Annotated in this window: 57 protein-coding genes, 2 tRNA genes and 1 pseudogene (2 of these 60 cut by a window edge); 28 read left to right on the top strand and 32 right to left on the bottom strand. The window is 32.0% G+C overall.

Features of this window, described 5'->3' with window-relative positions:
- Together frhG and frhB are read left to right on the top strand one after the other, a co-directional pair.
- Positions 1 to 681 carry the 3' portion of a coenzyme F420 hydrogenase subunit gamma gene (frhG, locus tag METIG_RS09025; RefSeq protein WP_013799914.1) on the top strand. Its footprint begins 3 nt before the window's first position, so the window shows 681 of its 684 coding nt (coding positions 4–684); the start codon falls outside the window, past its left edge; the stop codon is at positions 679 to 681.
- A gap of 32 nt (positions 682 to 713) precedes the next feature.
- Positions 714 to 1,562, top strand: a complete 849-nt coding sequence (frhB, locus tag METIG_RS09020; RefSeq protein WP_013799913.1) for a coenzyme F420 hydrogenase subunit beta — start codon at positions 714 to 716, stop codon at positions 1,560 to 1,562.
- A 155-nt stretch (positions 1,563 to 1,717) separates the two neighbouring features.
- On the opposite strand, the gene ribB is transcribed toward frhB, so the two are convergent.
- Together ribB and ribK are read right to left on the bottom strand one after the other, a co-directional pair.
- Entirely contained in the window at positions 1,718 to 2,404 is a 687-nt protein-coding gene (gene ribB / locus METIG_RS09015) for a 3,4-dihydroxy-2-butanone-4-phosphate synthase (protein ID WP_013799912.1), read from the bottom strand.
- A 256-nt stretch (positions 2,405 to 2,660) separates the two neighbouring features.
- Complete coding sequence (ribK, locus tag METIG_RS09010) at positions 2,661 to 3,065, bottom strand: CTP-dependent riboflavin kinase (protein ID WP_013799911.1); 405 nt, start codon at positions 3,063 to 3,065, stop codon at positions 2,661 to 2,663.
- 574 nt (positions 3,066 to 3,639) lie between these two features.
- Between ribK and mtnP the strand changes: the two genes are divergently transcribed.
- The 5 genes from mtnP to METIG_RS08985 all read left to right on the top strand — a co-directional run bounded on the left by mtnP (position 3,640) and on the right by METIG_RS08985 (position 9,145).
- Positions 3,640 to 4,389 carry an S-methyl-5'-thioadenosine phosphorylase gene (mtnP, locus tag METIG_RS09005; protein ID WP_013799910.1) on the top strand — a complete coding sequence of 250 codons (750 nt, stop codon included), beginning with the start codon at positions 3,640 to 3,642 and terminating at the stop codon, positions 4,387 to 4,389.
- A 54-nt stretch (positions 4,390 to 4,443) separates the two neighbouring features.
- Positions 4,444 to 5,076, top strand: coding sequence for an L-threonylcarbamoyladenylate synthase (locus METIG_RS09000; protein ID WP_013799909.1), 633 nt, complete (start codon positions 4,444 to 4,446; stop codon positions 5,074 to 5,076).
- Positions 5,077 to 5,569: 493 nt separating this feature from the next.
- On the top strand, positions 5,570 to 6,856 hold the full coding sequence (locus METIG_RS08995) for a bifunctional L-myo-inositol-1-phosphate cytidylyltransferase/CDP-L-myo-inositol myo-inositolphosphotransferase (protein WP_013799908.1): 1,287 nt from the start codon (positions 5,570 to 5,572) through the stop codon (positions 6,854 to 6,856).
- A 349-nt stretch (positions 6,857 to 7,205) separates the two neighbouring features.
- Positions 7,206 to 8,741 (top strand): homocysteine biosynthesis protein, encoded by a 1,536-nt coding sequence (locus METIG_RS08990; protein ID WP_013799907.1) that lies wholly within the window; start codon positions 7,206 to 7,208, stop codon positions 8,739 to 8,741.
- A gap of 5 nt (positions 8,742 to 8,746) precedes the next feature.
- Positions 8,747 to 9,145 (top strand): 4Fe-4S binding protein, encoded by a 399-nt coding sequence (locus tag METIG_RS08985; RefSeq protein WP_048055612.1) that lies wholly within the window; start codon positions 8,747 to 8,749, stop codon positions 9,143 to 9,145.
- A 34-nt stretch (positions 9,146 to 9,179) separates the two neighbouring features.
- Here METIG_RS08985 and METIG_RS08980 read toward each other — a convergent pair whose 3' ends face one another.
- The 4 genes from METIG_RS08980 to ttuA all read right to left on the bottom strand — a co-directional run bounded on the left by METIG_RS08980 (position 9,180) and on the right by ttuA (position 12,492).
- Positions 9,180 to 9,836, bottom strand: coding sequence for a BsaWI family type II restriction enzyme (locus METIG_RS08980; protein WP_013799905.1), 657 nt, complete (start codon positions 9,834 to 9,836; stop codon positions 9,180 to 9,182).
- Positions 9,827 to 10,603 carry a DNA-methyltransferase gene (locus METIG_RS08975; protein WP_013799904.1) on the bottom strand — a complete coding sequence of 259 codons (777 nt, stop codon included), beginning with the start codon at positions 10,601 to 10,603 and terminating at the stop codon, positions 9,827 to 9,829. The genes METIG_RS08980 and METIG_RS08975 overlap by 10 nt, the downstream gene beginning before the upstream one ends.
- Positions 10,604 to 10,746: 143 nt before the next feature.
- Complete coding sequence (gene fdhD, locus METIG_RS08970) at positions 10,747 to 11,436, bottom strand: formate dehydrogenase accessory sulfurtransferase FdhD (protein WP_013799903.1); 690 nt, start codon at positions 11,434 to 11,436, stop codon at positions 10,747 to 10,749.
- A gap of 144 nt (positions 11,437 to 11,580) precedes the next feature.
- Positions 11,581 to 12,492 (bottom strand): tRNA-5-methyluridine(54) 2-sulfurtransferase, encoded by a 912-nt coding sequence (ttuA, locus tag METIG_RS08965; RefSeq protein WP_013799902.1) that lies wholly within the window; start codon positions 12,490 to 12,492, stop codon positions 11,581 to 11,583.
- 352 nt (positions 12,493 to 12,844) lie between these two features.
- On the opposite strand from ttuA, the gene METIG_RS08960 reads away from it, so the two are divergent.
- Together METIG_RS08960 and METIG_RS08955 are read left to right on the top strand one after the other, a co-directional pair.
- Positions 12,845 to 14,143: a pyridoxal phosphate-dependent aminotransferase gene (locus tag METIG_RS08960; protein ID WP_013799901.1), complete on the top strand. Its 1,299-nt coding sequence runs from the start codon at positions 12,845 to 12,847 to the stop codon at positions 14,141 to 14,143.
- A 100-nt stretch (positions 14,144 to 14,243) separates the two neighbouring features.
- Positions 14,244 to 14,642, top strand: coding sequence for a Dna2/Cas4 domain-containing protein (locus METIG_RS08955; protein WP_013799900.1), 399 nt, complete (start codon positions 14,244 to 14,246; stop codon positions 14,640 to 14,642).
- A gap of 148 nt (positions 14,643 to 14,790) precedes the next feature.
- Here METIG_RS08955 and METIG_RS08950 read toward each other — a convergent pair.
- Positions 14,791 to 14,866: transfer RNA gene (locus METIG_RS08950), tRNA-Gly, on the bottom strand.
- Between the two features lie 30 nt (positions 14,867 to 14,896).
- Positions 14,897 to 14,972, bottom strand: a tRNA-Gly gene (locus tag METIG_RS08945).
- Between the two features lie 472 nt (positions 14,973 to 15,444).
- Between METIG_RS08945 and dnaG the strand changes: the two genes are divergently transcribed.
- The 5 genes from dnaG (at position 15,445) to METIG_RS08920 (ending at position 21,568) form a co-directional block, all read left to right on the top strand.
- Positions 15,445 to 16,716 carry a DNA primase DnaG gene (gene dnaG / locus METIG_RS08940; RefSeq protein WP_013799899.1) on the top strand — a complete coding sequence of 424 codons (1,272 nt, stop codon included), beginning with the start codon at positions 15,445 to 15,447 and terminating at the stop codon, positions 16,714 to 16,716.
- A 115-nt stretch (positions 16,717 to 16,831) separates the two neighbouring features.
- Positions 16,832 to 17,122: a UPF0058 family protein gene (locus METIG_RS08935; protein WP_048055610.1), complete on the top strand. Its 291-nt coding sequence runs from the start codon at positions 16,832 to 16,834 to the stop codon at positions 17,120 to 17,122.
- Between the two features lie 107 nt (positions 17,123 to 17,229).
- Positions 17,230 to 18,096, top strand: coding sequence for an ATP phosphoribosyltransferase (gene hisG / locus METIG_RS08930; protein ID WP_048055609.1), 867 nt, complete (start codon positions 17,230 to 17,232; stop codon positions 18,094 to 18,096).
- A 333-nt stretch (positions 18,097 to 18,429) separates the two neighbouring features.
- A complete protein-coding gene (gene gatB / locus METIG_RS08925; protein ID WP_013799896.1) occupies positions 18,430 to 19,842 on the top strand; it encodes an Asp-tRNA(Asn)/Glu-tRNA(Gln) amidotransferase subunit GatB in 1,413 nt (470 codons plus the stop codon).
- A gap of 103 nt (positions 19,843 to 19,945) precedes the next feature.
- Positions 19,946 to 21,568, top strand: coding sequence for a DUF128 domain-containing protein (locus METIG_RS08920; protein WP_013799895.1), 1,623 nt, complete (start codon positions 19,946 to 19,948; stop codon positions 21,566 to 21,568).
- Positions 21,569 to 21,579: 11 nt separating this feature from the next.
- Here the strand turns inward: METIG_RS08920 and METIG_RS08915 are convergent, their stop codons facing one another.
- The 5 genes from METIG_RS08915 to METIG_RS08895 all read right to left on the bottom strand — a co-directional run bounded on the left by METIG_RS08915 (position 21,580) and on the right by METIG_RS08895 (position 26,751).
- Positions 21,580 to 22,143 (bottom strand): YkgJ family cysteine cluster protein, encoded by a 564-nt coding sequence (locus METIG_RS08915; protein ID WP_013799894.1) that lies wholly within the window; start codon positions 22,141 to 22,143, stop codon positions 21,580 to 21,582.
- Positions 22,124 to 22,849 (bottom strand): phosphatase PAP2 family protein, encoded by a 726-nt coding sequence (locus METIG_RS08910; protein ID WP_013799893.1) that lies wholly within the window; start codon positions 22,847 to 22,849, stop codon positions 22,124 to 22,126. Before METIG_RS08910 ends, METIG_RS08915 begins: the two co-directional genes overlap by 20 nt.
- Positions 22,850 to 23,254: 405 nt before the next feature.
- Positions 23,255 to 23,839: a KH domain-containing protein gene (locus tag METIG_RS08905; RefSeq protein WP_013799892.1), complete on the bottom strand. Its 585-nt coding sequence runs from the start codon at positions 23,837 to 23,839 to the stop codon at positions 23,255 to 23,257.
- 149 nt (positions 23,840 to 23,988) lie between these two features.
- A complete protein-coding gene (locus tag METIG_RS08900; protein WP_013799891.1) occupies positions 23,989 to 24,807 on the bottom strand; it encodes a serine protein kinase RIO in 819 nt (272 codons plus the stop codon).
- Positions 24,808 to 25,401: 594 nt separating this feature from the next.
- A complete protein-coding gene (locus tag METIG_RS08895; RefSeq protein ID WP_013799890.1) occupies positions 25,402 to 26,751 on the bottom strand; it encodes a mannose-1-phosphate guanylyltransferase/mannose-6-phosphate isomerase in 1,350 nt (449 codons plus the stop codon).
- Positions 26,752 to 27,502: 751 nt separating this feature from the next.
- On the opposite strand from METIG_RS08895, the pseudogene METIG_RS09770 reads away from it, so the two are divergent.
- Positions 27,503 to 27,627 (top strand): annotated as a pseudogene (locus METIG_RS09770) (sulfate adenylyltransferase); the annotation flags it as partial.
- A gap of 19 nt (positions 27,628 to 27,646) precedes the next feature.
- Positions 27,647 to 28,696, top strand: a complete 1,050-nt coding sequence (locus tag METIG_RS08890; RefSeq protein WP_048055722.1) for an ATP-binding protein — start codon at positions 27,647 to 27,649, stop codon at positions 28,694 to 28,696.
- 131 nt (positions 28,697 to 28,827) lie between these two features.
- Here METIG_RS08890 and eif1A read toward each other — a convergent pair whose 3' ends face one another.
- Complete coding sequence (gene eif1A, locus METIG_RS08885; RefSeq protein WP_013799887.1) at positions 28,828 to 29,130, bottom strand: translation initiation factor eIF-1A; 303 nt, start codon at positions 29,128 to 29,130, stop codon at positions 28,828 to 28,830.
- 379 nt (positions 29,131 to 29,509) lie between these two features.
- On the opposite strand from eif1A, the gene pyrF reads away from it, so the two are divergent.
- Complete coding sequence (gene pyrF, locus METIG_RS08880; protein WP_013799886.1) at positions 29,510 to 30,160, top strand: orotidine-5'-phosphate decarboxylase; 651 nt, start codon at positions 29,510 to 29,512, stop codon at positions 30,158 to 30,160.
- A 79-nt stretch (positions 30,161 to 30,239) separates the two neighbouring features.
- Here the strand turns inward: pyrF and METIG_RS08875 are convergent, their stop codons facing one another.
- A complete protein-coding gene (locus METIG_RS08875; protein ID WP_013799885.1) occupies positions 30,240 to 30,941 on the bottom strand; it encodes a ZIP family metal transporter in 702 nt (233 codons plus the stop codon).
- Positions 30,942 to 31,251: 310 nt separating this feature from the next.
- Here METIG_RS08875 and METIG_RS08870 point away from each other — a divergent pair, with 310 nt between their 5' ends.
- Entirely contained in the window at positions 31,252 to 31,833 is a 582-nt protein-coding gene (locus METIG_RS08870) for a SagB/ThcOx family dehydrogenase (protein WP_013799884.1), read from the top strand.
- A 256-nt stretch (positions 31,834 to 32,089) separates the two neighbouring features.
- Positions 32,090 to 33,022, top strand: coding sequence for a 4-demethylwyosine synthase TYW1 (gene twy1 / locus METIG_RS08865; RefSeq protein ID WP_013799883.1), 933 nt, complete (start codon positions 32,090 to 32,092; stop codon positions 33,020 to 33,022).
- Between the two features lie 98 nt (positions 33,023 to 33,120).
- Here the strand turns inward: twy1 and METIG_RS08860 are convergent, their stop codons facing one another.
- Together METIG_RS08860 and METIG_RS08855 are read right to left on the bottom strand one after the other, a co-directional pair.
- The gene (locus tag METIG_RS08860) at positions 33,121 to 34,284 is read right to left on the bottom strand and encodes a class I SAM-dependent rRNA methyltransferase (protein WP_013799882.1); all 1,164 of its coding nucleotides are present in this window, start codon (positions 34,282 to 34,284) and stop codon (positions 33,121 to 33,123) included.
- Between the two features lie 248 nt (positions 34,285 to 34,532).
- Positions 34,533 to 35,753 (bottom strand): 2,3-bisphosphoglycerate-independent phosphoglycerate mutase, encoded by a 1,221-nt coding sequence (locus METIG_RS08855; RefSeq protein WP_013799881.1) that lies wholly within the window; start codon positions 35,751 to 35,753, stop codon positions 34,533 to 34,535.
- A 609-nt stretch (positions 35,754 to 36,362) separates the two neighbouring features.
- Between METIG_RS08855 and METIG_RS08850 the strand changes: the two genes are divergently transcribed.
- Entirely contained in the window at positions 36,363 to 37,070 is a 708-nt protein-coding gene (locus tag METIG_RS08850; RefSeq protein WP_013799880.1) for a peptidylprolyl isomerase, read from the top strand.
- A gap of 136 nt (positions 37,071 to 37,206) precedes the next feature.
- Positions 37,207 to 38,112 (top strand): GTP 3',8-cyclase MoaA, encoded by a 906-nt coding sequence (moaA, locus tag METIG_RS08845; protein ID WP_013799879.1) that lies wholly within the window; start codon positions 37,207 to 37,209, stop codon positions 38,110 to 38,112.
- A gap of 50 nt (positions 38,113 to 38,162) precedes the next feature.
- Here the strand turns inward: moaA and METIG_RS08840 are convergent, their stop codons facing one another.
- Genes METIG_RS08840 through METIG_RS08830 form a run of 3 tightly spaced genes read right to left on the bottom strand, consistent with a single transcriptional unit; the run spans position 38,163 to position 40,073 of the window.
- Entirely contained in the window at positions 38,163 to 38,942 is a 780-nt protein-coding gene (locus tag METIG_RS08840) for an ATP-binding protein (RefSeq protein ID WP_013799878.1), read from the bottom strand.
- Between the two features lie 22 nt (positions 38,943 to 38,964).
- Positions 38,965 to 39,582 carry an acylphosphatase gene (locus METIG_RS08835; protein ID WP_013799877.1) on the bottom strand — a complete coding sequence of 206 codons (618 nt, stop codon included), beginning with the start codon at positions 39,580 to 39,582 and terminating at the stop codon, positions 38,965 to 38,967.
- Between the two features lie 11 nt (positions 39,583 to 39,593).
- Positions 39,594 to 40,073, bottom strand: coding sequence for an acylphosphatase (locus tag METIG_RS08830; RefSeq protein WP_013799876.1), 480 nt, complete (start codon positions 40,071 to 40,073; stop codon positions 39,594 to 39,596).
- A gap of 317 nt (positions 40,074 to 40,390) precedes the next feature.
- On the opposite strand from METIG_RS08830, the gene METIG_RS08825 reads away from it, so the two are divergent.
- From METIG_RS08825 to mfnD, 5 genes are all read left to right on the top strand, one after another.
- Positions 40,391 to 41,965, top strand: coding sequence for an S-layer protein (locus METIG_RS08825; RefSeq protein ID WP_013799875.1), 1,575 nt, complete (start codon positions 40,391 to 40,393; stop codon positions 41,963 to 41,965).
- 82 nt (positions 41,966 to 42,047) lie between these two features.
- Positions 42,048 to 43,118, top strand: a complete 1,071-nt coding sequence (locus tag METIG_RS08820; protein ID WP_013799874.1) for an ATP-binding protein — start codon at positions 42,048 to 42,050, stop codon at positions 43,116 to 43,118.
- A 250-nt stretch (positions 43,119 to 43,368) separates the two neighbouring features.
- Entirely contained in the window at positions 43,369 to 43,980 is a 612-nt protein-coding gene (locus METIG_RS08815; RefSeq protein ID WP_013799873.1) for an archaetidylserine decarboxylase, read from the top strand.
- A 131-nt stretch (positions 43,981 to 44,111) separates the two neighbouring features.
- Positions 44,112 to 45,032: a hypothetical protein gene (locus tag METIG_RS08810; protein ID WP_013799872.1), complete on the top strand. Its 921-nt coding sequence runs from the start codon at positions 44,112 to 44,114 to the stop codon at positions 45,030 to 45,032.
- 1 nt (position 45,033) lies between these two features.
- Positions 45,034 to 45,933 (top strand): tyramine--L-glutamate ligase, encoded by a 900-nt coding sequence (gene mfnD, locus METIG_RS08805; protein WP_013799871.1) that lies wholly within the window; start codon positions 45,034 to 45,036, stop codon positions 45,931 to 45,933.
- 40 nt (positions 45,934 to 45,973) lie between these two features.
- Here the strand turns inward: mfnD and METIG_RS08800 are convergent, their stop codons facing one another.
- Positions 45,974 to 46,117 (bottom strand): 50S ribosomal protein L40e, encoded by a 144-nt coding sequence (locus METIG_RS08800; RefSeq protein WP_013799870.1) that lies wholly within the window; start codon positions 46,115 to 46,117, stop codon positions 45,974 to 45,976.
- 36 nt (positions 46,118 to 46,153) lie between these two features.
- A complete protein-coding gene (locus METIG_RS08795; protein WP_013799869.1) occupies positions 46,154 to 46,669 on the bottom strand; it encodes a DUF367 family protein in 516 nt (171 codons plus the stop codon).
- 85 nt (positions 46,670 to 46,754) lie between these two features.
- Between METIG_RS08795 and METIG_RS08790 the strand changes: the two genes are divergently transcribed.
- Positions 46,755 to 47,792: a TIGR01177 family methyltransferase gene (locus tag METIG_RS08790; RefSeq protein ID WP_013799868.1), complete on the top strand. Its 1,038-nt coding sequence runs from the start codon at positions 46,755 to 46,757 to the stop codon at positions 47,790 to 47,792.
- Positions 47,793 to 48,112: 320 nt separating this feature from the next.
- The gene (locus METIG_RS08785) at positions 48,113 to 49,504 is read left to right on the top strand and encodes a protoporphyrinogen/coproporphyrinogen oxidase (RefSeq protein ID WP_013799867.1); all 1,392 of its coding nucleotides are present in this window, start codon (positions 48,113 to 48,115) and stop codon (positions 49,502 to 49,504) included.
- Between the two features lie 532 nt (positions 49,505 to 50,036).
- On the opposite strand, the gene METIG_RS08780 is transcribed toward METIG_RS08785, so the two are convergent.
- From METIG_RS08780 to nifH, 10 genes are all read right to left on the bottom strand, one after another.
- Positions 50,037 to 51,386, bottom strand: a complete 1,350-nt coding sequence (locus METIG_RS08780) for a nitrogenase component 1 (protein ID WP_013799866.1) — start codon at positions 51,384 to 51,386, stop codon at positions 50,037 to 50,039.
- Between the two features lie 26 nt (positions 51,387 to 51,412).
- Positions 51,413 to 52,045, bottom strand: a complete 633-nt coding sequence (locus METIG_RS08775) for a hypothetical protein (protein WP_013799865.1) — start codon at positions 52,043 to 52,045, stop codon at positions 51,413 to 51,415.
- Positions 52,046 to 52,201: 156 nt separating this feature from the next.
- Positions 52,202 to 52,453 carry an ATP cone domain-containing protein gene (locus tag METIG_RS08770; protein WP_048055607.1) on the bottom strand — a complete coding sequence of 84 codons (252 nt, stop codon included), beginning with the start codon at positions 52,451 to 52,453 and terminating at the stop codon, positions 52,202 to 52,204.
- A gap of 1 nt (position 52,454) precedes the next feature.
- Positions 52,455 to 52,736 (bottom strand): hypothetical protein, encoded by a 282-nt coding sequence (locus tag METIG_RS08765; RefSeq protein WP_013799863.1) that lies wholly within the window; start codon positions 52,734 to 52,736, stop codon positions 52,455 to 52,457.
- Positions 52,737 to 52,878: 142 nt separating this feature from the next.
- Positions 52,879 to 53,187: a hypothetical protein gene (locus METIG_RS08760; RefSeq protein ID WP_013799862.1), complete on the bottom strand. Its 309-nt coding sequence runs from the start codon at positions 53,185 to 53,187 to the stop codon at positions 52,879 to 52,881.
- 53 nt (positions 53,188 to 53,240) lie between these two features.
- Entirely contained in the window at positions 53,241 to 54,629 is a 1,389-nt protein-coding gene (locus tag METIG_RS08755) for a nitrogenase component 1 (protein WP_013799861.1), read from the bottom strand.
- Positions 54,630 to 54,694: 65 nt separating this feature from the next.
- Positions 54,695 to 56,143, bottom strand: a complete 1,449-nt coding sequence (locus METIG_RS08750) for a nitrogenase component I subunit alpha (RefSeq protein ID WP_013799860.1) — start codon at positions 56,141 to 56,143, stop codon at positions 54,695 to 54,697.
- 24 nt (positions 56,144 to 56,167) lie between these two features.
- A complete protein-coding gene (locus METIG_RS08745; RefSeq protein WP_013799859.1) occupies positions 56,168 to 56,557 on the bottom strand; it encodes a P-II family nitrogen regulator in 390 nt (129 codons plus the stop codon).
- An 18-nt stretch (positions 56,558 to 56,575) separates the two neighbouring features.
- Complete coding sequence (locus METIG_RS08740; protein ID WP_013799858.1) at positions 56,576 to 56,893, bottom strand: P-II family nitrogen regulator; 318 nt, start codon at positions 56,891 to 56,893, stop codon at positions 56,576 to 56,578.
- A gap of 86 nt (positions 56,894 to 56,979) precedes the next feature.
- Positions 56,980 to 57,671, bottom strand: partial view of a nitrogenase iron protein gene (gene nifH, locus METIG_RS08735; RefSeq protein WP_013799857.1) — the 3' portion only. It continues 163 nt past the right edge of the window; 692 of the gene's 855 nt are visible here — the last part of the coding sequence; the start codon falls outside the window, past its right edge; its stop codon occupies positions 56,980 to 56,982.

The raw sequence follows: 57,671 nt of genomic DNA, 5'->3' as shown, positions 1-57,671 counted from the left end.
GTAAAGGTTGCCCACGTCCAATTAAGTAGTTGCTGTGGGTGCTTAGTTTCCTTAGCAGATACATACGAGAAACTTTTAGACATTTTAAACAGCATTGAGTTAGTATACTGCCAAACTTTGATGGATGTAAGAGAGATTCCAGACAATTTGGATATCATATTAGTTGAAGGTAGTGTTTGTTTAGATGACCACCATGCATTGGAGTTAGCAGAGGAAGTCAGGAAAAAAGCAAAAATTTTAGTCGCTTTGGGGGCTTGTGCTGCGACTGGTGGAGTTACAAGATTCTGCAGAGGAAACCAAATGTCAAAACCAGTCCACAGTTCATTCTCCCCATTGACAGAAGTTGTAAAATGTGATTTAGCAATTCCTGGATGTCCACCTTCCCCAGAAGTAATTGTCAATGTAATAACAGCAGCATTAAATGGAGACGCAGAGTATTTACAACCATTTGCAGAACTTGCTGAAAAAGGAGAGGCATGTGGTTGTGATTTGCTATACAAAGTTGTTAATAAATCCCTCTGTATGGGTTGTGGGACCTGTGCAGCAGCATGTCCAACGAGGGCAATTGAAATGCTCGATGGGAGACCAAACGTGTTGAAAGAACTCTGTATTAAGTGTGGAGCATGTTCAGTCCAATGTCCAAGAATCAGATTCCCAAAATTAATTGAAGAGATCGAATAAATTGAGCTATAGTAGTTAGAGAGGTGGTATTTGTGGATGCTTTTGGAAAGTATAAAACTGTCGTCTCTGCGAGGGCGACTGATAAGAAAATATTAAAAAAGTCTCAAGATGGGGGAATCGTTTCAGCAGCATTCATCTATGGTTTAGAGAATGGGTTATTGGATGGGGTTATTGTTGCAGATAATGCAGGAGAATTTAAAGCAGTTCCGAAAGTTGCTACAACTCCAGAGGAAGTTTTAGAAGCGGCAGGAACTAAATACACAGTCTGCCCAAACATAAGCGTTTTAAAAAGTGCAGTTAGAGAATATGCATTAGAAAAAGTTGGTATCGTCGGAACTCCATGCCAAATAAGAGCCGTTAGAAAGTTAATGAAGTATCCAGTAGGGTTTAGACACACTGACAGCAAAATCGCTTTAACAATCGGTATCTTTTGTATGGAGAACTTCCCATACATGGGGTTGAAGACGATTGTTGAAGAACACTGTGGAGTTAAGATGGAGGACGTTGTTAAGATGGATATTGGGAAGGGTAAGTTTTGGGTTTATACAAAATGGGGTGAGACAAAGGCTATCAAGTTGAAAGAGACCCATCCTTACGAGCAAATTGCATGCCACGTTTGTACTGACTACACTGCTGAGTTGGCAGACATTTCAACCGGTTCTGTTGGTAGCCCAGATGGTTGGAGCACCGTATTCGTAAGAACTACAAAAGGAGAAGAATTCTTCAACAAAATGGTTGAAGATGGCTACTTAGAAATTAAACCAATAGAAGAAGTCAAACCAGGTTTAGGATTAGTCGAAAAATTAGCCCTAACTAAAAAAGAGAAAAATACAAAAGAAATCGAACATAGAAAAGAGTTAGGATTACCCGTTCCTTACTAAGAGGCACTGTCGAGTATAGCGAGGCAGTGCATCCTTTTTAATGAAACTTTTTTTAAAAGTTTCAAAGAGAGAAACACAAAAAGAAATCAAACACAGAAAAAGGTTAGATTGCAGACTCTTTACTAAGTTCCTTAACTAAAAATCTTTTTCTGCTTTTATTCTTTTTTCTCAATATAATCTAAATAGTAGTTAATTAGTTCTTCTCCATTCAAATAAACCAAATTGTATTTTTCAGCATATTTTTTTGTCTCACTTTTACTCATTGCATTTCCATCATCACCCATCATTTCACAAATTGTTGTTATTGGTGTTAAACCAGCCATTTCTGCCAGTGCTACTGTCATTTCAGTATGGCCTTGTCTTTTTTTTACAAGGCCATCAGCAGCTCTTAGCAAAGTAACATGTCCGGGGCTTCTAAATTCTTTACCAAAATCATCAAATCTCTTTTCTTTGCAAAGTTGTGCAAGGGATTTAATTGTTAATGCTCTATCATTGTCAGTTATCCCTGTGAAGGTTTTTCTGTGGTTTACTGTTATGGAAAATGAGGATTTTTCATCATAAGGAATGTCATTTGGATAGAGTTCTTTTAAAACTTTAAACTTTTGAGATGCAAAATCCAAAATATCCACCATAAATGGAATGCCCAATTTCTTACAAAACTCTGGATGAATTGCAGTGCAGATTAAACCTCCCCCATCTTTTCTCATTATTCTTATGTGCTCAGAGGTTATTTTTTCAGATGCTACTACCATATCAGTTTCTCCTTCTCTATCATCTGCATCATAAACTAACACAATTTTTCCATTTTTAAGTGCTTGCATTGCTTTCTCTACAATATTCATATTCTCGCCTTCATTTTATTTTCATTTTTATTGTTTTTAGCTGTTTTGTGTGGTATTATTAGCAAATTTTATACGGCAAAACCCTTGGTTTTGCCATTAATTTTTAAAGTTATTATAAAAACTTATAAAATTTCAAGTGATTATTATTCCCTTTTAAATTTTGAAATTAAATGTTTAATGCTCCATAAAATTTATTGAAGTTATGTTCATCGAAGCGAAGCTTCGAGCAGCGAAATCTTTGATTTCGCCTAAACTTCTAACGCACACAACTATATTTAATCTTTATCTTAACCCAATCTCCATCATTTAGTGATAGTATATCTCTCAACTTGACTGGAGAGATTATCTCTACTATATTGTTTGGGTGATATGTTTTTTTCGGCACTATTATCGCACCTTCAATTTCAAGGTCATGCTTAAATGTTGATATTTTTACTGGAATAATTTTAACACCAAAGTATTTTTTGTCATTGTAGATAAAGTCATCTGTCTCTATTGGATTTAATTTGTCAATATCTAACGCCTCATCTAATTTAACATTTAATGTTCCAGGGTAAGGAATGAATCCCAAAATCTTTTTGAATCTTCTCTTGTATGGTGGAAGAGATACGTAGTATCTCCCTTCCCCCCTTCCTGATACAACTTTCCCAATGACCTCCATGATATCACCCAAGATTAAATATTTAAATGGCACTTGTGTTTTATATTGTCGTTTGCGTTATAAATGACCATTATGCATAATCAAATTAAATGATGTCTTATACTTATTTGAAAATTTACCATAATTATAGCCCTTTTCAAAATTTTGTCATGGCTAAATAAGTGACAAAACCCACTGCAACATTATGCTATAGAAGTTGATTATTCAACTATTCCGCAAACGATAAAATGACAATCACTTAACTTCAAATTTAAATAGACATTTGTTAAACTTAAAAATTTTTAAGATAAATATTCACTTGGTTTCGCAGAACTTAGCTGTTGTTATTATAGTCGTGTGCGGAAATGATATACGGCAAAACCCTTTGGGTTTTGCCATTAATTTTTAAAGTTATTTATAAATATTTTAAATAATTGTTATCATCCATTAAAATTTGAAATAATACATTAAACTTAAAAATTTACTAATAATATATTTCCAAATTTTAACGCACATGACTATAATGAAAATTTGATAATGGAAATTTGATGAATTTGATAGAATAAATCAATAAAAAATTTGTGAAGGGGAGAAGATGATAGGTATTATTGGAGGAACTGGCATAGCATCAATCTTAGGTAAAGGTGAAGAGAAGATCATAGAAACTAAATATGGAAAGGCAAAGGTTTTGATTGATGGTGACGTTGTTTTGTTGTTTAGGCATGGGATTAAGCATAATGTTCCACCACATAAAATAAATTATAGAGCAAATATATATGCTTTAAAACAACTTGGTGTTGAAAGAATTTTAGCCATAAATTCTGTTGGTTCACTAAAAGAAGAAATAAAACCAGGAAGTTTTGTAATCCCTAATGACTTTATAGAATTTACAAAATGCAGAGAGGGCACATTTTACGATGAGGGAAAAGTGGTCCACATTGATATGTCAGAACCATATTGCCCAGAGTTAAGAGAAATTTTAAAGAAAATCTTAGAAAATAAAAAGTATGATTACCATGAAGGTGTTTATGTGTGCACAGAGGGGCCAAGGTTCGAGACAAAGAGAGAAATTGAGATATATAAAAATTGGGGAGATGTTGTAGGAATGACGGGTTATCCTGAAGTTGTTTTGGCAAGAGAATTGGAGATGTGTTATGTTTCATTGTGCAATGTCACAAACTATGCAGCAGGAATTTCAAAGAATGTTCTGACAGTTGATGAAGTATTGGAAACAATAAAGGCAATGGAAGATAAGATTTTAAAGATTGTTGATGAATTTATCAACTATGATTTTGGAGAGAGGGAATGCATCTGCAAAGATGCTTTAAAACATGCTGTTATTTAATTTAAGTTCTCAACTTTAACAACAATTTTTATGCTTAATTTTTGGTGGGGATTTATGATAATAAAAATAAACGAAATGAACGAAAAAGAAAAAATGGAAGCAATTAAAAAGATACAAAAAATGATTTTGGAGGGAAAGGTAGTAATTTGTGGAACTGATACTTTATATGGGATATGTGTAAATGCTTTGGATGAGAATGCTGTAAAAAAGGTTTATAAGATAAAAAAGAGGGACTTTGGAAAATACATCTCAATAAGTTTAAAAGATAAAGAAGAGATTGAAAAATATGCGTATGTTAATGATGTAGCGAGGAAGATAATAGACAAGTTCATGCCTGGGCCTATAACAATCATATTGAAAAAGAAAGATGTTATTCCAGATATCGTTGCAAAGGACTATATTGGGATTAGAGTGCCAGATAATGACGTTGTTAGAGAACTTGCCATTGTTCCGTTGACATCAACAAGTGCCAACATAAGCGGAGAGAAATCCCCAACATCTGTTGATGAGATAAGTGAAGAGATAAAGAAAAACGTTGATGTAATAGTAGACACTGGAAAATGCAAATACTCAAAGCCATCAACAATAATAAAAATATGTGAAAGTGGAAAAATTGAGTTGGTTAGGGAGGGGGCAATCCCTTTTAAAGAAATTGTGAAATATTGTCAAATATTGTCAAATGAGTGAAAGTATAGTTGTTTGCCAATTTTATACGGCAAAACTTTGTTTTGCCATTAACATTCCAAATAAAGGTTAGTCATCCCCTATAATTTAATGGAGATTTCGTTCATTAGTAAGGCAAACAACTATAGTTTTTAGAATTCTTTTTCACTTGTTTGAACATTAAGAAATTTTTGAAAGAACAATAAATATTACATAAACTTCAAATAAATATAATTTATCCATCTAATCTCATTGAGGATTAGGTCATTATAACGCAACGACTGCATGTCTTTTTTAATGAAATTTAAAGTATAATAAAGAATTTGTAAAAACCCTTCCAACTTTTTCTAAAAGTTTTATATGGGTGCCAAAACCTTAAAAATCTTCAATGATAAATAATATTATTAAATAATAATAAATTTAACACAGAGGAGGGGGCTTTTACTGTTTTGTTGGCTTAATTTTTGTATTTAAATTCTTAAAATTTTAAGTATTAAGAACTTGGGGGGTGGTTATTTTGAAAGCAGTAGTTCTTGCCGCTGGATTGGGAACAAGGATGGGAAAATTAACAGAGGAAACTCCAAAGGGGCTTTTGAAAGTAGCAGGTAGGGAAATTATTTACAGGAGTTTGAAAACTTTGGAGAATTTGGGTGTTGAGGAATTCGTAGTTATTACCAATCCAAAATACAAGAAAAAATATGAGGAATTTTTAAAAAAAGAGGGATTTAATTACAAAATCGTCCTAAACAACAATCCAGAAAGAGGAAATGGATATTCTCTCTACTTGGCAAAAGGTCATGTAAATGATAAGTTTGTTTTGGTTATGAGCGACCATATTTATGAGGAAGGGTTTTTGAAAGAGGCTATTAAAAAAGAAGGACTTATCATAGATAAAGAAGGTAAATTTATTGATATTAATGAAGCTACAAAAGTTTTAGTTGAGAATGGAAGAGTTAAAGATATTGGAAAAAAATTAGAAAGATGGCACGGATTTGATACAGGTTTGTTTATCCTAACACCAGAGATTTTTAAATATGCGGAAGAAGTTGCCAAAGAAAAAGAACTCGTAGAACTTAGTGAAATTGTAAAAAGAGCAAAACTAAAAGTATCAGAGGTTAACGGATACTTTTGGATGGATGTTGATACAGAAGAGGAGATGAAAATAGCAAAGCGTCTTATAATCCAAAACGCCATTAAAGGCTCTGGGGATGGGTTTATATCAAGGAAAATCAACAGAAAAATCTCCACGAAAGTAAGCGAGTTCCTTGTTGACTATTTAACTCCAAATCAAATAACTATTTTAACTTTCCTGTTTGGATTGTTTTCAGCAGTGGTCGCATTGTTTAACATTCCTTTGGGAGGTATTTTATATCAAATAAGCTCTATCTTGGATGGTGTTGATGGGGAAATTGCGAGGGCCTCAATGAGAACGAGTAAATTTGGTGGTTATGTAGATTCTATCTTGGATAGATACGTTGACTTTGCATTTCTTTTGGCTTTGGCTTATGTAATAAAACCATCACTTGAACTTTGGGTAATTATTGCTTTAGCGATATTTGGTTCTGCAATGGTTAGTTATTCAACAGAACGTTATAAAGCAGCATATTTCAAAGATATCTATAAAGAAATCCCAAAAATGAGATACTTAATTGGAAAGAGAGATGAAAGAATATTTGTAATTATGATATTCTGCCTAATAAACAAAATTCCAGAGTTATTTATATTGCTTGCAATCATAACTAATGTAAGAGTCCTCCTAACTATGTATTTAGTTTGGAGAAAAGAAAATAAAGTAGCCCAATGATTCCATAATATCATAAAATTAATTTTTGGAAAATTTAATTGTAAATTCAGATTAAAACTGTTTAAAAGATTTATTTCAATAATTTGAGTAGAGTTGAGAAAATTTGTGAGTGATGTGTGAATATTTACTAATATTTGTTGTGTTATCTACAACACTACTGCATTGGAAAGTCAAATTTCTTTTTAAATAAACAGCAAATTTAATATAGGAGTAAATTACAAAAGTTTTAGATTGCTCAATAGAATTTTACATTATAATCAACAATTAACTAACAGAATTCCGATGTTTCCAACGTTATTTTGATATTATTTTGAATAAACCGATAACAAAAGGTTTTAGGATGATGTATATGAAAACAATTAAGGAGATCAATGAAAAGATAAGGAGTGGTGATGTTGTAGTTGTTACTGCGGAGGAGATGATTGGGATTGTTGAGGATGTTGGGCCTGAGAAGGCGGCTGAAGAAGTTGATGTTGTTACAACTGGAACGTTCGGAGCAATGTGCTCGAGTGGGGTCTTCTTAAACTTTGGACATGCAGACCCGCCAATAAAAATGTTAAAAATCTATTTGAATGGTGTTGAGTGCTATGGAGGACTTGCGGCTGTAGATACCTACATAGGAGCAACACAGCCAAACTCAGACCCAGATATAGACATCGACTATGGGGGAGCTCACGTTATAGAGGACTTAGTCGCTGGGAAAGAGGTTGAACTCGTTGCAGAGGGATATACAACTGATTGCTACCCAAGAAAGAAAGTTAGAACAACAATAACTTTGGATGATATAAACCAAGCAATATTAGTAAACCCAAGGAACTCCTACCAAACCTACAACGCTGCAACAAATAGTAGGGATGAGAAGATTTACACCTACATGGGAACACTCCTTCCAGAGTTTGGAAACGTAAACTACTCTGGGGCTGGGCAGTTAAACCCACTACAAAACGATTACAATAGAAAAACCAAAACCTACAATACTATTGGAATTGGAACAAGAATCTTCTTAGGTGGGGGAATTGGTTATATAATTGGGGAAGGAACGCAACATAATCCAGATAATGCATTTGGAACGTTAATGGTTAAAGGGGATTTGAAGCAGATGGATAGGAAATACTTGAGGGCAGCAACTATACCAAACTATGGAAGTACTTTGTTTGTTGGTGTTGGTGTGCCGATTCCAGTATTGAATGCGGAGGTTGCAAAGTGTTGTGCTATAAGGGATAGAGATATCGAAGTGCCGATTATAGATTACGGAGTTCCAAGGAGAGATAGACCGGTTGTAGCAAGGACTAATTACGAAGAGTTAAGAAAGGGGAAAATCACCATTGAAGTTGAAATTGATGGTAAGAAGGTTGAGAAGACGATAAAAACATCATCCGTCTCAAGCTATAAAATGTCCAGGGAGATTGCTAAGGAGTTGAAGGATTGGATTTTAAAAGGAGAGTTTTTCTTAACTGAGAGGGTTGATGTTCTTGGAAAGGGTTCTGCAAAACCGATGAAGTCAGATGTGAAGCTTGTTGGAGAAATATTGAGTAAGCCGCCAATTGTTGCTCCAATTGGCATAACTATTGAGGAAGCGTCTAGGATATTGATTAAGAATAATATAAATCACTTGCCTATTGTGGATGAATTTGGAAGGTTGGTTGGTATTATAACTTCTTGGGATATAGCGAGAGCTATTGCTCAGAACAAGAAGTCTATAGAGGAGATTATGACGAGGAATGTAATTACTACTACTGTAAACGAGCCAGTTGACGTTGTAGCAAGAAAAATGGATAAGTACAATATTTCAGGAGTTCCAGTCGTAGACAAAGAAAACAAAGTCGTAGGAATGGTAACCTCCGAGGATTTATCGAAATTAGTCGGTTACACTAATAAATGGTGATGTTAATGAAGAAGAGAATATACCTATGGGTTCCATCAGAAAATGTGCATAAACCAATAATTTCAAATGCAATATTAAACACGAAAATTAATATCAACATATTAAAGGCAAAGATAGAACCACAAGAAGCTTTCTTAATTTTGGAATTAAATGGGGATGAGGATAAGGTTAACGAAGCAATTGAATACTTAAGTAAATATGGAGAAATTGAGGAAATATCAAAGGTTATAAAAAGAGATGAAGAAAAATGTGTTGATTGTGGGGCATGTATAACCATGTGTCCAGTTGAGGCAATTAAAATGGATGACGACTTTAGCGTTGTATTTGATGAAAATGAATGTATTGGATGCAAAAGTTGCGTTAAGGTATGTCCTTTTAAAGCAATAGAGGTAGATGATATTTAGATTATTGTTTGAGTAAATCATAATAAAAAATAAATTATATTTCATTGGAAATTCTTAAAATGTCCTCAACAATTTTTTCAAAATGTTTTACTTTTTCTGTTTCTTCAAAATCATCTTTTAAAAAATATATTCCATCAAGTTCATATTCTAATATTATTCTCATTTTTCTAGGTCTTCCATTTGGGCATTTATATGAGATTTCATTATCTTTATCCGGTGTTGCTAAAAATACTTTAATATGGGATGTTACAGGAGATTCTTTTAGTTTTAGTTTCCAATAGGTTGTTTCAAAACCTCTCTCACGAAATGAGTTTTTAACTGAAATAATTGCAATTATCTTTACTTCATTATCCTTAACTTTATAAACAATAATATCGGCATCCGGAAGGAATAAATATTCCCCATAATTTACTGCTATTAATCTTTTAACTTTATCTAATTCTTCTGTCAAATTTTTACTGGCTAAAATTTTGTCTGTTGTTAATTTTAATTCAGTATCTTTCAATAAATCTTCAAGTATTTTATAAATAATATCTTGTATTTTACTTCCAATATATGCCCTCCATGACTGATTCGCTTTATTTATTGCTTCACTCTTAGAAAATCCCTGTTTTATGTATTCTTTAACTTTATTTTTTATATATTCTTCTCTTTCTATTTCTAAAATTTTTGATATATTATTTATTTCCATAATAAACCCTCCAAAGTGCAACATTCATTTGCTATCCTTTTTATTGCTAATTCAAAATATTTCCTATCAATTTCTACACCAATGGCCCTCCTGCCTAATTTATATGCGGCTATTACAGTTGTTCCACTACCCAAAAATGGATCTAAAACCACATCCCCAACATAACTAAAAAGTTTGATGCATCTCTTAGGAAGCTCTAATGGAAAAGGTGCAGGATGTCCTACTCTTTTTTTACTTTCTCCCGGAAATGTCCATAATCCGTTAGTCCATTCTATAAACTCTTCCCTTGTTATGTCGGATTTTCCTTTTGAGAGTTTTTTCCATGTTTCTTTATAAAACACCACGATAGTTTCTACTGGAGCAATAACATAAGGAGCGGAAGCAGAAAGCCAACTTCCCCATGCAGTTCTACGAGAAATATTCTGCTCATTCCATATAATTGTAGATTGATACTTGAATCCAACATCTAAAGCAATTTTTACTATATCTGCATATACCGGTTTTATCCCACCCTTATTTTTATCTAGTGGTATATTTAAACAAAGCCGTCCATCTTTCTTTAAAAGTGTTAATGCCTTTTTTAACCACTGTTTTGTCCAATTTAAGTATTCTTCATACGGAATATTATCATCATGCTGATTATAATCTATCCCCACATTGTAAGGGGGGGAAGTAACTATTAGATCAATACTTTCTTCTGGTAAATCAACATTTAAAAAATCATCATTTATTACCTTTATTCCACGAATCTTGTTCCATACTTCCATTATTACCACCAATTCGATAAAAATATAGTCGTTCTGCAAATATATGTTGAACCATTCTCTTAATCTTTAAATTTTATCTAATTTATTTTTAATAACATCATATTTTAAATATGTAATGTTTAATTGCAGAAAAGCCATAATTTTTAATCAAAAACAATTCTATCTTTGCCAGAGTATATGGTAAATCTATTTTTCCTTGCAAATCCAATTAACGTTATGTTATTTTCTCTTGCTAATTTAACACCTTTATCTGTTGGTGGGGATTTTGTTATCACAATTGGGATATTTGCATTGACGAGTTTTTTTACCATTGCATAAGGTTGTCTTCCACTTGATGCCAATATGCAATTCCCTAAGTTTATGTTGTTTAAGATAGCATACCCCACAACTTTATCTACTGCATTATGCCTTCCTATATCTTCACTAAACGCTATAACCTCCCCAGACGTGTTAAAAAGTGCAGCCCAGTGAACTCCTCCCGTTAATTCCCAAATTTTTGATAGAGTAGGCATGGTCTTTATGATTTTTAATATTGTATCTACGTTTATTTTGATTTGAGTATCTTTTTCAGTATCTTTATCACCTTTAATTTCTTTACTTTCAACATAAATTTTATTTTCATCTAAATGAACATTGATAATGCTATTTTTGGAAACATAACCTTCACATATTGCATGGCCAATACCCAACTCTTTTATCTGGTTTGGAGATGCTACTAACTCCTCTATAAATTTATTGTTAATATATAACTCATAAATCTCCTCAACGCATACATAATCCTCAATTGGGGTAGCTTGTCCTTCCCATCTATATGCATTCACTTTGGTTATCATAATCCCCCTCGAAAATACTAAGTAAAAAAGTTAAAAATTAATCTTTAACTTTCAAATTAATTCCCTTTTTTAACCCCCATATTCTACAAGAAATCTTTAAAAAGGTTTCATCCAAACAGGATAGGATGTCTTTGGTATCTTCTCTTAATCATTTCCAATTTTTAAATCAATTCCTTCTTTTAACCTCCATGTTTTGCAGAACGAACAAACTTCTCCAGAGGATGACATTCCACAGACCTTACACTCTATTAATGGAATGTCTTCAATTTCTTTTTCAAATAAGTGCCTATTTTTCAAATAGCCCATAACAAATCTATACTTTGTTCCAGGGCGTGTTTCTTCTAATTTGTTAAGCATTTCTTTATATTCTAATGTTATTGCTTTTTTTGCAAATGGGCATTTTTCAGAGAACACTTCAAGACCTACCGCAGATGAATATGCAGAAATCTCTTCCTCTGTCAATTCATACAACGGTTTTACCTTCTTTGGGAATTTTCCTTTTTGTGGTAAAACTGGCCCTTGCCTTGCTAAGTATTCAGTGCTCCAATTCATTACGTTGTTGAGTATGAATGCTGCTTCATCATCCAAATTGTGTCCCGTAACCATAACGTTAAATCCATTATCGTATGCAAATTTACTAACTATATACCTTTTAGCTGTTCCACAAATTGAGCATTTTGGCTTTCTACTTTTAACTTCTGGAATACTCTTGCCCGTGAGCTCTTTTAAATCAATTATATGACACTTTACCCCAATATACGACGTCTGTTTTTTGACATATTCCAATGACTTCTTTGAAAAATCTCCAATACCTAAATTAATGTGGAGACATTCAACATTATAACCCAATTTTTTTAATACATAAGTTACAACAGCTCCATCCTTTCCACCAGAAATGGCAATTAGCACTTTATCTTCCGGATCAATCATCTTATATTTTTTGATGGTTTTTTGGACTTTCTTTTCAAAATATTCTATGAAGTGCTCTTTGCACAAAGCCATTTTTGGGTATTTTATCTTTATATATGCCTCCCCTTTACATATTTTGCATTTCATGATACCCCTGACTTCTATTTTTTAGATATTAAATTCTATTAAATTAATTGGTAGTCGGTATATGTAACACTGTTAACCACTATTATATATATTTTTAGGTGTGGATTACCATCAACCGAACATTTAATATGTTGTTATTACAAAAAGCTACGAAATTTATAATTTTATTCTTATGTTTTTATCTATTGATGCCTTTTTATTAGTTTTTTACATTATATAGTTTGTCTTCCAAAATTAAAATAGAGCTCTATTTTAGATTCACAAATGGAAAAGTTTATATATTGGTTGAAATATCTAATTTAGAAGCAGACCAATTTACACTAAAAATAGAACTCTATTTAGGAGAGGTATTATGAGAAATAATATAGTGCATGTGGGAGCTGATGAATTAACGTATGAAATTAGGGAAATTGTAGATATTGCAAAGAAAATAGAAAAGTTTGGAGTAGAGATTACTTGGGAAAATATTGGAGACCCAGTGGCAAAAGGAGAAAAAATTCCATTATGGATTAAGGAGATTGTTGCTGAACTTGCAATGGATGATAGCTCATATGCATACTGCCCAACAAAAGGACTTTTAGAAACAAGGGAATTTTTGGCAGAATTAACAAACAAAAGAGGTGGTGCTCAAATAACCGCAGAGGATATAATATTTTTTAACGGTTTAGGTGATGCAATAGCAAAAATTTACGGATTATTAAGGAAGGAAGCAAGGGTTATCGGCCCATCTCCAGCATATTCCACACACTCATCAGCAGAAGGTGCACACGCTGGATGTCCACCAATAACCTACTACTTAGACCCAGAAAACAACTGGTATCCTGATTTAGATGATTTAAGAAATAAGGTAAAATATAACCCATCCATAGCAGGAATTTTAATTATCAACCCAGATAACCCAACAGGGGCTGTCTATCCAAAAAAGGTTTTGGATGAGATTGTTGATATTGCAAATGAGTATGATTTATTCATCATCTCTGATGAGATCTACTGCAACCTTGTATATAATGGTAAAAAAACCGCTTTGTTACCTGAAGTTATTGATGATGTTTGCGGGATATCATTAAAAGGAATATCAAAAGAAATTCCTTGGCCTGGGGCAAGATGTGGTTGGATGGAAGTTTATAATGTGGACAAAGACCCAATATTTAAAAAATACATTGAAAGTATTTGTAGGGCAAAGATGGTTGAAGTTTGTTCCACCACTTTACCACAAAAGGCAATACCAAGAATCCTTTCACATAAAGAGTATAAAAAATACTTAAAAGAGAGAAATGCATTCTATGAGAAAGCATCAAACATTGCATACAACAAATTAAAGGATATTGAGGGCATTATTGTCAATAGAACAAATGGGGCATTCTACATGAGTGTGGTGTTTAGAGAGGAGTATTTAAATGAGAATCAGAAGTTGCATGTTGAAAATGAAAAGTTGAGGGCATTTGTGGAAAACCTTGTTAAAAATGTTCCTTATGATAAGAGATTCGTCTACTATCTATTGGCATCAACTGGAATTTGTGTTGTTCCTTTAACGTCTTTCTGCTCAGATTTAAAAGGGTTTAGAATTACACTCTTAGAGAAGAATGAAAATAAGTTCAATTGGATATATGAGACAGTTTCAGAGAAAATTAAGGAGTATCTGAATGTTTAATTTAATTTTTAAATTTTTTATTTTTTTATAACTTTAAAACAAAAATTTTAAGAATTTAAAAATGTATAAGGACTTATATTGAATTTGGGTTGGGGAAATAATGTTCAAAGAATTTGATATGTATCCATACGTTAGAAGAAATTTAAGAAAGCGTTATCCTGCATCAAAGGGTTGGGTTATAAAAGAACGTGAAAGAAGAGGATCTTATGAACCAGATTTTATTGTAGAAAGAAGAACAAAATCTGTAATTGAGAGAATTGTGGTTGAGGTAAAGGCAACACCAAAAATAACAGAAAATCATATTAAACAAATAAATAGATACGCAAAATGCCTTGCTGGGGCAAATGTTAAAATCAAAGAAAAAATATTAGTTGTTCCGAGTGGAGCTAAGGTATCAAAAATTCCCCCCGACATTAAAATACATTATTCAAAAAAATTTTCACATAAAAAGAAAAAGAGTTGGAAAAAAAGAAAAAGAAAATATCGCAAGAAAAAATAAGGTAAATTTATTTATTTTTATATTGTTTAATTTTATGAAATATGATCCATAAATCTAAATAAATTAATGTTTTCAAAATAAAAACACAATAATAACAAAAAGTTACCAAAGATTTAAATGTATAAATTAATAGCTCTAAAATAATAAATGGTGCGCCGGTCGGGATTTGAACCCGAGTCGCTGGCTTGGAAGGCCAGAGTGATACCAGGCTACACCACCGGCGCACGAAACAATATAAGTAAACTCCAAATCACTGGTGCGGCCTCCGGGATTTGAACCCGGGGAACGGGCGTGGCAGGCCCGTATGTTACCAGGCTACATCAAGGCCGCACATCTTTACCTTTCCAATCAGAGCAATCTATACAATGGCGGAACTGGTATATAAACTTTTCGGTTGTGTAATTTATGTACACAAATAAATTAAAACGCATAAAAAATAACAAAAAATATTTTTACAACATATTCAATAATTTTATAATACCACATTGCCAATATATAGTCGTGTGTGTTAGAATTTGGAATATACTGTTGGTAAATTTTTAAGGATTAGCAATTATTCTAAATTTTAATGAATTATAACGACTATTTAAAATTTTATTGATTTATAAAATAACTTTAAAAAATTCCGCACACGACTATAATAACTGTATTGTAGCTTAAAGTTTTTTTCAAATGAGTAAAATGTTCATGTTAGTGCTATAACCAAAATATCAATTTCAACTTAACCAGCCATTATTATTGTGAGACGGGTTGGTTACAAAAATCGAAGAATTTCCATTATGAACATTAAGGAGGGTCATCTATGGACTTAGGCACTACAAAGTATATTATTCATGCTGAACTCATTGCTGACGGTTATGTTGAAAAGCATGATGTAATAGGGGCAATTTTTGGGCAAACTGAAGGTCTTCTTGGAGATGAATTGGATTTGAGGGAATTACAAAAAAGTGGAAGAATTGGAAGGATTGATGTTGAACTTGAAAACGTAAATGGTAAATCAATTGCAAAAATCACTGTCCCTTCAAGTTTGGATAGAGTAGAAACTTCAATCCTTGCTGCAACATTGGAGGCAATAGATAGGGTAGGCCCATGTGTGGCAACAGTTAGAGTTATTAACATTGAAGACATAAGAGCCACAAAAAGGCAATATATAATTAATAGGGCAAAGGAAATCCTACGCTCTCTCGTAAATAGTATAGATGTCCATGAAATTACTGAGGCAGTTAAAGAAAGTGTTAGGATGGAAGAGGTTATTGAGTATGGGGAAGATAAGCTTCCAGCAGGTCCTGGCATCCTAAATTCAGACAGCATTATTGTTGTTGAAGGCAGGGCAGATGTTTTAAATCTTTTAAGATGCGGAATAAAGAATGTTATTGCCGTTGAGGGAACCTCCGTCCCAAAAACTGTTGTAGAATTAACAAAAAAGAAAATAACTACAGTATTTACTGATGGAGACAGGGGAGGGGAGTTAATCCTTAAAGAGCTCCTACAAACGTGTGATATTGATTATGTTGCAAGAGCGCCAAATGGAAAAGAAGTTGAAGAACTCTCAAAAAAAGAGATTATCAAATGTTTGAGGGCAAAAGTTCCAGCAGGGCAAGTTAAAATGCAACTATTCAATAATAATACAAAAAATGGAACTACTAATGGTAAAGTTATTATTGCTGATGCAATCAAACATGACGAAAACAATAAAAACAAAATCGTCAATAAGGATTTAGATGATATCATAGTTAAATCCACAGTTGAAGTTGCTCCTGACATAAAAAATAATGTTGAGGAATCTACTGAACTTGCTAATGTTAACAATGATGTGCCTTACTTGGATATTATCAAGGATATAATTGGGACTAACAAAGTAAAAGTCATAATAAACGGAAATGAAGAGATTAAAGAATTTGAAGAATTTATGAATGAAATTAATGACATAGAAAAAATTGACGCCGTTATTTTGGATATGCCAATTACACAGAAAATTGTAGATAATTTATATGAGAAAACAGACCTTATAATAGGTAGAGATATTAAAGTCACAAAGAAACCTACAAATTTAAGATTGTTATCATTCGGATAAACTGCCCAATTATAGTTTTTGGAGCGGTAAATTTATTATTTTAAATTTAAAAAATTTAATTTAAAAATAACAAAATATGTCTCAAATCTTAGTTTCTAAACTTTTAGGTGATTATATGCATAAGGATGAACTCATTCAACTACATCAACTTTTAGTATATATGAGGAAATACTTAGAGAAAAAATTTGGAAATGAAATAAATGATGCTTTTAAGGACTATGATAATTTAAATATCCATCCCCACCACATACACAGAACCAAATCAGAGCATATTTACGCAATATTTTTGTTGTCAAGTAGTATAGCAAAGATATTATCTGAAAATGGAAATGTTCCACGAAGTGTGGCAAGTAGGTTAAGAGACACTGGTGAGAAAATAGGTAGAGAAATAGCAAGAAAAAGATAAAATTGTATATCTTGATTTTTGAGGGCGTTAAAATTTTTAAAATATCTTGGAATATTTAAAATTTACTTTTTAATTTTTAACATGAAATAATAAGGCTGGTGATAATTTTGATTTTATTGGCTTTACCAAATAAAGGTAGAATTTCAGAGCCAGTTAATAGAATCTTAGAAAAAGCAGGATTAAAAATAACAGTCCAGGGTAGAAGTTTGTTTGCGCAGACAGTTGATGAGGAGATAAAGGTAATGTTTGCAAGGGCAAGAGATATTCCAGAATTTGTCGCCGATGGGGTTGCAGATGTGGGAGTTACAGGATATGATTTGGTTTTGGAGAGGGGAGTTGAGGATAAAGTTGAGTTTTTACTTGATTTCAACTTTGGAAAGGCGAGATTGGTCATCGCTGCTCCAGAGGATTCAGATATAAATTCAATAGATGATTTAAGAGATGGAATGAAAATAGCTACTGAATTCCCAAACTTAACAAGAAAGTATCTAAAAAGCAAAGGTTTAAATTTAGAAATCATTGAGTTGAGCGGAGCTACAGAAATAGCACCGTTTATTGGAGTGGCGGATTTAATTAGTGATTTAACTTCCACAGGAACAACGTTAAGATTAAATCGCCTAAAAATAATAGACGAGATTGTCTCATCAACAACAAGGTTAATAGCAAATAAGGAAAGTTTAAAGGATGAGAAAAAAAGGAAAAAAATAAATCAAATTGTCACTGGAATAAAAAGTGTTTTATATGCAGAAACAAAAAGGCTAATTATGATGAATGCTCCAAAGGATAAGGTTGAAGAGATTAGAAAAATCATGCCTGGAATGAGCGGACCCACAATTTCTGAGGTTTTGTCAGATAAGAACATGGTAGCTATTCACGCAGTAGTTGATGAAAAAGAAGTATTTTCATTGGTTAATAAATTAGAGGAATTGGGAGCAAGAGATATACTGGTTGTCCCTATAGAGAGAATTCTATGAAACTTTTAAAAAATTTCTTTAAAAAATTTCATAAAAAATTTTAAGTAATAAAATTTTAAGTGAAGTGAGATATATAGTTGTTTGCCTTACAAATGAACGAAAACTTCATTAAATTATATGAAGTAATTAACCTTTATTTGGAATTTTACAATTGATTTATCATCCTTTTAAAAAAATTGGCAAACAACTATAGTCGTTCCTGCAATATGTATCATGAATGTCAAACATCATTTCAATAGGAAATATGTTTAACAAAACATTTAATTAAAATTTAAGTTAAGATAAACGACATTTAATTGCAAAACGACCATACTTTCTTGTTGGGGTGAAACAATGGAAGATGATGTAAAGATGAAATGTGGTCTTGAGATTCACGTTCAAGTTGATACAGAATCAAAACTTTTCTGCAAATGCCCTACAAACTATAAGGATGTTCCACCAAACACAAACGTATGTCCAGTTTGTATGGGTCTTCCAGGGGCTAAGCCAATGCCACCAAATAAAAAGGCAGTAGATGTTGCAATAATGGTTGCAAAGATGCTTGGATGCGAAATAGTCATCAATAAAGACATTTATTTCCAAAGGAAACACTATGATTACCCTGACTTGCCAAGTGGTTACCAAAGGACATCAGTGCCTATTGGAGTTAATGGAAACTTTATGGGCATTGGAATTACTGAGGTTCACTTAGAAGAGGACCCTGGGCAATATAAACCAGATTTGGGACTTGTTGATTACAACAGGAGTGGAACTCCATTAATTGAAATCGTTACAGAGCCAGACATAAAAAGCCCAGAGGAAGCAAGAGAATTTTTAAAACAACTTATGAGGTTGTTCAGATACATTGGCTGTTTAAGAGGAGAAGGTTCAATGAGGGCTGATGTAAACATCTCAATTAACTACAAAGGAGTCCAAGGAAACAGGGTCGAGGTAAAAAACATCAACTCAATAAAAGGAGTATACAAAGTTTTGAAATATGAATTAATTAGGCAGAAAAACATAATTAGAAGAGGAGGAACAGTTAAGAGGGAAACAAGGGCATTCTTAGAGAGCCAGATGATTACAAAATCAATGAGGGAAAAAGAGACAGCAGAGGACTATAGATATATCCCAGACCCAGATATTCAGCCAATAGTGATTGATGAAAAGTGGGTCAAGGAAGTTGAAGAAAAAATGCCTGAAACACCATTGGAAAAAGAAAAGAGATTCATTAGAGAATATGGTATTAGAGAGGATGATGCAAAAATCCTTGTTTCTGATTTGGAGTTAGCAGATGCTTTTGAAAAAGTCGTTGCTGGATTGGGTAAAGAAAAAGAAAACATAAACCTTGCTGTAACATGGATAAGAAATGAGTTGAAGAGGGTCTTACAATACAACAAGATTGATTTCTTTGAGAGTAACATAAAGGTCGAGCATTTAATTGAACTTATAAAATTGATAAAAGATAAGGTTATAAGCCAAAAGATTGGTAAGAAGGTTATTGAATTGTTAGTTGAATACAGAGGAGAGAAATCACCTAAGCAAATTATCGATGAACTTGGTTTAACAGTTATTACTGATGAGGACACATTAGAGAAGGCTTGTGATGAGGCAATTAAAAACAATCCTAAGGCAGTTGAGGATTACTTAAATGGTAATAAGCCAGCACTGAATTTCTTAATGGGTCAAGTTATGAAATTAACAAGAGGTAGAGCAGATCCTAAAAAAGTTGTTGAGATACTTAAGAAAAAGTTGGATAATCAATAACTATTCATTTATTTTTTAATTTTTGAATACAATAATTAATTCATATCTAAATATCTAAAAAAGTAACAATATTTGTTAAAGATATAATTATTTTGGTGATATTATGGGAGACGATGTCGATAAAAAACTTATAGAGATTCTAAGTATTTTAGCAGAGGCAAATAAACCCATAGGGGCAAAAATCATTGCGGATGAGCTAAAAAAGAGGGGTTACGATATTGGGGAGAGAGCCGTAAGATACCACCTAAGGATTTTAGATGAGAGGAAATTAACAAAAAAAGTTGGTTATGTTGGAAGGGTAATAACTCAAAAAGGACTTGAAGAACTTGAAAAGGCAAATATTTCATACAGATTAGGTTCAATATTTTCCCAAATTATGGAAAAGTTATATTTAGCTGATTATAGGAACGGTATAGCAGTAGTGAATAAATCAATCGTCTATGGAGACCATAACGAAATAAAAGATACCATCTTAAAAGTCCTTGAATTTGGATTGGGTGTTGGAGATAAGGTAAATATTGTTGAGGAGAAAAATTATACAAGAATTGAAACATTATGTAGTGTCACTTTTGATAACTGGCTTTTAAGCCATGGTATCTTGCCTATTCCAAAATATGGAGGTATTGTTAAGTTTGAGGATTATGAACCTGTTCAGTTTGAGGGTGTTATTAACTACAAATCTACATCTGTTGACCCTCTTGAAGCATTTATCATGCAAAGAAAAACGGACGTGTGGGGAGTTATTGAAAATGGAGAAGGTTATGTTCCTGCAAACTTCAGGGTAATTCCAAAAGAGGCAAAAGAAAAATTTGAAAAATTATTAAAAAAGGATACTCTAAACTGTATTTTAAGTTATGGGGAAGATAACGTCCTCGGATTAAATGTGGAGGAGGATGAGATTGGTATTGCATTAGTTGGGGGGCTTTCACCAGTAGCAGCACTTGTTGAGAAAGGTTATTATGTTGAATTAAACGCCGCTTCAACAATCAAAAAAGTAAGCTTCATGGAAAAAGTTAATAAGAGAAAAATAGTCCCTCAAAAAAAGAAGAGTGGTATTAGAATAAAATCTGTATTGTCAAAAATGTTTAATAACATGGCAAAGGTAACTTACGATATTAACAAAGAGGATGGAAACGTTATTGTTAATGTAGGATATGTTGAAAAGAAATACTATGATGACGTTGTAGAGATTTTAAAAGAAGCCTACAAAAAAGGGCTTGGTATTTCAGACAGATTTGGTATAAAAGAAGAAGATGGGTTAATAAAAATCTCTACTATTTGTGCATCTACACTTGATGGGATACTCTCTAACTATGGAATTCCAATAATTCCATGTTATGGTGGAGTTTTGGAGATTGGAGAAGAAAAAGAAAGGTTTATTGACATTATCTCCTATGAAGGTTCTTCGTTAGACCCTCATGAAGTATTTTTCAATAAAGTTGATTGTGAAACCTCAATACTTGCTGGGTTTAGAGAGGTTCCTATGTGTGCAAGGGAAGATTTGATAGATTTGGTTAAAGTTCTTGGTTGGAATGGAATAAAAGAGATTGGAAGGCCTAACAATGAGGTCTATGGTGTAAGTGTGGAGAAAAATATGTGTGGTGTCGTAACTATTGGAGGAATGAATCCATTGGCAATGATAAAAGAGCACGAAATACCAATAGAAATAAAGGCACTCCACGAAATAGTTAAGTTTTCTGAATTAGTCAAATATGATGAGATTTGACTATAAAAGCTTTAGTTTTCATGGGCATTTTTTAATCTCTTCTTTAATCTATTAAATTCCTCTTTTGGAGTTTCTTCTTCAAAACCTAAGGATTTTACCAATATTTCTGCATATTTAAAGTATTTTTTATCAATTTTCATATCCCCAATAAAGAAACCCCTACAATGCTTCAAAAACCATATATCATAAGTTAAAACCAATTTTCCATTTTTAAATTGGGGGGAAAATGGCCTAAGTTTGCAAATTAAAGGCCTTGCTTTATAAATGGTGCATCTCCTTTTATCCAAAAATATGCATCTTCCTCTAACTTCCTTTATTTCTCCCATTTTGCCATCAAAATACCTCAGATACTTCTCAATAACCTCATTAAAAGATAATCCAAGATACTTAGCAATGTTTACAATGTCTTTTTTTGTAACGGTTGGTGAATCGCAACATCCTCCACATTTTTTACAATACCATGCAATGCCACAAGTGTAAGAACCCATTATTTTCAAAATTTTCGAATTTTTATTTTTTAAGTTTATTTTTGCATTTGTTTTTTTGTTTTCATTTTTACTTGTTGATTTTTCCATTATCTACACCATGCGCACAGTTTGTGCATGGCTTTATATATCCACAGATGAAATCAATGCCCTTATGAATTTTAATGTGGATAGTTTTCGGGAATTTATATAAAAAGAACCCATATAAAATGCCAGTAATAACATCAACAATCCAATGCTGCCCCATTATTAGTGTAGATATTGGGATTAAGATGGCTAATGCATAGAAGATATATTTTATGTCCCCTTCTTCCTCTTTAAAATGTAGAGCAATTAGAATAGAATATGCAGTATGTAAGGATGGGATTTCATAAGTTGGCTTTGTGCATATCCACATTAATTTAAAATCAACTAAATCCTTTGCAACACCAACATCAAATGGTGCCTGAACCACAAAAAACGTATAGATTAACCCAGCAAACAGCCAACCCAATGCCAAGTCAACCAACATTATATCAGATTTTAAAAAATTTTTCTTTATTAGTAAATAGTAACCAATCCCTCCAACTATGCAGAATGTAAATGAGTATAGATAAATTACTCTAAAAAACTCAATGATTTGTGGCGGTAATCCTTGCAACGTGGCATAAAATTCTGCATTGCAAAATGGAATATAAGATAAATAATGGGTTAAATCAATGGGGTTCACTATTTGGGAATACCACATCAACCCTCCCCACATTAGATATGCAAAAGGATACAAAAGCAACCTAATAATAATTCTATTCCTTTCCATATTTCAACCTCTTTACTCTCTCATAAAGTTATGTTTCTATAATTTTTATTCTCTATAAAATTTAATGGAAAGGTTTTCACATAATAAAGTCAACTTGTCAATACCCAATATAATCAAAAAAATATTATCAATTAAAAGTAGGAATATAAATGTTAAAAAAACGTTTGAGTTATAGTAGGGAAACTGTAGTTGTTTGCCAATTTTATACGGCAAAACTTTGTTTTGCCATTTATTTTTTAAAAGAACGCTAAATCAAGTGTAAAAATTCCAAATAAAGGTTAATCATCCCCTATAATTTAATGGAGATTTCGTTCATTAGTAAGGCAAACAACTATAATTAAAATTGAAAATCTTGTATAAATTGATTTCTAATATCGTATTAATAGCAATAAAAACATAATTTATTTATTTTTTCCACAATTCAAATGCCTTTCTTTTGATTTTTTGTCTTTCTCTTTCTAAGAACTTATACATCTTAGCATGAGATGAACCTCTTAATATCATCTCAACTGCCTCTTTTGCAATTTGGACGGACTCAAACTCTCCTAATATAGCAACGGTTTTTCCAAATACTGAAACCCTTGCCCCAGTTAAGTCTTCAATATATTTTCTTGATTTTCCGCCACTACCAATAACTCTACCCTTCAATCTTCTCAGAGCATTTTCAGAACTTGCGTATTCAGTTATATCTATAATCTCCAATACATATTCATCACTAAGTAACTTCAAAGCATTTTCAGGAGAAAACCCTCTTCCTATCGCCATTACAATGTCTCTTGCCTTCCAAGTAGCAAGAGCATCTTTTTGTTTTTCAGTTGAGTATATTGTGACATCACCATCTTTGCTAATTTCGAGTTCAACACCTAACTCCCTTTCAATTGTTTTTTTTGTTTGACCTTTTTTCCCAATTAAAACACCAATTCTATTCTTTGGAATCTTTACAGTCTCAACATTTCCATGCATAACAACATCGCTAAAATTCATAGCCATCACCACGAAATAATTCTTATTCCAAATTGATATAAAATTTTTTATTTTTATTTTTGTTTTAAATGAATATTTATTTTAAATTTCTAATTTGGAATTTAAATTGATATCTCTTTAAATTTTGGTTAATTATTTAATTATATCAAAAAGAATTACAACTGTGCGATTTCTTCATCAATAGGATGTAGTTTTTCTCCTGTTATGTATTCATAAAGTTCCCTATAATCACAATCCACTCCTTTTCTCTTGAAAAAGTTACATATATTTTTGACATCCCTTATTAATAAGGCCTTTGATAGTGGATGTTGAGTTACAACGCTCTGAGAGAAGTCAATATATACTGGCTTATCATCTTTTACGAGAATATTATATTCAGATAAATCACCATGAACCAATTCTGCCTCACAGTAGAGTTTTTTCATATCTCGAGTTATTATTTCATAGAATTTTTCATAATCAACCTCAACATCTTTCAACCTCGGAGCAGGAACTCCCCTTTTCCCAACCAATTCCATCACAAGAACGTTTTCTCTCCTTAATATTGCCTTAGGAGCGTTTACAACTTCCCCTGCTCTTCTTAAATTTCTAAATTCCTTTTCAACCCATGCGTGTATAATCTGCCTTCTACTACTCTTCCTCAAATGAAATCTTGGATCCCCTTGGATATATTTGTGCATTGTTTTAAAGTCACACGTAGCTACTCTATAAATTTTAACGGCCCTGTATCTTCTTCCTTTCTTAGCACTAAAAACAACAGCCTCTTTTCCAGAGCTTATAACCCCAATAAATTCATCTATATGTTTCCCTGCCAATAGGCTGAATAAGATCATTAAAGTTCTTTTATCAAATACCTCATTTTCTGTTTTCAATTCTTCAAAAAATTTCCTCTCCCTTTCTATAACTCTCTTTTGATATTCTCTATCCAATTCAAATTCATCTATTTCATCAAGATTGAATTCTTTTTCGTGCACTATTTTATCATCCTCCTAATAAAAGGCTCATCCTTAAACTACGTTACCCATAATCTTATATATAAATAAAATTTCCATATTACTGAATTATGAGTGCAGAGATAATATAAACTACTATTCATGCTAAGGGATGAGGATTATAGTCGTGTGCGTTAAAATGTGGAATATACCATTGGTAAATTTTTAAGTTTAATGTATTATTTCAAATTTTAATGAATGATAACAATTATTTGGAAATTCATTAACGTATAAATAACTTTAAAAATTAATGGCAAAACCCTTTGGGTTTTGCCGTATATTAATTTCGCACACGACTATATATTGAAATATTGAAGTAATATGGGAGTATACAAGTTTATATTCAATATATAAAGATGATTGGTATCCCAATACATAAAAATTATGATAGATAATATATACTCGACAAAAATATTTAGAATATTGGCGTTATCAAATTTTACAGAGGTTAATCTATCTTAACAAAAATTTGACTTTGAATATATCCTAATACTAATTTAATCTATACTAATTTATAACGCAAACAACTATATTCGCTATTATCATTATAAAAAATAAGTTAATAATATAAAAAGCTTATCTCCTCCAATCATCATCAAACCTAACAATGTCATCTTCCTCTAAATATTCTCCAACTTGAATTTCTATAACTTCCAAAGGTATCTTTCCAGGATTCTCCAACCTATGTTTTTCTCCACTTTTAACAAAAACACTTTCTCCAGGTCTAACAAAGAACTCTTTACCTTCAATAACAACTTTAGCCATTCCTTTAACAACAATCCAATGCTCACTCCTATGATAATGCATCTGTAGAGATAATCTCTTTTTAGGATAAACAGTTATTTTCTTAACTTTATAAAACATCCCTTCCTCTAAGACTTCATAATATCCCCAAGGCCTAAAGACCTTTTTATGATATAATATTCTTTCATCATTTTCCTTTTTTAAAGTTTTAACAAGATCTTTTATTTTCTCACTACTGCCTCTTTTACATATAACCAAACTATCTTTTGTGTCCACAACAATTAAATCATTAATATCTAATAAGGTTATTAGTTTTTTACTACTTGAGTATACAAAATTATTCTTAGAATTTATGTATTTTACGTCTTCATTTAGTATATTTCCATTTTCATCTTTATCAAATATATCATATAAAGCATCAAAACTTCCTAAATCACTCCAAGTAATATTTAGAGGAATAACTGCTACTTTGTTGGATTTTTCTAAAACTCCATAATCTATTGAAATATTAGGGGCTAATTCATAAATATCTTTTATATCATTTAATTTAAACGCCTCATAAACCTCAGGGCAATATTTTTTAACCTCTTCTTTAAATAACTCACTATCAAATAAAAACATTCCAGAGTTCCACAAATAACCATTTTTTATATACTCTATAGCCAAATCTAAGTTGGGTTTTTCTTTAAATTCATCTGCTTTGTAACCAATCTCTAACTTTTCTCCAGGCTTTATATAACCATAACCAGTATGTGGTTTATTTGGCTTAACACCAAATGTTATTAGGTAGTTTTTAGTTAATTTTTGTCCTTCTTTAATGGTTTCAATTAACTCATCTTCTTCCAATATTAAATGGTCTGAAGGGAACACTGCCACAATATCATTTAAATCTTTGACTGCATAGTATATAGCCGGCAAGGTGTTTTTTCCTTCAGGCTCTAAGAGAATGTTATTTTCTGGGATGTTGTAATTTTCAACCTCATTCATGACCAAAAATTTATGCCTTTCATTTGTAACTATCAATATATCCTTTGGTTTAGTAAGGTTTAAAGCTCTATCCAATGTCATCTGAAAAAGAGACTTATCAAAACCTCTAAGTTTTATAAACTGCTTAGGAAAATATTCTCTACTTAGTGGGAACAGCCTAGTTCCTGAACCCCCTGCAAGAATTACTGATTTCATAGAAACCACCTTTTTTTATTCTGATTCTCAAAAATATATAACTGAATTTATAAATAAATAATTTTAAATAATTTTGTATATAAGGGTCATCTGCATGTTTTGACTGGAAGGTTTCTAAAAGTTTTCTTCCTAAGTACTTATTTGAAGTTAGTTTTAAAGTTGGGGAGTTATTTAGATTTTCTGGCGTTGATATTAAATATAGTCGTATGCGTTAGAAGGGTTTTTGGCAAAACTGAAAGTTTTGCCGTATGTCTTTTGGCAAAACCTAAGGGTTTTACCGTATAATTTGGAAAGAAACCTTTAAAAAAGGTTTCATCCAAATCGGATGCACTGCCTCGCTACGCTCGGCAGTGCCTCTTTTGGCAAAACCTAAAAGGTTTTGCCGTATATTTTTAAAAATTCATTAATGTTATGTATAGTTTAAAAATCCACTGCAACCTTTGGTTGCAGGGAAGTTGAATAACTACGTTATTCAACTATTTCGCACACGACTATAATAGGTGGAAGTGGTTCTCAGAACTAATCACCAGTCAGGATATGTAGATGAGTCAAAAAATATTGCTTTTGGATATATTCACCTTTTGAAGGATTTTTAAATAATGAGGATTTCCAATCTGTTTAGATTGAAGTTAAGTATAGTTGTTTGCCAATTTTATACGGCAAAACTTTGTTTTGCCATTTATTTTTTAAAAGAACGATAAATCAACCATAAAATTCCAAATAAAGGTTAAGAAGTAAGGCAAACAACTATAATGACATACCATGGACAATCCCAATAGTTTTTGATGTAAAAATCCAAATTATTATGACAATTTACCCATAGCAGGGATGCATGTTGATGATATCTACACCTACAACAAAAAAGAATTTGCTCAATTTAGTTGGAGGAGAAACAATGAATCTCTTTAATAGAGAAAAAGAAATGAAAGAAATTCTGTCAATTATTGAATTTGAGCCAAATTTTATTTATTTTATTTATGGTCCTATAAATAGTGGAAAGACTGCTTTAATTAATGAGATAATTAACAACAGATTAGATAAAGATAGATACGTTGTGTTTTACTTTGATTTGAGAGAAATTTTTATCTCTAAATATGATGATTTTATTGAGGTTTTGTTTGAGGAGTATGAAGAGGATAAAAATCCAATTGAATTAGTTAAGGACTTAATTAAAGACTCTCCTATACTCTTTGGAATTCCTACACCAAAAAATACGTTAGAAACTTTGTTAAGCAAAAAGGGACCTAAAAATGTCTTCAAGTATATAACAAACATCTTAATGAAAATAAAAGAGAGTGGTAAGCAGCCTATAATTATTTTAGATGAACTTCAGAAGATTGGAGATTTAAAAATAAATGGCTTCTTAATTTATGAATTATTTAATTATTTCATAAGCTTAACCAAGCATAAACATCTCTGCCATGTATTCTGCTTAAGTTCAGATAGCCTGTTTATAGAGAAAGTTTATAACGAGGCAATACTAAACGGAAGAGCTAAGTACCTCTTAGTCGATGATTTTGATAAAGAAACTTCTTTTAAATTCATGGACTTTTTATCTGAAAGGGTTTTGAATAAAAAACTCTCTAATGAAGAGAAAGAGCTAATTTATAGCCATGTAGGGGGGAAGTTAGTTGATATAATTTATATAATTCAAGAGCTCAAGAATAAAAACTTAGAGGAAATTTTAGATTACCTGCTTAAAGATGCCAAACAAAAATTAAAATACTTCTTAGAAGATGTTAAAGAGGAAAATGAAGAACTTTATAATAAAGTTTTAGAATCTTTAAAAATATTTAAAGAAAACTATGAAGTTGAAGATATAACAATAAATAAAAAAGTTAGAGAATTTTTAGTTAAGAAAAACATCTTATTTTTAAACCCTATTGAGGGAACTTTAAGACCACAGAGTTTTTTGATTTGGAATGGGATAAAGAAAATTTTATAGATAACTGGGGTGGGTTAAGATGAATGAAGAGATTAAAAAAGTTTTTGTAATTGGGCTTGATTCTGCTCCACCTGAGCTATTATTTGGGAGATTTTTAGATGAATTGCCAAATTTACTGGTTTAAAAGGAAATTATAGCAATTGGTTTAAATAACCATGCTTTGTTAACCACTCAACTTGGGTTTTTGTGTATCTCCAAACAATATCACACTTCTCGTCTCCTTGAACTTCCCAAGGTACCACAATTACAACATCACCTTCTCTAATCCAAATTCTTTTCTTTAACTTACCTGGGATTCTCCCTAATCTTGTTTTTCCATCCATGCATCTTACTCTAACCCTACTTGCTCCAAGCATTTGCTCTACTATCCCCAAAATCTCATTTTCTTCTGGTTTTGGGATTCTTACTCTTATTGGTTGTTCTTGTTGTTGCACATTATCACCTCTTGTTTATGTTTTTGTGTTTTTACATTAATGATTTAATTTTTATTGTTGAATTAATCGTTTGCAAAATTCTCTGCATTCATTCAACCAAAACAAAAATGTAGCAAAACCTAAAAGATTTCGCCATTAAATAATGCAAATGACTATAAGATAGTATCTACATGATACAATGAAAGTTCAAAAATTGAGAAAATACTCAATTAAAAAATCTATAAACGCACGTGTGATAAATTAAAGTTCATTTAAAAAATTTTGCACAATGACTATACCACAATCACATTTTTATAGTTATCCTTTAAAAATAACTCCGTGAAAATTTTCACATATATAAATATTAACAAAACTGATTTATATAGATAATGGTGATGACATGGTAAAGTTGATGCTTGCTCTCGATGTTATGGATAAAGATAAGGCATTAAAAATAGCAAGAGAAACATCAGAATATGTTGATGCAATTAAGATAGGTTATCCTCTCGTATTGGCAACAAACCTAAAAATTGTTAAAGAAATAAAAGAACTAAGCAATAAAGAGGTAATATGTGATTTCAAAGTTGCAGACATACCTTCAACAAATGAAAAAATTGCAAAATTAACATTGCAATATGCAGATGGAATAATATGCCATGGTTTTGTTGGGGAAGATAGCATTAGAGCGATTCAAAATGTCGCAAAGGAAAATAATAAAAAAGTTATAATGGTTACTGAAATGTCCCATCCTGGGGCAGTTATGTTCATGCAGCCAATTGCTAATGAACTTGCAAAATTGGCTAAGAAGTTAGGTGTTGATGGCGTTGTTGCTCCATCAACAAGGCCAGAGAGATTAAAGGAGATAAAAGAAATTGTTGGAGAAATCCCAATAGTCTCTCCAGGCATTGGAGCGCAGGGTGGGGATTTAGAAAAGGTTTTGGAGATTTTGTCTGATAATGATTACATAATTGTTGGAAGAAGCATATATAATAGTGAGAACCCAAAGGAAAGTGCAAAGATGTATAAGGAAAAATTAAAAAATAGAGAATAAACATTCTTTTTTATTTTTCATTTTTTTATTTTTATTGTTGTTTTTGTTTATTTTTTGAATATTTTGAAATTTTTTTGATTTAATGATGATGCCTTAACAAACTTAAAAGCCCCACGAGTAAGAATCCAAGTATCAATGGGTTAATAACCTTTTCTGGAGCATGTTCATAGACGTGTGATGCCAATAGCAAGAACGTTGCTATAAAAACTCCCCCAGAGATTGAAATGAGCGGTTTAATAGGAATATTGGAAAACAATAACAACCCTACAATTGTCCCAAGCACGGTTCCAAAGGATACAATGACCCCTATAAGTAATGGATTTTTATAGATGGATTTTAGTGGGGAAAGTAAGACGAACCCTGCTGGCAATTTGTGGAGTAAAATAGCAAGATACAATAAAAGTCCAAGATGTCCAATAAAACCCATAGCAATAATTAGACCATCTATAAACGTGTGTATAAAGAATGAGATGGGGTAGAGTAGTTTTACTTGCATATAATTAACTCCACATTCCTCACAGTATTTCTTACATAATGGACAAAATGCAAGGTATTTATCCAATAAGAAAACAAATAGAACACCCAAAATAACGTATAGTGATGAATTTTCGAAATGTCCAACTGGGATTAAAACAAGCGTTGCCACTCCAAGTATAAACCCATAAGAAAATGCCTCATACTCATACCTATATTTTAAGGAAACAGAGTAATAGGCCATTAACTCCCCCATGAGCATAAACACAAAACTTAATAACGATACAAAAATTGCCTCGTTTAACATAATTGCCCCCTCCTCATAAGCTTATAAAAATTACAAAATTATTTTTTAAACTGAATAAAAATAATAACAAAATAGATATAGGTCGTTAAAAATAAAAATCCCCATATTAACGGCATTCAATAATTATAATAAGTTGACTCTATAAATAGTTTAGGATTGAACTATTTAATAACGGTTATCGTTACACAAAACCATAAATATAATTAAAAACAGATTAACAACAGAATTAAACCAAAAAAAGAAAAAAATGATGAGAACGTCAAAATTATAAAAAACTAAACAAAAAGTATCCAATTGGGGAGGGGGAATTATGGAAATAAAATTACCTAATCCAAAATTAATTAATATTGAGCCAGTTTTAATAAAAAGAAGGTCTATAAGGGAATACAAAGATGAACCTTTAACATTGGAAGAACTTTCTCAACTCTTATTTGCATGCCAAGGAATAACTGATGATTATGGGTTTAGGACAGCACCATCTGCGGGGGCTACTTACCCATTAGAAATATACGTCTCAGTAAAAAATGTTGTTGGGCTCAGCAAAGGAGTTTATAAATACATTCCGCATTCCCATTCATTATTAAAAGTTTTTGATGGAGATATTGGTGAAGAATTGGCTACATTGGCTTTAAATCAGTATTTTATTGCCGAGGCACCAGTAGTTATTATATTTACTGCGGTTTATGAAAGAGCTACGCAGAGGTATGGGAAAAGAGGAATCAGATATGTGCACATGGAAGTTGGCTATGCATCCCAAAATGTATATTTAGAGGCAACTGCATTAAACCTTGGAACTGTCGCAGTTGGAGCATTTGATGATGAGGGTATTATGGAACTTATGGGGTTAGAGGAGGAATACCCACTATTATTAATGCCAGTTGGAAGAATTTAAGTTATACAAACTAAATACTAAATATTATATTAAAATATATTATATTATTATATTTATGACACTAAAAATTTATTTTTTATTTTATATTTTTGGAATTTGGAACTTATAAAGGTTTATCAATTTTTATAGCGTTATAAGCACCACTCTCAAGATTTTCAATATTAACAATTTTAACAATTAGTTTAACAGAACATTACAAATTTAAATTATTATGTTATATTGCAATCTTAACGATTAATAATATGAGGTGGCATTGATGGAAGAAATTTACCAAATTTTAAGAAAGCAGAGATATCAAATAAAAAACCACACTGCAGTTAAGTTATGTGGTTGGGTGAGGAAATGCCTATTAGAAAATAAAAGATGCTATAAGTCCAAATTTTATGGAATAGAGACACATAGATGCATCCAATGCACACCAGCAGTTGTTTGGTGCCAGCAAAATTGTATATTTTGTTGGAGAGTTTTACCATCTGACATCAATATGCAGGGAAGTTTGAAAGAGCCAAAGTGGGATGAACCAGAGGTTGTCTTTGAACAAATTCTAAAAATGCATAGAACAATGATAATGGGTTATAAAGGAGTTATTGACAGAGTTGGAGAGGAAAAATTTGAAGAAGCATTAAATCCAAGGCATGTTGCAATTTCTCTATCTGGGGAGCCAACGCTATACCCCTACTTAGATGAATTGATAAAAATCTTCCACAAAAATGGTTTTTCAACATTTGTTGTTTCAAATGGGATATTAACAGATGTCATAGAAAAAATAGAACCAACTCAACTTTATGTTTCATTAGACGCGTATGATGTGGAGAGTTATAAAAGAATTTGTAGGGGAAAAGAGGAGTATTGGGAAAAAATATTAAATACATTAGATATTTTGGGAGAGAAGAAAAGAACATGCATTAGGACAACCGTAATAAGGCATTTGAATGATGACATTTTGAAGTTTGTGGATTTGTATGAGAGAGCTAATGTCAATTTTATTGAAATAAAATCTTATATGAATGTTGGTTATTCAAGGAGAAGGTTAAAGTTAGAGGATATGCTTAAACCTGAAGAAATATTAGAATTGGCAAAGATTTTAGAGGAAAATAGTTGCTATAAATTCGTGGATAAATCTTCCGATAGTAGAGTTGCATTGTTAGTGAATGAAAATAAAAAGATAAATCCAAAAATTGATTTTTGAAATTATAGTTCAATAAATGCAAAAAAATTCGCGAACAACTATAAAATAACTACGAGGTATCTTATCCATTTAGATAAACCTTTTTTAGAAGGTTTCCATTAGAATCCATCCACTTTAAAGAATAGACATTTTAGATATTCGGTTCCCTTTGAGGTTATTGGATGGTCTGCTGGTTGTGTTCTGTAAGGCCCTATCTGTCTAATCCATTTATTTGCTTTTAATGCCGCATCGATAACTATTGCTTTAAATTCCATGGGCTCAATTGGATGGGAACATGAACACGTAACAAGCAATCTCTTTGCAAGTTTTGCACCGTATCTATTTAACAAATGATAGCCCCTAACTGCATTTTTCACGTCCTTTTTTGATTGGGCAAATGCTGGTGGGTCGAGGATAACGACATCAAACTCTTCCCCATCCTCAATCATTTCCTCCATAATCTCAAATGCATTTCCTACTCTAAACTCATATTTACTATCATCAATACCATTCAACTGCATATTTTCCTTTGCCAATTCTACGGCTTTTTTTGAGAGGTCTATTCCAACAACTTCAGCCCCTTTTAATGCCGCATGGACTGAAAAGCCCCCAGTATAACAGCAGACATCTAAAACTCTATCCCCCTCTTTTATAAATTTTTCAAGTTCTAACCTGTTATCTCTCTGATCTAAGAAAAAACCCGTCTTTTGCCCTCCAAATGTAACTTTAAATTTTGCATTTCCTTCTTTTATTATTGTTTCTGTTTTTTCTCCACACAATAACCCTTCTTGTTCTTTTAAACCTGCCCTTCTCCTATTTCTACCTGTACTTTTTTCATATATGCTATCAATTCCCAAGTCCAAAAGCGTTTCCACTATAGTATCTTTCATCAATTCAAACCCATAGTTGAATATTTGGACAGTTGCTATATCATTGTATTTATCAATAACAAGCCCATTTAGCCAATCTGATTGAGTATAAACCATTCTATAAGCATCTTTAAACCCTAAAAACTTTCTATATTTATCTGCCTCAATAATTTTGTTTCTAACGTAGTTCTCATCAATTTTCTCCTTTTTTAGGGTTACTATCCTTATTTCGTGTGGGTTTTTAAACCCCCTACCCAAAAACCTTCCTTTTTTTGAGTATACATCAACAATTTCCCCAACATCAAGTTTTTCAAAATCTCTAATGTTTAAAATCCCATGCTTCCTAACGATTAAATTTCCTTTTTCTATTGAACTATATGCCGCAAAATTAACATATATTTTTGGATAATCCATGCTATCACCATATAAAATATTTTAAAAAAGTATAAAAATATTTTTTATTATTATAGGTATAAACATCTTAAAAAGACCTAATCCAAATGAGTAGGTGTATAGTCGTGTGCGTTATAAAGGTTTTTGGTAAAATCTAAGGCTTTGCCATTTATTTCAAATTTTAAGGAATGATAAGGACTATTTAAAAATTTATTAATGTATAATTTAAAAATCCACTACAACTTTGGTTATAAAGCACGACTATATACTTATGCACCATATTTTTTAGCTAAGCCCATCAAATCCATCAATATAGGCATTATATGTTTACCTTTAATCCAACCTAAGCCTCCTTTGTATGTGCTAAATTCATCAAATCTCTCAACGTCATCTGTTCTAACACTCCTACCCCAAATAACTATTGGTATTGGGTCTGCTGAGTGGTCTTTTTCCTCTATTGGTGTTGAGTGATCCCCGGTTAACACAAGGTAAACATCATCTTTATCTATATGCTCAATAATGTATTTTAACATTTCATCAATCTTTTCAATAACCTTTTTCTTTGTCTCATAGTCCCCATCATGCCCTGCCTCATCTGCACCCTTAACATTAATTAAAACAAAGTCATACTTCTCCAATGCTTCAACTAATGCCCTCGCTTTGCCCATAAAGTTTGTTTCTGGCGTTCCATTTGCCCCTTCTACTTCAATAAGATCCAAACCAACCATTTTACCAATACCTTTTATTAATCCAGTTCCAGCAATACAAGCTCCTTTTAAGCCGTATTTTTCCTCAAATTTTTGTATATAAGGAACCTTTCCTGCACCCCTTGGCAAGATAATATTTGCAACTGGTAATCCCTTCTTTCTTCTTTCTTCATTTATTGGATGGTTGTTTAATTTTTCATAGGCAATTTTTAACAATTTGTTCAATATCTCTGCTGTTCTCTTTGCCTCTTCTGAATCATCCAATGGCTCAACTGTCTTAACTTTTCTACCCTCTTTTTTAGGGTCTGCATCAGTAACTTTATCGCTCAACCCCTCTCCTCTCAAAACCAACGCTGCCCTATAACCACCAGATTGCTTAAATATGACTTTAACTCCATCAATTTCCAAACCATCTAACTCTTTGGCTAATGCTTCTGTTTCTCTAATCCTTCCTGCTCTCCTATCTAAAACAACAAAATTTTCATCGACAGTAGCAAAGTTGCATCTAAATGCCACATCTCCTGGTTTAACCTCAATACCAACACCGCATGCCTCAAAAGGACCTCTTCCAGTATATACTTCATAAGGATCATATCCAAGAATTGCAAGGTGTGATGTATCACTTCCTGGTCTAACACCGATATCAATAGCATTCATAATTCCGCAAATTCCTTCCTTTGCAATTTTGTCCATTGTTGGTGTATTTGCTTCTTTTAAGGGGGTGTTACCTTCTTTATTTGGCCTATCTCCTAACCCATCAATAACAAAAATAACTGCCTTCATTCAACCACCTTATTATTTTATGCATTAAGTCGTTTGCTAATTTCTTTTATGTATATGTGCATAAAAAATTTTTGAAATAATCATAAATAAGCGTAAAATTTCAAATAGGTAATATAGTCGTGTGCGGAATTAATATACGGCAAAATCCATAGGATTTTGCCATTTATATTTATGCATTAATGAATTTTTAAATAATCTTTATTCCTCCTTAAAATTTGAAATAAGCCATAAAATCTTTAAGAATTTACCAACAATTACGGCAAAACCCTTAGGTTTTGCCAAAAGATATACGGCAAAATCCCTTGGATTTTGCCAAAAAGTTTCTAACGCACACGACTATAATTTATACTTTTAGCTTCTTTGGAGATTATGACTATTTATAACGCAAACGACTATTATGTTATGGGGTTAGATATATATATTTTAATTGTATTTATCTGATTAGTGCTTTTATAGTCGTCTGCGGGATTTTACATAAACTATATTCACAACAATTAATATAAACAAATGTTCTTTTAAAATTCTGTTTAAAATTCTGAAAAAGCAGTTGACAAAAATTTTATATCCTCTCGCAGACGACTATAACCACAAAAAAGAAAAGGTGATGTGATGGTAGAAAAAGGAACATTGGTAAAAATAACATACGATGGATACGTTAATGGAAAACTCTTCGACACAACAAATGAAGAATTGGCTAAAAAAGAAGGAATTTACAACCCAAGAATGATTTACGGTCCTGTCACAATTGCTGCTGGAGAGGGTATGGTATTGCCAGGATTAGATGAGGCGTTATTGGAAATGGAAGTTGGTGAAGAAAGAGAACTTGTTCTACCTCCAGAGAAGGCATTTGGTAAAAGAGACCCTTCAAAAGTTAGAGTAGTTCCAATGAAAGAGTTCCAAAGATTCAACATAAGGCCTATTGTAGGAATGCCAGTTAATATTGATGGAAATGTTGGAAAAGTTGTTAGTATTAACAGTGGGAGGGTTTTAGTTGATTTCAATCATGAACTTGCCGGAAAAGAGGTCAAATATAGATTAAAATTGGAGGCAGTTATCGAAGAACCAGAAGAAATTGTTAAAGAACTCGTAAAAATGTACATGCCTTCAATAAATACAGACGACTTAAAGATAAAAATGACCAAAAAGACCGTTACAATCAACCTTCCAGAGGTTTGCTCATTCATGAATAACATCCAAACTATAAAAATGGCAATAGCAAATGAAATTATAAAAAGATTAGATGTTGATAAAGTTTCATTTGTTGAGACATTTGTAAAGAAAAAACAAGACAAAGAGGAAAATGAAAACAAAGAATAAATAGCTATTTTTATCCCTTCAAATTAATTTTTTTATTTTTATTTTTTATATTAATTAATTTACATTAACATAAATTAAATATATTGTCAGGATCAATTAATCATTTTAGTTTTTATAAAATTAAATAGGGATTTTGATGAAGGACAAATTCGGGAGAGAAATTAGGTCTTTAAGAATATCCGTTACACAAAAATGCAATTTAAAATGTTTTTATTGCCATAAAGAGGGACGTAAAGAGAATACTAATAGATCTATGCTCCCCGAAGAGATTGGAAAAATTGTTAAGACATCTTTAGATTTTGGTGTGAAAAAAATAAAAATATCTGGTGGGGAGCCGTTATTGAGAAAAGATATAACTGAGATATTAAAAAACATCAGAGATAAAAGAATAAAAGACACCTCCATGACAACAAATGGCATTCTTTTGGAAGAATATGCTGAAAAACTGAAAGATAATGGATTAGATAGGGTTAATGTAAGTTTGGACACTCTTAACAACGAGTTATACAAAAAAATTACAAAATATGGGGATGTAGAAAAGGTTAAGAGGGGAATTGAGAAGGCAATTGACGTTGGATTGACGCCTTTAAAGATAAATTATTTAGCGATGGACATAAACATCGACCATTTAAAAGATATTATGGAATACTGTAGGGAGATCGGTGCAATACTTCAGATAATTGAATTCATTCCAACAAATAAAAATTTAAATAAACATCATGTGGATATAACCCCAATAGAAAATAAAATTAAAGAAAAAGCAGACAAGATCATCACAAGAAAATTCATGCAAAACAGAAAAAAATATGTCCTCGATGGGTTGGAAATTGAATTTGTTAGGCCCATGGATAATACAGAATTCTGTAGCCACTGCACAAGGATAAGATTGACACATGATGGATTTTTAAAACCCTGCTTGCTGAGAGATGATAATTTAGTTGATGTTTTAACTCCTTTAAGGAAGGGAGAAGACATAAGAAGGTGTTTTGTTGAATGTATAAATAGAAGAGAGCCGTATTTTAAGGGTAAAGATGCCAAATAAACTTGTTTAGATGAAACCTTCTTAAAGATTTTGGAATGAGTTAAAAACTACTAATTTTGATTTTGTTTTAGTTTTAATATGTAGTTAAATATCTTTTCAACTTCTTTTGCAGATTTTGAATTTAAATCAACTGGTTTCCCAAGAAAATCACTCTTTAAAACTTCTTCATCATAAGGAATAAAGCCAATAACTGGCAAACCCACTTCTCTTTCAATGAGGTTTTTAATCAGTTCTTTATCTTCAATATTTCTTATTTTATTAACAATAACTGCCAAGTTATTTACTCCAATATCATTTGCAAGTTTCTTTATCCTCTTTGCTGTTAAAAGGGATTTTTTTGATGGTTCAATAACCACTATCATTAAATCAACATTTTCAGTAGTTTTCCTACCTAAATGCTCTATTCCTGCCTCCATGTCTAATATAACTACTTCATCCCTCTTTAAAATTAAATGTTGCAACAGCCTCCTCAACAAAACTGAAGCAGGACAAACACAACCACTGCCTCCCTTCTCTACTGTCCCCATAACCAGCAAGTAAATATTTCCTTTTTTATATGCAAATTTATCAACAATATCATCCACTTTTGGGTTTAATTTAAATACTGCTCCATAACTGTTTGGTTTAGCCCCAGTTCTCTCCTCAATCAAATCGTTCATTTTGGAGATTGGAGTTATCTCTTCATCTATTCCTAAAGCACATGCTAATGTTGTATTTGGGTCTGCATCAACCGCTATAACTTTATAACCACTTTTTTCAAATAATCTTGCTAAAACTGATGAAATGAACGTTTTTCCTACCCCACCTTTACCTGTTATTGCAATTTTCATGATTATCACAACTTTTAAATAATTAGTTTTGTTTAAGTATTTCTTTAATCTCTTTCATTTCTTCTTTTAATCTATTTAAAGATTCTGTGAGCAGTTCAGTTTGTTTGTCTATTTTTTCAGTTAGATTTTCTAATATCTTTGTTTGATTGTTTAAAATTTCTGTTTGCTTATCCATTTTGACATTTAGTTTTTCCAATATCTCTGTCTGTCTATCCACTTTGGTATTTAGTTTTTCTAAAATTTCGGTTTGTTTGTCAATTTTAACATTTAATTTTTCTAAAGAACCAAAGATTAATTTAATGTATTTGACACCTTCATCTAACTTTTTATTTAACTCCAACAAATCATCTGCTGAAATCCTATTAATCTCTTCTGGGAATTCGATAAAGGTGTTTAATTCTTTTTCTTCAATCTTTTCAATTTTTATTAAGTTATCAACTTCCTCAAGTTCTTTTATCAACTCTTTAAAAAGTTTCTTTTTTCTTTCCGAATCAAAATTGACCAAAATCCTTACAGTCCCATCTTTGTAATTATAGATAATTCCGTCAATCCCTAAAATTTTCCCTATATTTTCGATTTTATCCCTAAAACCCACGTGTTGAACTTTACCATAAATAATTAATTCATAAGTGGTTGACATAATGTTCCCAATTAAAGTTTTTTCTCAATTTTTTCTAATGTATTGTTTATTTGTTTTAACATTTCTACCATTTCTAATTGCGTATTTTTTATCTCAAATAAAACATCAAGTTTTTTGTTGATGTTCTTTAACTCTCCAAAAATTAATTTGATATATCTAACCCCTTCATCTAACTTTTTATTTAACTCAGTTAAATCATCAGCAGAGATTCTATTAATGCCCTCTGGGAATTCAATGTATGTTTTTAGCTCTCTCTCTTCAATTTTTTCAATAGTTATAAGTTTATCCTTTTTTTCTAACAGTTTTATATTCTTTTTAAACATTTCCTTAATTTCCTCATCATCAAAATTTACTAAAATTCTTACTGTTCCATCTTTGTGGTTGTAGATAACCCCATCGATTCCCAATGCATGCCCTAAATTCTCAATCCTATCCCTAAAACCCACGTGTTGAACTTTACCATAAATGATTAATTCGTATGTGGATGTCATCATTCCACCATACCATTTTTGTATTTAAATTTATACCAAATTGTTTTTATAATTTTTTAATATTATTTTCAAATATTCAAATTTATCAAAATAACTTTTTCATCCTCTAAAAAAGTTGCAAATTTTTGCAACCTTTTTATTTTAAATTTGACCAATTTAAATCCAACAAATCAAAAAAATAATCTGAAATAAATATTTTCATTGTGTGAAACTATTGTTACAACTGTTTCAGATGGTAAGATTTATATACCACTAGTGTAGTATGTATTATCGTCAATACCTAAAACCTAAAAACAAAAACCAATAGGTGATAAAGTATGGCTATGTCATTAAAGAAAATTGGTGCTATTGCAGTTGGAGGGGCAATGGTTGCATCAGCATTAGCAAGCGGTGTAATGGCAGCAACCACAATAGGAGATGTTGCAGGATTTATGAAAAATGCTGTTAAAGACGGACAACCAAACGTAGAAATTGTAGTTGGTTCAGGAGCTGCAACAATGGACGTTGTCTCAGCAGCAGACATTGCAGCAAAAATAGGTTCAATGTGCTACAAAACAGGAGCTGTTGAAGATGGAAAAGCTGTAATAAATGCAAAAGTTTCACAAGAAACTGAAACATACGATTTAGTTAATGGATCTAATGTAATATTGGCAACACCTGACAAAGATAATGCATTAAGTAAAGTGGATGGAGAAACCGTAAATCCTAATTTTAAAAAAGAATTAAATGTATTGATGAAAATTAAAAATGCAATGCCAGAAGAATACTATGGATACAAAGATTATGATGCTGTAGAAGAAATATATGCCAATGTAACTGCAAACTTAACAACAAATGAAACCAGTATACCAAAAGGAAAACTCGCATACTTATCTGTATTAACTGACGATAATGGTAATAGTTTAAAAGTATTAAAACCAGGAGTTAGGTTGCCATTCTTAGGTTCAGAAAAAGTATATGTAAAATATGATGACAAAAAAATAATATTAGGAGATCTTGCATATTCAGGAATTATTTCCGAAGGAGAATCTGTTGCTATTGGTGACGGTTACGAAGTAAAAGTTGCAGCAATGTATAGTTCAACCCCACTTGAAGCAGAGATACAAATATTAAAAGATGGTAAGGTAATTAAAGAAGATAGGTTAAAGTTAAACGAATCAAACCCTGATGATTTAATAACCGACGACAATAAAGTTGCAGTTTTAGGATTCAAAGGTTTAAAGAATATTGGTGAAACAAAAGGATATGCAGAAGTTATTGTTGTGAAAGATTTAATGGAATTGGAAGCTGGAGAAGAGTATATGGACAAGTGGGAAATTAGATGGGTTAAAAATGATAGTACATTCCAAAAAGGAGATGTAGATGATACAGTTGCAGGTATTGCATTAGTATATACAAACGATGACGGTGTAAAATCCGATGTATTGGAAGATAAAGATGATACATTTGACATTAAACCATACCCAGGATTATACTTGAAAAGAACAACAGCAAAAGAGGAAAACCCAGAACTTAGAATAGGCGCAGAACTCTCAAAAGAAGAAGAGTTATCTGTTGGACAAAGTGTATCAATATTCAATGCAGATATTAAATTAAAAGACATAAAAGCAGATGCACAGCAAGCAGTTCCAGTAACAGCACCAATCGCAAAATTAGATACAGAAGTATCATTAGACACAGCAGAGAAAAACTTAATCTTAGTTGGAGGTCCAGTTGCAAACAAATTAACAAAAGAGTTAGTAGATATGGGTAAAGTAAACATTACCAATGACAGTCCAGCAACATTGCAAGTTGTTGAAGGCGTTGCAAACGGACACGATGTTTTAGTTGTAGCAGGTGGAGACAGAAACAAGACAAGAGAAGCTGCTTTAGAGTTAATCAAAGAATTCTAATTCCCTAAACATTTTTTCTTTTTTTTATTTAGAAATCTTAATCCATAAATTTATATATAAAAATTTAAAAAGGTGGTTTTAAGTGGAATTTTTTAACAGAGAGAAAAAAATAAAAGAAATTTTAAACATTTTAGAAAGTGAACCAAATTTCATCTATTTTATTTTTGGCCCAATAAATTCTGGAAAAACTACATTAATAAACCACATTATAACAAAAAAATTAGATAAAAGATATATTCCATTTTATATAAATTTTAGGAGGAGAGCTATTATTAATGTTGATAATTTTATTGAGTGTCTTTTTGAAGTTGATGAAAAATCAAAAATAGAAGATTTTAGGGAATATGCTAAATCTTTGTCTGATTTATTATCAAAGAGTTCAGAGACAGTCACAAATTACTATTTAGGAATGCCGAAAAATTTTTTTGAGAAGAAAGAAAAATCGGGGGACATTTACCAATATATTGAATATTTATTTGCAGAGCTAAATAAAAAAGGAAAAATACCAATCTTAATTTTTGATGAACTCCAAATGATTAAGGAATTAACCTTAAATGGAAAGAGACCTTTGTTAAAAAGTTTGTTTCAGTTTTTAGTTTCCTTAACAAAAGAACAACATCTATGCCATGTATTTTGTTTAACTTCTGATTCTTTATTTGCTGAATATGTTTATAATACTGGAGAATTGGGAGGGAGAGCAAAATATTTATTAGTGGATGATTTTGATAAAGAAACCGCCTTAAAATTTATGGATTTTTTGTCAGAAGATATTTTAAAAAGAAAATTAACAAAAGAAGAAAAAGAACTAATCTATTCTTATGTTGGGGGAAAACCAGTTGATATAATCTATGTCATCGAAAATTTAAAACATAAAACCCTAAACAATATATTAAATGAAATGTTAAATGGTGAAATATCTAAATTATCCTACTTTTTAGAAGAAATAGAAGAAAATGACAAGGAAGTTCATAATTTTTTAATAAATGCTCTAAAATTATTTAAAGATAACTACATAATAGACGACAGAAAGATAAAGAAAAATGTTAGAGAGTTATTGATTACAAAGAACATTTTATTTTTAAATCCAACAAATAGAACTATAAAACCCCAATCATTTTTAACATGGAATGCTATTAAAAAAGTAATTGAATGAAATTAATGAAATTATAGTTGTTTGCGTTATAAAATTGTTAAAAACCTAATAAAATTTAAGGTATTGTGCTTATTTAAAAATTAATTTGGCAAAACTGAAAGTTTGCCAAAAATCCTTTTTATTGTGGTTGAATGCAGAGAATTCCGCAGACGACTATAAAAGATTTAAACCAAAAATCATATTAGTTTGAAATGCAATAAATTTTAGTGCAAAAGCATTATAAACATTTAGTTAATTTGGTGGGATAAAAATGAAGCGATATCATAAATTTATTGCTGTTGGTGTTTGTTCGTTATTGTTGTTTACTGTTTATTTCTACAGAGACCCTGAAAGAACAATCCCAAATGAAAAAGGCATCATCGTCTCTCCAGCAGATGGCACTGTATTGTATATAAAATCATACAACGGCGTTCCAGAGGTTTATAAGGATGGGAACTCATACATTTTAAAGGATATTCAAAAATACTATCCAAACGGCTCTTATGTAATTGGAATTTTCATGTCGCCTTTTGACGTGCATGTGAACAGAGCACCAATAAGTGGAAAGGTTGTTTATGTTAAGCACTTTGATGGAGCGTTATACCCCGCATTTGGCGAAGGAGTTATAACCAAAAATGAAAGGAACATCATAATAATAAAAAACAATAATACATACATCGGTGTTGTCCAAATTGCGGGAACGATGGCAAGGAGAACTGTCTGCAATGTTAAAGAAGGGGATTATGTGCAAATAGGGGAGAGAATAGGAATGATAAAACTTGGTTCACAAACAGCAGTGATAATCCCAAAAACCTACAACATAACGGTTAAAAAAGGAGATAAGGTCTATGCAGGAGAGAGTATAATAGCAAGACAAAACTAAAAATAAATTTATAAAAACAAAAAATTACGTGTAATTTTCATAAATCTATTTTTACCTTTTTAATTTCTTAATTCATTGTTATCCTAATTTTATTTTTTCTTTTCAAATCAACAAAATTTTTAGGGATAAGTATGAATCATCAGAACAAAAAAGAGATAATCAACGAGTTACACAAAAAAATAAAAGAAATAAGGAGAGATCTAAATTTAGAGGATGTGCCTCTTGAAATCGTTGATGTTGAAGTTAAAAAAGAAAATGGTAAAACATCCCTCATTATTTACACACTAACCCGTTCTGATAAGTCAACAATCATAGGCCCAGGTGGGTGGGTGGTTGGTAAGTTAAGAGAGGAGTTAAAAGATAGATTTGACAGCATAACGGTTGAGGATTATACAGATGTTCTTGTTTATAAAAAGAGATTAGAGGAAAGGTTAAGATTTTTTGAAAACAACAACTTGGAATTTTTAAAGGATGTTGTACATTATTTAATAAAAAATGAAATCCCATTAAAAAAAGAAAAAGTGATGGTTTTAGTTCAGTGCAAACATGATTTGGCTATTTTGGACATATTAAATAAAGTTTATGATGTCCATGCCATAACGTATGATGGTGGTGGTGTTGTATTGCCACCAAAAACAAAGCAAAAAATTGAAGAATTCATAAAATCTAAGAATATAAAACATGAATACATAAAAGAAAAACTTAGCAGAGAAAAGACTCTAAATCTAATAGACAACTATCCATGTGGATTTATAAAAGATATCATCAAAGAAAAGGCAAAACTCTGTAATATAAAGTATGTTTTCTTAACATGCCTTGACGGAGATTATAAAATAGAAGACGACATTTATTTCATCAATTTTTTGAAAATGTTCCCAATAAGGTTAAAAAAGGACAACTATCTTGATTTCTGCCCATTACTGATACAATCTTACAAATCAAAAAATTCTAACAAAATAAAAATAATTGATGAGATTGTATCTGATGTTTATAATGGATTAAAAGAGCCCACAGAAGCTACAGAGGAGATATTGAAAGTTGTTAGGGGATAGTATGATATTCTTGTATGAATTTGCAGTTGGAGGAGGTGCCATAGAGGGAATACCAAAGGACATACTATGCGAAGGAAAAGCAATGTTCGACACTTTACTAAACCAATTTTTGGAATTTGATGATGTAATTACATTAATCGATGGGAGATTTTATGAAGATTATAAAAAAAAGAGAAATCTTCACATTAACACTATAAAAGAAGGCGATGATTTGACAGAAAAGATTGAGGATATTTTAAAGTTATCAGACATGGCTTTGATTATTGCTCCAGAGGATGATGGCATACTATACAATTTAACAAAAATTGTTGAAGATAGTGGAGTTTTAAATTTGGGTTCTTCAAGTGATGCCATAAAAATAGCAGGGGACAAATATCTAACTTACAAATCAATAAAAGACGTTGTAAACACCCCAAAAACAATGCCATTGAAAAAGTATGTTATCAAAAAAATAGACGGTTGTGGAGGAGAGCATTTTATCTATGATGAAAATTACATTGTCCAGGAGTTTGTGGAAGGAGAACCCTATTCCGTCAGTTTAATAGTTGGGGATGAAATATATCCACTCTCGTTAAATAAACAATATATAAACGCCAATGGATACTGTGGTGGAGAAATCAACATATCCCATCCATTAAAAGAGGAGATATTTAGGGAGTGCATAAAAGCAGTTGAGCAGATTGATGGGCTAAAAGGTTATATTGGAGTTGATGTGATTGTTGGGGATGAGATATATATTATCGAAATAAATCCAAGGATAACAACATCAATTTATGGACTAAAAACAAACCCATCTCTCGCTAAATTGTTGGTGGATAATGCTCTTGGAAAAGAATTAAAATTTAAAGTAGAAGAGGGAAGAAAATTTATTAAAAAAGATGGAAAGATGTCTTTTATCTAAAGAATAAATAAAAGAAAAATAAAACAAAAAAGCAACTAATTTATCCTCTTGGTTCTTTTGCCTTAGGTCTTAAACCTTTGTAACCGCATTTTCTGCATTTTGTTGCTTTCCATGGATTTCTTGCGTTACATCTCATGCAGATTTTTTTCATGAATATTCTTTTTACTGCTTCTTCGAATGCCATACAATCACCTTAATTATGCTTTAAATTATTTTTTTATTATAAAAATTTGGATAAATATTCATTTTGAATGTCAACGATTTCTTTGGAATTTTTAGCATTGGCATATCTTTCAAGTAATTCTTCGTTAATCTTTATAAATGTTTCTGCCCATTTGAAACCATTTAATAAAGAGAGGGCATCATTTTTATAGTTTGCGATGTATAAGGTGGCAACGAATGCCTCAAGTGTTGAAAGTTGGCATGGTTTTCCATAGTTTATTGGGTTCGCAGCAATTAAAAAAGGCAAAGACCTTTGATTTTTTGTGCTAACTTTTTTAAATATTTTTTCTGCTTCTTTCCATGAGCAATCCAATGCAGTCACTCCATATTTTTCAATAATTGGCCTATCTTCCACAGAAACAGATTTTTCAGCGTAGGGATTTAATAGTATAGAGTTTTTTGGTATTTTGTAGGGGTTTTTTAGTATTATTGCCTTCCCTAACTTGCCCATTTTTAATGCTGTACATTTTTTGGGGTTGCATTGGTTTGCATGGTAGATGTAGAGTTTCACCATAACACCACGTTATAAATAAAATTAAATAGGTAGCTCGAATGATATTTTATTAAAGATTTATTTAAAATTTACTGTTGGTGAGGTTATGAAAGCAGGATATGTTTTAAGTGGGGAGCATAAAGAACTACCTTATGGTGAATTAAAGGCATTATTTGAAATTTTTAATTGTAAGGGTAGAGTAGAGAGATTCGATAGGTATGTTGTTGCTGATGGAGATGAAGAGTTAATAAGAAAAATTGTTAAGAGAGGAGGTTACATAAACGAGGGACATTTATGCCTTTTTGAGTATGATATTGGAGAATTTAATGAAGATAACATAGAAAACTTTGTAAAGGAATTTGAAAATTTTGCAAACAACAACGAATTACCAATAGACGAAAAAGATACTTTTGCAGTGAGGGTTTTGAAGTTGTATAAAACTGATGCCATAAATTCCATGGACATAGAGAGGAAAATTGGACACATTATAAAAACCAAAACTAACGCAAAGGTAAACTTGAGTAAGCCAGATAAGCTCGTTAGGGTTGTTATTTTAGATGGGAAGATCTTTGTGGGCATATTAATTGAGCAGAGAGATAGAGAATACTTCCAAAAAAATAGACCACATTTAAGAAAATACTTCCATCCGGGTTGTATATTACCTAAATTAGCAAGGGCAATGGTAAATTTGGCGAGAGTTAAGGAAAATGATATTGTTTTGGATCCATTTTGTGGGACTGGTGGATTTTTAATTGAAGCAGGTTTGATGGGTTGTAGGTTGATAGGGAGTGATATAGATTGGAGAATGGCTTCAGGAACCCTAATAAATCTTGAATCCTACAATTTGACAGATAAAGTAATTGCTGTGGAAAAATGGGACGCAAAGGATGTAAAAAAGTTTTTGGAAAAATTGGGGATAGATGAGGTTGATGCGATAATAACAGACCCTCCTTATGGTATCTCAACATCAAGAAAGGGGGATGTTGAAAATTACCTAAAGGAATTCAAAGACATACTTAAAGAAGGGGGTTATTTAGTTTTTGCAGCACCAAGGAAAATAGACATTGATATGGATTTGAGGGAGATTTATGATGTCTATGTCCACAGCCAATTGACAAGGTACATCCACGTCTATAGAAAATAAATAGAATAACTAAATTAGCAGATTATTCAACTATTCCGCACACTGACAAAAAGGTATTAAAATAATATATAAGGTAAAAATAATTGTTTCCCTAATGGGAAAACAATCAGATATTCTTTATTCAATTTAGATTGACTTAATAAATTCCAATATAGTCGTTCTACAATTAGATGATAGTTAACATAACTCTAATTTAAATTAAAATTTTGTTAAATTACCTAAAATTTAAAATTTGAGATTATGGACAGTGCCATAATTTGTAGAACGACTATAATTTCACAAACAACTATAAATTAACATAAAATTTTATGGTGGAACTCATGAAAATCATTATCGTTGGTGGAGGGACTTCGGGGCTTCTGTCTGCTTTGGCATTGGAGAAGGAAGGGCATGATGTTGTTGTTTTAGAAAAGGATGAAATTGGGGGGTTATGTAGGAGTGAGAAGATAAATGGCTATACAATGGACATTGGAGTGCATGCAATTACAATGCTAAACAATGGGCCATTAATAAGGCTTTTGAATAAATACGCGAGGTTTATACCAAATTTCAAAGAATATGGGGATTACTACGTTAGGGAGAATAACGAGTTATATAAAATCCCAGTATCTATGCAGGAGTGGATGACAACTCCTCTAATTCCACATAAAGACAAAATACTAATCACAACAAAAATTATGGATTTAATGACCACTGGTTTTACAAAAGATACTTCTGTTTATGATGTTGTTAGTGAAATGGGGTTGAGTGATGTTTCTATAAAGTTTTTTGATACGATTTGTTATTTTTTGAGTGGGGAGGATATGAAAAACACTCCGTTGTGGAGGTTATTTACTGGGGCTGGTTACATACCAGAGGACGATATATTACCATTTATCTATAATGATTTGAAGATAAATCCAATGAAATCAATATTAGTTAGAAAATTTAGCCCAGAAAAAATAAAAAAGATCTTATCTGATGGATTTTTAACAACAATAAAGAATAGTTCAAAAAAATACTTAAACAAATTCGTTAATAGGAGCAGATATTGGACGCAGGGTTACCCTGTTGGTGGTGTTCAATCTATATGTGATTGTATTTTATACTCATTAAACAACACAACAATCAAAAATGAAGAAGTCATTAGCATTGAAGAAGAAAAAAATGGTTATGTTGTAGGGACAAAGGAAGATAACTACTATGCTGATGTCGTTATCTATTCTGCCCCCTCAAGATACCTTCCAGATATTGCAAAGATTGATGAGATTCAAAAATTAAAGGACAAGTTGAGAAACATAAAATTCACAAAATCCTTAACAATTTGGATTGGGCATGATGAGAATCCATTTTCATATCTCGGCTCTGAGGTGTGGATAAACCCACCTTGTTGGGCCACATGTGTAACAAATTATGATAAGTTCCTTGCTCCAAAGGGAAAACATTTAATGGGCTTTTCATTTGTAAATATGAAAAAGGAACATGCATTATCTGCAATTGAAAATAAATTAGGTATTGATGTTGATAAAGTGGATATGATACATGTTCAAAAAGCCATTCCTGAGCAGGCATCATGTTGTATAGGGCAGTTCTTCGTATATCCAAAAATAAAAGATAATTTCTATGTCGTTGGAACTGATGCAGACCCAAGGAGTATGGGGATCACAAGAGCTGCATATTCTGTTGAGGTTATGTTATCAGAGTTTAAATGTGTTTTTAAAAATAGAAATTGATATCACTTAGAAAAATTTTTTGCACCATATCCTACTAAAAATTTTTATTTTTTAATTTTATTTGTTTTTTGGAGTTATTTTTTAATTTTAAGAGTAAATAGCCGTTCAAAACTGTTTAGTTTTTTGTGAGTATTTGTGAGTATATATATGTTTATGAGTTTTCGATATATTTATATAGGACTTTATAAAGATAAGAATATAGATGGGTGGAGCTTGGGGTCATCTCGGAGCGAAGCGACGAGAACTTAAAAACCGTTAGGTTTTTATGTCCACGATAGGGGCAGAGACACTCTTGTGTGGCTGATGACGCCCAAGTCCAATATGGGTATTTACTCACCAATACTCACATTGGACAGACCCCAGTCGTAAATCTTTTATGTTTTAAGATAGTTTTATAAATTTGGATTTATCAATTTATTGGGGTTTTGACTATTTAAGGCTTTAAAATTATTTTTATTAATTCTTCCTCACAATTTTTGTTTATTTTTTGATTTATCAAAAAAATAAAACTTAAATAATTACAGCATTAAAATCAATCCATTGTAGGGAAATTAAACTTAATCATTTTCCAAATTGGGTGATACATATTTCTATACAATTCCCTTGCAAAATTTAAGAACCCTATGAATCCTGTAAATGGATAATCATCCTGTGGGAATGAAACAAAAGGAATTCCTACCTTTAATGATAAGTATTTTTCTTTCGTTCCCCCAACAAATATATCAGGCTTTTTATTTTCCATAAGGAGTTGTAAGTCAATATTTGATGCATCATCAATTAGAACTGTATTCTCATCAACATTCATGTATGCCTCTAAGTAATCCTCCAAACTTCCAAACTGAGAACCGACAACAACAACCTCCATGCCCATATCTCTAAATGCACCAGAAAGCATTCCTATTTTTGAACCGCCCATGAATATACCAACCCTTTTTCCTTCAAGTTTTTCTAAGTAAAAGTTTAATTCATCCTTTATTTTGTTGTATTCCTCATTTATCAATCGCACTACTTCATCTTCAATACCAAAAAACTTTCCAATATCTAATAAGGATTTTTGTGTGTTTGTTATACCAAAGAACGAAACCTTCAATTGTGGGATGCCATATTTTTCTTCCATATAATCAGCAATGTATTTTCCAGTAGCTCTGCAATGAACCAAGTTTAATTCTGCCTTTTTTGAGTTGATTATACTTTTAACATTACAATCTCCAGTAAATGTGCAGATAACCCTTATGCCTAACTTGTTCAATAGGTTTTTTATTGCCTTTAAATCATCTGCAACATCAAATTCTCCAATAATATTTACTGTAAATTTGCTATTATCATCATCTTTTTTATTATCTATATTATTCTCATAGTCCAAATCTATCAATCTAAATAATGCTTTCATGCCAATTTCATGTCCTTTTGATTGATGATATCCGCAAAATCCTGGGCAATAAACAGGAATTACTGGAATCTTTAATATTTCTTCTGCCTTTTTGCATATTCCTTCAACATCATCTCCATTTAATGCTGTTGGGCATGTTACATACACAAATACTGCATCTCCTTTAAGTTCCCTTGCAGCTTCTATTATTGTGTTGAACAATTTCTTTTCCCCACCGTATATAATATCAACTTCACTGGCATCAGAGGACACTGTCAAATAATTCTTTTTTCTTACGTATGCACCATAATAAGCACATCCAACAGGACCATGAACCACATGGATGGTATTTTTTATTGGTGCCAAAACCCATCTTGCTCCATAATATACACAACTTCTTTGTGTTATTACTCCAGGTGTAGTTCTGGTGCTACATTTTGGCAAACCATCTTTTTTTAGAGTTATTTTAAAAGGCGTTATTTTAAAATTTTCAATTTGTGATTCACTTATCATAATTACACCACAATCTTGTTATTTTATTATTTTATGGTATCTTTTATTGTGTCTATCAGCCCCATAAAATCATTGAAACCTTCTTTTGGCGGATGTAGGATATACAATGAACCATTCTTGTAAACTCTAACTCCCAGTGGTTTTCCATCTTTTGTAGAGAATAAAACCTCGTAATTCCATGTGTCATAATCAGAAATTAAACTCAATGAATCTACTAAGCCCAATTTTCCGTCTTCATCAACTATGTTGTATATGTGACTATACTCTTCAATCAAATCAACGTAGGGTTTGAATTTTTCGTCTTTAATTTCAATCTCATTTCCTTCCTCAACTTTAACCGTGAATTCATCTCTTGTTAAATGTTTCATTAAATAATGCTCAATTATTCTTCCTTTTGATATATTTTTAAAGTAAGGATCAATAACAACGACGTTGGTTTTATTTTCAAGGCATTCTTTTATCTTCAAATCTTTTAGGATTGTAATGACGCTTGCCTGATTGGCTGAGTAGGATGTTAAGTTTTTAAAGAACAATGGTAAGTAAATCACGGCCAAGTCATACTTTGCAATATCTATGGCATTAAAAGGTAGAAACATGCAATCTTCAACATTATAAGAATCGATCCCCTCCAATTCTTTGCCTAAAAATAATATCCTCATTTTCTCACCATAAAGTAGGTTTTATAAAATAATATTTAAAATTACTATATAAACTTTTCGGTAAACGGAAGGTTATTTCCTACTAAAAATTATAAAACTAAATATGCAAATTAAATGAAATATAATAAAAAATAAGTTTTTGATCGTTAATTTAATTTATGAATGGTTTTGAATATATTTTTGGGCAACTTCTCTGTTTAATCTCCTCAACACTGTTGTAATCATCATTTTTAATTCTCTTGTTGTTATTTCGTCATGTATTCTATTCTCTATCCTATTTATAACTTCTTCAACTAACTCTTCATTGGCTCCTGCATTTCTTAAAGATTCTTTTACTATTTCAAAATCAAATTTCTCCTTACTGCCATCACTCTTTGTTATATAAACCTTAGCCAATACCTCATCCATTTTATTCACCAAGATAAACTGCATGAGAGTTAAGTGCTCTTAACTTACTTAACTTTTCTTTAATGGCTGAGATAACATCTAACAATTTATGTTTTAATTCCAAAGGTTCAAATTCATACTCAAAATTGTAGGAGTTATAGACCATGATTCTATCTCCAAATTTGACATCTTTTGTTATGGGAAGGGGAATTTCTGATATATTTCCATTTATCTCTATAAGTGGGATTTTATATCCATTTTTATATACAAATCCTCTAAAAATTCCAATATTTCCTTGACACATCGCAAACACCTCATAAAGTATAGTTGTTTGCCTTACTTCTCCATTAAATTATAAGGGATAATTAACCTTTATTTGGAATTTTATAGTTGATTTATTGTTCTTTTAAAAAAATTGGCAAACAACTATAATTATAGCTAAAAGATTATACCCAATCGATGCCATATTTTCTATAGGTTTCTTTTATTGTTGCTATAATGTCTTCTGGAACTCCATATTTTTTGAGCGTCTCTAAGTTTGTAATTTCTTCTGGGTCCCTAAATCCAGGACAGCCGACTTCACCCTCCATGTATTTTGCTACCAAAGCTGGAATGTTTTTTACATTTACTGCCTCAATCATTATATCGTTTTCTGAGGGCTCTTTGGATTTTTTTATGTAAAAAACTATGCAATGGAATTTTTTATCTTTGACTGGGTTTCCCCTTTCATCATACATTTTGTATTCCACATGCATGGTCTCCCTCCAATTCTGGATGGGAGCTAAAAAGAATAAAGATAGAAATAGAATTATTGCTGTTTTTGATCCCATGGGACTTGTGTGTCTAATATTGTATTGACTATCTCATCAAAGAACCTCAAACTTCCCATGTATCCAACTATTGGCCATCTGAAGTAACCAACCCTATCATAAATTGGGAAGCCCATTCTTACCAATCCAATACCCATATCTTCTGCTATTTTCACCCCACCTCTTGGGTGTCCAATTAATAAATCAACACCTTTTGCTTTCACTGATTTTTCAAAGTCCCACAAGTCAGAGTATTGAACTTCAATGTCCACATTGTGTTCATTTGCTATTTCTTCCATTGATTTCTTGTATGTTTTGGATGGAGTTTGAGTATTAACAACAACTGGTTTCATTCCAATTTCACAGCAGAATCTTGAAACTGCTATAACAAAGTCAGGGTCTCCAAAGATACCAACTTTTTTGTCCATTGTGTAGTGAATTGTATCTACAATAGCATCAACTAATTTACCTCTTTCATCTAACAACTTGTCTGGAATTTCTAATCCAGTAACTCTTGCAATGTTTATTATGAAATCATCAGTATTTTTCAACCCTATTGGTAATCCATAAAATGCAGGAACCTTAAATCTTCTTTGTAAATAAAGGGCTCCTGCTCCTCCAGCATGCCTACACAATGCAAATGTTGCCTTAGCATTTGCAGCATCGACAAATTCTTCAACTTTTGTTCCACCTTTTGGATAGTATGGGATCTCCTTGATGGGTTCTCTTAATGGTTGGTATAATGTTTCACTAATATCAAATAATATTGAGTAATCTTCACCTTCTTTTAAACCAAACATGTCTAATATTCTTTTTATTTCTAATATATCTCCGGGGTTAACTCCAAATCCTGGAATAATGTTTATTTTGTGAGGTTCTTTTTCCTCATCTTTTTTAGCCAAATATTCCATGAATGCCTTTGAAGCATTATCGTAACCTTTAACATGGCTTGCCTGATAGGATGGACAATGGACTGGGATTATTGGAAGTTGTGCTTTTTCTTCTCCAAGTTCTTTTGCAATCTTTTTCCTTGCTGCTCTAATAAATGCCTCAACGTCATCTCCAATGGTTTCTGATGAACATGTTGTTACAACAGATATCAAATCAGGATCGTATCTTGCTACTAAATTCCTTAAACCCTCAACTAAATTGTTCATACCTCCATAAACCGCAGCATCTTCGTGGAAAGAAGCGACTGCAATTGAAACAGGTTCCCTAAAGTGTCTGTTGAATGTATACCTAACATAAGTACAGCACCCCTGAGAACCTTGCACGAATGGGATACCTCTATGGACTCCAAGTGTTGCCCACATTGCACCAATTGGCTGACAAGTTTTATTTGGGTTTATCGTTCCTGCTCTCTGCTTTTCAACATAGCATATTCCCATAATACCACCTAATTTTAAATTATGAATAAATTTATAATGCAGAAAGATAATTTGAGTTAAATTGTTTAATTATTCACATCATCTTCTTTTTTCTTTTTAAATTCCTCAAATTTTGCTTCTTCTTCTTTTAAGACATTCCAAATTGGGTGGCATACTGCCTTGTAAATGTCTCTTGCAAAGTTGACGAATCCTTTGAATCCAGCGTATGGTCCTTGTTCGTAGCTGTGAGAGTTAATTGTTGGAATCCCATATTTTCTGAATAAGTATCTTTCTTTTAAACCAGTTAACATGAAGTCAGGTTTGTATTTTTCAACAGCTTCTTCTAATTCAAGTTCATTTGGTCCATCAATAACAAGTGTCCCTTTAAGTCCTGCTTTTTTGAGATTTTTGTTTAATTTTTCATAGTCATCTTCGTGAGCAAATGTACAGCAGGCAACTACAACATCAACTCCAAGCTCTTTAAACATTCTAACCCAATGCCATGTTCTTGGACCTCCAACATAAACTAAACATTTTTTACCCTCTAATTTTGATCTATAGAAATCTATTTTTGGTTTAATTGCTTCTACTTCTTCTTTTATTACTTCTTCAACCTTTTCTTTATCAATCCCCAATACTTCAGCAGTTTTTCTTAATGCTTCCGCTGTTTGTTCAATACCAAACAATGAGACCCAAATTTTCGGTATATTAAACCCATCTTCAATCATTTCTGCAATATAGTTTGCAGACCTCTGACAGTGGACAACATTCAACTTAACATCTGGCAATTTGAATAAGTCATCCAATGAAGCATTTCCAGTAAATACTGTCACAACCCTACAACCAATTTTCTCAAATAATGGAATTATTGTTTTTAAATCCCAATCCATATTGTAGTCTCCAATTAAAGCAATATCATAAGGCGTTTTTTCTTCTTCTTTCAAACATTTTTCAGGATATCTTTCCCTTGCCTTTTTTAACCACCTGTAAAACTCAGTATTGAATATATGGTGCCCTTTTGACTGTGAACATCCAGCGAATCCTGGGGAGTTACATGCAAACACTGGTTTACCAATTTTTTCTTCTACTTTTCTTGCTACTGCCTCAAGGTTGTCTCCAATCAAGGCGGTAGGACATGTTGCGTAGATAAATATCCCCTTTGCTTCTGGGAACTCCTCAGCCGCCTCTAAACATGCTTTTTCTAATTTCTTTTCCCCACCATAAACAATATCAGATTCTTGCATGTCTGTTGAGAAACAGTATCTTCTATGGAATTCATTGTCTGATAAGTTTCTTCTTGTTCCCCAGGTGTAGAAAGCGCATCCTATTGGCCCATGAACCATATGGATAACATCTTTGACAGGCCCCCCAACGACCCCTCTTGCTCCAGCAAATGAACAACCTCTTTCAGTCATATCTCCTGGAACTGTCTTAATATTACATGCTGGGATTATCTCCTCTTCTGGATCGTAGATATAAGTATGTTTCATTCTTTCTGGTATTGGCTTATCACAATCAAGTAATACAAATGGCATTATACCACCTTATCTTGCATATTTTTAGTTTCCTATAGCAGCATTTCCAGTTTCTCCAGTTCTAATTCTTATGGCCTCTTCTACTGGAAGGACAAATATCTTTCCATCGCCATGATTTCCAGTTCTATTGACTTTCATTATTATTCCAACGACTAATGGGACATCTGCATCTTCTACGACAATAGAAATCATTCTTTTTGGGATGTATTTTATGTATCTTCCTTCTTTTTCCCCTTCCTCAATAACTTTCTGTAAATCAACACAACACTCTGGCAAATTTACATCAATGTAGCCCTTCTGTTTTCCTCTTCCAAAACACTCAATAACAGTCATTGCAGGAAACCCAACGGCTTCAAGTGCTTTTCCTGTCTTAGAGACCATTTTTGGTCTTATAATGGCTACAACTTCTTTCATTATACCACCAAAATGTCTTTAGAGGCCTTTCTCTCCAGTTCTGATTGTATATGCTTCCTCTATTGGCTGGATGAAGACTTTTCCATCTCCAAAGTTCCCTGTATAGGCATTAGTTTTTATGATTTCAACAACTTCATCCACTTCATCATCGTTGACTCCGATTAAAAGCATAGTTTTTGGCAATTCATCATAAAAAATCTCTCCAACTTTTAATCCTCCTTGTTTACCTCTACCAACGACATCAATTTTTGTGAATGATGGATAGCCTGCTTTTTCTAAAGCCTCAACTATATCATCAACTTTTTCCGGTCTAACAATGGCTTTTATTAATTTCATGAATTTCACCTCAAAGCGTATTTTAAAAGTTTTGAGGAATCGAGTGAGGAAACAAACAAAAGTTTGGATTTTGGATTATTTTTGGATTATTTGTCATATAATCCGTATTTTTCGACTAATTTTTCCATTTCATCCATTGTCATTGGTGTTGGAATTACGAGTTCATCGTTATCCATGATTTTTTTACCCAATTTTTTGTATTCTTTTGCTTGGTTGCTATCTGGAGCGAATTCAACAACAGTCATCTTGTTGAACTCTGCTTTTTGGACAATGTTGTCTCTTGGAATGAAGTGGATTAATTTTGTTCCTAATTTGTCACAGAATTCTTCCATCAATTCTAATTCTCCATCGACCTTTCTTGAGTTACAGATAATTCCTCCTAATCTAACCCCAGATTGTTCTGCATATTTTAAGATACCTTTTGCAATGTTGTTTGCTGCATATAATGCCATCATCTCTCCAGATGAGACGATATAGATTTCCTTAGCAAGTCCATCTCTCAATGGCATTGCGAATCCACCACAGACAACGTCCCCAAGGACATCAAAGAAGAGGAAGTCTAAATCATCTGGATATCCTCCGAGTTCTCTCATTAAGTTAACTGCCGTAATAACTCCCCTTCCAGCGCATCCAACTCCTGGCTCAGGACCTCCTGACTCAACACAATAGATTCCTGCAAATCCAACTTTTCTAACTTTTTCTAATGTAACTCCTTCCTCTCCTTCTTCTCTAAGAACATCCATGACGGTTTCTTGTGGTTTTCCGTGTAATATCATTC

It is taken from the genome of Methanotorris igneus Kol 5, assembly GCF_000214415.1.
GTDB lineage: Archaea > AGJL01 > Methanococci > Methanococcales > Methanococcaceae > Methanotorris > Methanotorris igneus.
The sequence above is the reverse complement of the archived record's forward strand: the minus strand, read 5'-3'. Positions and strand labels throughout refer to the sequence as shown.

Excerpts from the sequence above, each read along its gene's own strand:
- ribB (WP_013799912.1), bottom strand. The coding sequence starts at position 2,404 with ATGAATATTGTAGAGAAAGCAATGCAAGCACTTAAAAATGGAAAAATT.
- ribK (WP_013799911.1), bottom strand. The coding sequence starts at position 3,065 with ATGGAGGTCATTGGGAAAGTTGTATCAGGAAGGGGGGAAGGGAGATAC.
- mtnP (WP_013799910.1), top strand. The coding sequence starts at position 3,640 with ATGATAGGTATTATTGGAGGAACTGGCATAGCATCAATCTTAGGTAAA.
- METIG_RS09000 (WP_013799909.1), top strand. The coding sequence starts at position 4,444 with ATGATAATAAAAATAAACGAAATGAACGAAAAAGAAAAAATGGAAGCA.
- METIG_RS08990 (WP_013799907.1), top strand. The coding sequence starts at position 7,206 with ATGAAAACAATTAAGGAGATCAATGAAAAGATAAGGAGTGGTGATGTT.
- METIG_RS08985 (WP_048055612.1), top strand. The coding sequence starts at position 8,747 with ATGAAGAAGAGAATATACCTATGGGTTCCATCAGAAAATGTGCATAAA.
- METIG_RS08980 (WP_013799905.1), bottom strand. The coding sequence starts at position 9,836 with ATGGAAATAAATAATATATCAAAAATTTTAGAAATAGAAAGAGAAGAA.
- METIG_RS08975 (WP_013799904.1), bottom strand. The coding sequence starts at position 10,603 with ATGGAAGTATGGAACAAGATTCGTGGAATAAAGGTAATAAATGATGAT.
- fdhD (WP_013799903.1), bottom strand. The coding sequence starts at position 11,436 with ATGATAACCAAAGTGAATGCATATAGATGGGAAGGACAAGCTACCCCA.
- ttuA (WP_013799902.1), bottom strand. The coding sequence starts at position 12,492 with ATGAAATGCAAAATATGTAAAGGGGAGGCATATATAAAGATAAAATAC.
- METIG_RS08960 (WP_013799901.1), top strand. The coding sequence starts at position 12,845 with ATGAGAAATAATATAGTGCATGTGGGAGCTGATGAATTAACGTATGAA.
- METIG_RS08955 (WP_013799900.1), top strand. The coding sequence starts at position 14,244 with ATGTTCAAAGAATTTGATATGTATCCATACGTTAGAAGAAATTTAAGA.
- dnaG (WP_013799899.1), top strand. The coding sequence starts at position 15,445 with ATGGACTTAGGCACTACAAAGTATATTATTCATGCTGAACTCATTGCT.
- METIG_RS08935 (WP_048055610.1), top strand. The coding sequence starts at position 16,832 with ATGCATAAGGATGAACTCATTCAACTACATCAACTTTTAGTATATATG.
- gatB (WP_013799896.1), top strand. The coding sequence starts at position 18,430 with ATGGAAGATGATGTAAAGATGAAATGTGGTCTTGAGATTCACGTTCAA.
- METIG_RS08920 (WP_013799895.1), top strand. The coding sequence starts at position 19,946 with ATGGGAGACGATGTCGATAAAAAACTTATAGAGATTCTAAGTATTTTA.
- METIG_RS08915 (WP_013799894.1), bottom strand. The coding sequence starts at position 22,143 with ATGGAAAAATCAACAAGTAAAAATGAAAACAAAAAAACAAATGCAAAA.
- METIG_RS08910 (WP_013799893.1), bottom strand. The coding sequence starts at position 22,849 with ATGGAAAGGAATAGAATTATTATTAGGTTGCTTTTGTATCCTTTTGCA.
- METIG_RS08905 (WP_013799892.1), bottom strand. The coding sequence starts at position 23,839 with ATGGCTATGAATTTTAGCGATGTTGTTATGCATGGAAATGTTGAGACT.
- METIG_RS08895 (WP_013799890.1), bottom strand. The coding sequence starts at position 26,751 with ATGAAATCAGTAATTCTTGCAGGGGGTTCAGGAACTAGGCTGTTCCCA.
- METIG_RS08890 (WP_048055722.1), top strand. The coding sequence starts at position 27,647 with ATGAATCTCTTTAATAGAGAAAAAGAAATGAAAGAAATTCTGTCAATT.
- pyrF (WP_013799886.1), top strand. The coding sequence starts at position 29,510 with ATGGTAAAGTTGATGCTTGCTCTCGATGTTATGGATAAAGATAAGGCA.
- METIG_RS08875 (WP_013799885.1), bottom strand. The coding sequence starts at position 30,941 with ATGTTAAACGAGGCAATTTTTGTATCGTTATTAAGTTTTGTGTTTATG.
- METIG_RS08870 (WP_013799884.1), top strand. The coding sequence starts at position 31,252 with ATGGAAATAAAATTACCTAATCCAAAATTAATTAATATTGAGCCAGTT.
- twy1 (WP_013799883.1), top strand. The coding sequence starts at position 32,090 with ATGGAAGAAATTTACCAAATTTTAAGAAAGCAGAGATATCAAATAAAA.
- METIG_RS08860 (WP_013799882.1), bottom strand. The coding sequence starts at position 34,284 with ATGGATTATCCAAAAATATATGTTAATTTTGCGGCATATAGTTCAATA.
- METIG_RS08855 (WP_013799881.1), bottom strand. The coding sequence starts at position 35,753 with ATGAAGGCAGTTATTTTTGTTATTGATGGGTTAGGAGATAGGCCAAAT.
- METIG_RS08850 (WP_013799880.1), top strand. The coding sequence starts at position 36,363 with ATGGTAGAAAAAGGAACATTGGTAAAAATAACATACGATGGATACGTT.
- moaA (WP_013799879.1), top strand. The coding sequence starts at position 37,207 with ATGAAGGACAAATTCGGGAGAGAAATTAGGTCTTTAAGAATATCCGTT.
- METIG_RS08840 (WP_013799878.1), bottom strand. The coding sequence starts at position 38,942 with ATGAAAATTGCAATAACAGGTAAAGGTGGGGTAGGAAAAACGTTCATT.
- METIG_RS08835 (WP_013799877.1), bottom strand. The coding sequence starts at position 39,582 with ATGTCAACCACTTATGAATTAATTATTTATGGTAAAGTTCAACACGTG.
- METIG_RS08830 (WP_013799876.1), bottom strand. The coding sequence starts at position 40,073 with ATGACATCCACATACGAATTAATCATTTATGGTAAAGTTCAACACGTG.
- METIG_RS08825 (WP_013799875.1), top strand. The coding sequence starts at position 40,391 with ATGGCTATGTCATTAAAGAAAATTGGTGCTATTGCAGTTGGAGGGGCA.
- METIG_RS08815 (WP_013799873.1), top strand. The coding sequence starts at position 43,369 with ATGAAGCGATATCATAAATTTATTGCTGTTGGTGTTTGTTCGTTATTG.
- METIG_RS08810 (WP_013799872.1), top strand. The coding sequence starts at position 44,112 with ATGAATCATCAGAACAAAAAAGAGATAATCAACGAGTTACACAAAAAA.
- mfnD (WP_013799871.1), top strand. The coding sequence starts at position 45,034 with ATGATATTCTTGTATGAATTTGCAGTTGGAGGAGGTGCCATAGAGGGA.
- METIG_RS08800 (WP_013799870.1), bottom strand. The coding sequence starts at position 46,117 with ATGGCATTCGAAGAAGCAGTAAAAAGAATATTCATGAAAAAAATCTGC.
- METIG_RS08795 (WP_013799869.1), bottom strand. The coding sequence starts at position 46,669 with ATGGTGAAACTCTACATCTACCATGCAAACCAATGCAACCCCAAAAAA.
- METIG_RS08790 (WP_013799868.1), top strand. The coding sequence starts at position 46,755 with ATGAAAGCAGGATATGTTTTAAGTGGGGAGCATAAAGAACTACCTTAT.
- METIG_RS08785 (WP_013799867.1), top strand. The coding sequence starts at position 48,113 with ATGAAAATCATTATCGTTGGTGGAGGGACTTCGGGGCTTCTGTCTGCT.
- METIG_RS08780 (WP_013799866.1), bottom strand. The coding sequence starts at position 51,386 with ATGATAAGTGAATCACAAATTGAAAATTTTAAAATAACGCCTTTTAAA.
- METIG_RS08775 (WP_013799865.1), bottom strand. The coding sequence starts at position 52,045 with ATGAGGATATTATTTTTAGGCAAAGAATTGGAGGGGATCGATTCTTAT.
- METIG_RS08770 (WP_048055607.1), bottom strand. The coding sequence starts at position 52,453 with ATGGATGAGGTATTGGCTAAGGTTTATATAACAAAGAGTGATGGCAGT.
- METIG_RS08765 (WP_013799863.1), bottom strand. The coding sequence starts at position 52,736 with ATGTGTCAAGGAAATATTGGAATTTTTAGAGGATTTGTATATAAAAAT.
- METIG_RS08760 (WP_013799862.1), bottom strand. The coding sequence starts at position 53,187 with ATGCATGTGGAATACAAAATGTATGATGAAAGGGGAAACCCAGTCAAA.
- METIG_RS08755 (WP_013799861.1), bottom strand. The coding sequence starts at position 54,629 with ATGGGAATATGCTATGTTGAAAAGCAGAGAGCAGGAACGATAAACCCA.
- METIG_RS08750 (WP_013799860.1), bottom strand. The coding sequence starts at position 56,143 with ATGCCATTTGTATTACTTGATTGTGATAAGCCAATACCAGAAAGAATG.
- METIG_RS08745 (WP_013799859.1), bottom strand. The coding sequence starts at position 56,557 with ATGAAAGAAGTTGTAGCCATTATAAGACCAAAAATGGTCTCTAAGACA.
- METIG_RS08740 (WP_013799858.1), bottom strand. The coding sequence starts at position 56,893 with ATGAAATTAATAAAAGCCATTGTTAGACCGGAAAAAGTTGATGATATA.